Source organism: Stygiolobus sp. CP850M (assembly GCF_037389425.1).
Taxonomy (GTDB): Archaea; Thermoproteota; Thermoprotei_A; order Sulfolobales; family Sulfolobaceae; genus Stygiolobus.
Genome location: NZ_JBBHKR010000062.1, coordinates 1 through 53517 on the forward strand (window position 1 = coordinate 1; position 53517 = coordinate 53517).

Here is a 53517-nt window from a genome sequence, read left to right on the forward strand (position 1 = left end):
AACCTATTTTTTAGGTTCCTTAATTTACGGCCTTCCTATTCCTATATATGGAGTGAAAAAATGGGCTCCCAGACTTATAACGGATGCTATCTACGTGATAGTATGGAATAGCATTTACTTAGCAGTCCTTTCCTTCTTAACTCAACTACTAGACATGTTAGGGGTTAGTTGGTCTAATTATGAGATATGGTTAAACCAAGTATTGAATTTTGAGGAAGTGTTATATGCTGTTTTGAAGGTATTAATATCGACTCTAAATGTTACCGAGGCAGGTATGGTTTTGACAATCCCTCTAGGCCAACTTATGTCTATTCTACTTACGATTATCACTTACACTGAAAGTTTGATTTCGATATCGAATTTGATATATCAGTATGTAGGTGTTCTAATAGCTTTAGGAATACTGTTCTTAGCTATTCCATTCAGGATAGGACGGGGTGCAGGCGGTGCTATGATAGGAACTTCTATAGTATTTTACGTAGGTTTACCTTATTTACCACAGTTCCTTGATAACTTAGGGCTCAACCCGTTAAACTATTCTGTATCTCCATCAAGCCAAAACGATATGTACTCATACTTTTACCAGCAGGTATTACCTCATTTAATTACTTCGTTGATTCTAGGTCCTTCAATTTATATATTTTTACTACTGGCTTTTAGTGCGGGTTTATCTAATCTAATATCTGGATATGGTAGTAGATTACCTTTACCTATAGACTTATACTGAGGTGTAAGAAGTGAAATCATATGAGTTAGTTAGTATATTATTAATCATAGATTCTATGATATTTTATATAAATAATCAAAAAAATTTTTATATAATGATCATTGGAATACTGATATCACTTGCTATTTTATTTTCTCTGAGTTTTATTTACCGCCGCTTTGCGAAGTAGTAGTTCCCTTTTTACCCTCTTTCTTGACCTCTTTATTCATAAAAATTGTAGTTCTTTGCCTACCTCCCATTTAATATCAGTTAAAGTTAAAGTTTTACTTCCTTTTAATTTCTTGGGTTATGTCAATCGGTAAAAAATACGAATTTTTTGATCACACTGCAGACATAGGGATTAAGGCTTATGGAAGGGATCTAAATGAGGCCTTTGAAAATGCTGCTCTAGCTGTGTTTGAAGTAATTACAGACACTTCTAAGGTAGAACCTAAGGAAAGTAGGGAAATAGAGATTGACGGAATGGATCTTGAAAATTTACTTTATAGATGGATAGAGAGTTTATTAGTTTATTATGATTCCGAACTATTTCTTTTTGGAAAATTTAAAGTAAAAATAGATCTCGAGAATTTAAGACTTAATGCAATAGCGTGGGGGGAGAAGTTTAACCCCGATAAACACGAAAGGAGAACAGTTGTAAAAGCCATGACCTATCATGAAATGAGCATAGTAAAGACCAATAATGGTTATGAACTAACCTTTGTTGTTGATATTTAATAACAAAGCTGTACATTTAGGACAAAAAACATAACCTTTTTTGTCTATATCCTCAACTGAATTTACCTTATTCATAACACAGCTTGGAGTTGAACAATCATTTAGTCCTAACGTATGTCCTATTTCATGTACTATCTCTTTTTTAACTCTAGATACAAACTTATCTATACTCCCTTTTTCATCCTCGTATTTATAAGAAAAAACAATACCTATCTTTTCTTTGTGCAATCCTATAACGTATTTCTCATTATTTATGTATGCATTTAAATGACCAATAGCTATGATTGAGTCATAAGGAAAATTAGAGAATCTTTCGGATAAATAATTTACAATTTTTTCAGCATCATACTGTAGTCTGTCCCAGTTAAACATAAACATGTTAAGGTGCAAGACTTCATTAAGATAATGAACTTCGAAGCCTAATTTCCTCAAGTGACATATAACCTCTTTAAGTATTATATGATCAAATGTAGTGAGCTTTACCAGCAATACCCTATACATTATTACCTCCTTCCTTAGTGATCTAAATAATAATAAGAAATTAATTAGTGCTAAAATCAAGTTAAGCCCCTAGAGCAAGAGTAGCTACCATTAAATAGTCCCTGAGCTCCCTAGTTATGAGGAAGTTTCTCCTTACATGTTCTATTCCAGCTCTTCCCAACTTCTCTCTTATATCCTTTTGCCTTATTAGATATAGTGCGTAATGCGCCGCTTCCTCTGGAGTATTTACAAGATATCCGTTCACGCTATGAATTATTTGTAAGGGTATACCTCCGGTATTACCATCTATTATAGCCTTTTTCTTCCATAGTGCTTCGCTAACAGTCAGACCAAACCCTTCCATAATGGACTTCTGCATGACTACAGTTGATCCCCTTTGAAATGCATTAATCTCTAGATCGCTATTAGGAGGTAGCTTTAGAAGCTTAATGTCTTTATCATCTCCAGTGGCTTGAACAGTCTCTCTATACGCGATCTCCCCTTCAGGATCATCTGCTGCTGGACTACCTACATAAGCTAGCTGTATATCTGCATGCTTCTTAACTAATTTATAAGCCCTTATAATACCTAACGGGTCTTTTGCTCTATCAAATCTTGATACTTGAGTTATAATAGGGCGATCTGGATCTAAGTTGAACTTATGCAAGATTCTCTTTACTGTAAACTCTGGAATGTCTCTATTCTTTATACTCAAGGGAACTATAGATGGAGGAATTATAAACTGGGAATTCTTTAAGTCGTCCCTCATAAATACGTCTGAAAATACTATTGCTGAATCATTTTTCTATATATATATTCACGTAAGAAGTCCATACTGGTTGATACGGGTTTGATATATCAATATGGCATCTCCATATCCATTTGCCTTTCTTTCTGAAGGTTATTAGCCCGGCTGGTTGCGGGTCGTGAATAAACACTACATCATAATCTAAATCAAGTTCGTTACCGTTTATTTCTTGCCATTTTCTATAAATCTCAAATGCACCTTGTGATAGCTCTCCTAATCCGTTTTGTAAGGAGTTATGAAAGGACTTAGTGACTTTAAAAACTCAGGATCCCCTCTTATAATCTTCCAATCCGCGTTAATTCCTAACTCTTTCATCAAGGGAACTAGCTTACTTAGAATCTCCGCTACTCCTCCTCCAGCTGGAGTAGAATTAACGTGAAAGATTGATAAACCTTTCAGTTTTTCGGCTATTTTAAAAATACTATCCAATTCATTTTCTCCTATAATCTCTGCGTATCTCTCTATCATTTTAACAACATCTCCTGCTCAAATATTTTTAGAAGATCTTCCCTTAACATCTCCTCATCAGTATAGGTCTGTGGGTCAAGTGAACTAAGCTTCTTTGATAGTTCAGTCAATCCATAATTATCTTCTATCCATTTTGAGAAATCATTCTTATCTTCGTACCCAATAATACGCCTAAAGATAAAGTGATAGGCAATAGACCTAATACTTATTGAAGCGATTATGTCAATGAACTCGGCCAAGCTCTTTGCTACTCTCTCTGTATTATACACTACTGGTTTACAAGTTATGAAGTAAAATGGTTTATTAGCTGTTCTCGAGATCCTCGCCTCGGATAAAATTTTTATTAAATCTTCCCTTACGTTTTCAACAGTCCTTGGCTCTTTTCCTTCTATATCAGATACTTTTTGAGCTAAAAGTCTATCACCTAGTTCATCTCTTATCCATATTGCAAAGTCGTTACTCATATCTTCTGGTACTACATGGCTCGAAAACAGAGGGTGAAATACGTGATAAAAGATTGAAAACCCGTCGACCTTCTTTATACCCTCTATTAGTTCGTCTATAGTTGTAGCCTTAAAGCCTGCATAAATCGGCGGATAGTAGGCTGCATAGAACTCAAACGGTTTATTGGCAGGTTTTTCCAAGGATCTCATACATGTCAATCAGAATATATCTGTTTTAATTATACAAAAACATTATTCCAGCTTATTATACACAAGTAGGAAAAATCAGATTTTTATAAGGGGCTAGGAGGGAAAATAGTGCTTAAGAGAGAGAAGTCAGCATTTCCAGCGTTAGCTCACGGATCACACGACCCTCTTTTCATCATCAACTTTAAAATCCACCTCTTATATAATTAAAATTGCGGCCGTCGTCTAGCCTGGATTAGGACGCTGGCCTTCCAATGAGCTAGAGGAAAGCCAGTAATCCCGGGTTCAAATCCCGGCGGCCGCACTTAGTTATAATATATCATTATTACAACTCTTTTCACATCATACAGATAGTATATAATCCGGTGCATTTGAGATTTATTAGACCTTTTCTTACCTATTTGAAGCACTAACTAAAGTATTATATTCATCATGTAATACCTAAAATTCATTAAAAATAGTGCTTGTAGGGACCTCTGGAGACTCTGTATCATCGTAACCCCAAACTTGGGGAACTCAACAGAGTGTCGCCCGGTCCCAACAGAAACATTAACCATTAAACCTATAAATTCATTCTTCATAAAATAATAATGCCGCCGTAGCTCAGCCCGGGAGAGCGCCCGGCTGAAGGCCGGATCACGCAGGGACCGGGTTGTCCGGGGTTCAAGTCCCCGCGGCGGCACCTCCCTAATCTTTTTCATGAATTAAAATAGTTTTTATATTATCATGAGAGGAGGATGATTAGGAACATCTAAAGTTTCTAGAAATGTAACAATAATATTTATCAGTAAGAATATGATACAAATTTTATTGTGTTTTTCAATTTACTAGAAGATTAGGAATTTATAGGCTACACTTAAGAAGAACTCTTAAATTTAGGAATAGATAGTACAAATAGCTAATGGCAAAATAGATAAGAAGATTTATACTATGTCAATAAAGTTTCTGAATTTTTGACTAGAGATAATAGCAAGTTTTTCCTTCTATACCTAAAGACTGATTCTATTTAGCATCACCTTTTAAAAAATGTACAATATAATAATAAAAAATATTAATTCTTGTTCATCAGTAAATCCTACTGAACGTTACATGCAACAGCTAAACCTATACAGTAATCAGTTCATGTAACTCCATCTAAAACTTCTATGTCATTGTCACCAGCACAGTCGTATACGAGACACTCATAAAAACAAACATAAGAAGCATCTGGATCTGGTGGATCATTCTTTACGCACATCTTATTTCACCTTTTTTATCTCTATTTTTTCTGGTTCATAACTAGTCAAAACGTTTGAAAGTGCGTTTCCTTTTATTTCATATCTGCCTGACACTACTTTAGTTACCTTATTTTCTCTCAATAGATAAGATTCAGCAGTAAATACTTTCTTATCTCCTTCTCTTCCAATATTCTCCAAAATATTTAGTACTACAACGTGACCTCTATTTTCTTCTGCGACAATGAAATGATACTCCTTATCCTTTTCCTTAATTATGACCTCGTATCCTACTTTCCCGTCCTTAGCTTTCACAAATGCGAAAGAGTAGTTTCCTATCTGTATATGATCTCTAATTTCAAATTCTACCTTATTACCTTTATTTAATCTATCTATATATTGCTTTCTCTTTTTTACGATATCATCTATAATATCAAATTTCTGTGTAAGATCTTCAAACTCTATCGTTTATCACCTCAATATAACGTTTAATCAGCTATTTTTTAACTCTCGTTTACTCTAAAAAGTTTTAATAAATAATGGATATAAAGTTTCTTAATATTAAAAAGTCTGTAATACATTAAAAGCAAGAACTAAACTAATTTTAGCAGAACTAGCTTCATTGCTTTTGCGTTATCCTTTTTATATAAACGCAATAATTTCACTTATTATATTTCTCTAAAGCGGTACTTGTAAGTCTCGATCTTATATCTCAAATTAACAACAAGCAATTTAGTCTCAAAGCTCATATTCTTTTCCTTCATGACCTCCTCAGCCTTTGCCGTTTAGTCGATAAAGTTATAATTTCTAATATACTCACTCCAAAAGAAAGGTATAGCATAAAATTTCACTTCGTAGAACTTAATGGGACGTTACAGATACCAGTAGCACCTTTAGATTTCGTAAACTTAGGTGAGGGTATATATCCCAGCCTAATTTTAGGTAGAGATGATTTCTTTTCAAGAACAATAGTATGCTTTGACATGAACATAAGATTAATTGTTAAGGCTGATAGTCTTTAACTTAGTAATTTTCTTTGAATATATAAACGTTTATAAATTGTTACGCTATGAAGAAGAGAAGGGTGATAAACAAATTTTTAGGCAAGGACTAACGTATGAAAATACTTCATCTAAGATAATCCAAATAGAGTCAAGTAGTAGTTAGTATTATCTTCTGCTCGTCTCTACTAGCATAACTCATTAAAACGCATTAAATTATTCTATATCCCGTTGTAGAAATAAAGTGAATTTATAGTGAACATATTAAATCTTCTAGGATTATTACCAGCAAGATTTTTAACTTGTGTTATATAAGCTTGAAATGGTAAAGAAATATGTTTAATTATCAAAAATTTGAAAAAGATTTCATAGAAGCATGGAATTCACACGACATAGAATATTTGTTAAGTTTTTACACAGACGAGTTAGTTTATATACACCCAGGTGAGCATCCTAGAGTAATTAAGGGGAAAGAACAATTTAAAAAGTACCTAGAAGTTTTTTTAAGACATTTCCTGATTACAAATTCGAATTAATTAACGTGGCATGGAATGACAACATAGGGTTCGGCGAATGGATAGGGAGGTCAACTTTTAATGGCAAGAGATACGGATTAGAAATTAAAAATAAAAAATTCGAAATAATGGGTGTAGATATATTAATTATCGACAAGGAAAAAGAATTGGTAAAAGAAGAGAGAGTATATTACAATCTATTATCGGTTTTAGAACAAATATGTAAAAACCTGGAGGTGAAGTGTAAGGATGAATGAATTATCTAAATCAGTCCTTTTCTCTTCATTACCTTCGTTTATCTCTTCACTTGAGGCTACAATGATATTGATGGTCATTCCATTAATAGCTAAAGATTTTTCAATAACATATGTAAAAGCCTCAACTCTATTGTCAATTTATATCGTCACTGAGGTCTTACTTTCCATTCCATTTTCACTTTTAGCCGAAAAAGTTGGAGTAAAAATGGTTATAATACTAGGGACAATGATAATGGCTTTATCGTCCTTTCTCATAATTTTTTCTAACTCTTTTTTACTTATACTCATTCTTAGGATTTTTCAGGGTATTGGGGCTTCAATGGTTCTTCTAACGTCTTTGTCTTACGCCAGTCTTATAGGCTCAGATGAGGAGAGAGGGAAAATGATAGGGTTAAATCACACTATAGTTAGCCTGGGTTACGTTTTTGGCTTACCCCTTGGAGGAATAATTGCTGAAATTAATTGGAAATATTTATTCGCGATAACATCGGTTCTTTCCTTTATCTCACTGTTCTTAATACTATCCCTTAACGAGGTACATGCAAAGTCGGGATTAGGGATTAATATAATTTATACTTCGCTAATATTTGACGGTATAATCTTAGGACTATATTACCCACCGTTCTTATTACTATCCTTAGTAGGTCTAGTTATGACTTTGTGGAAAATAAAGTTAGGTAAGGTATTTTATTTAACTAGTCTTTCGGGCTTTTTACACTCAATTACAAGGAATATGATAGCCGCTTTCTTTGTATTTTATTTATACTCCTTACATTTACCTGCCCTAATCATTGGCTCGTTAGTTCTCCTTTACCCTCTTTCCTTTACATTTGTCTCATTTTACGCTGGTAAGCTTCACGATAAGTATAAGTTAAGGGTTGCGTCTTTCGGTTTTGTCTCAATGGCCTTATCCTCCTTGTCTCTTTTCTTCAACGTCATTTTGGGAGAATTTTTACTGGGTGTGTCTTCTGGAATAGCTACTACTTCAAACACTGCTTATACAATGTCTTCAGTTAGGAATAAGGATAGAATAGTAGCCTCTGGAATAAGAAGCGTTCAAGGAGTTGTAAGTAATACTATAGGGTTAATTATTGCCTCATATTTCAGAACGTTCTTGACTCCTTACGCCGAGATTACAGTCCTTCTAAACTTAGTGTCACTTCTTATCTTAGGTATTGTAGTCTTTTTCCAGGCAAACACTTAGTAAAACTTTATTAGTGTAAAATATATTTATATTGTCGATATTTTTAAGGGTAGTATTCATCATGGCTGAGAGAAGAAAGATCATTTTTGGTCCTACAAAAGAGATATCAACTTTAAAATATGTCTTGCTCATCCTATTACTTGATGGATTACCATCAACTATAGTATCTATTTTAGCCTATAACATTATTTATAATTTTTCGCATAGTATTATATTATCCGCTACCTTAAGCGCTCTAATATTTTCGACATTAGGTGCTATATTATCCACTTACCTTGACAGATATCTTATGAGGCATGGGATAAGACCACCTGGAATAAGGAGAAAAGAAGCTAGTACTAAGTTTATGATTTCTCCGGAGAGTGGACAACCTATTGATGAAAAAGTGATTAAGAGGTATGAGAAAGCGTTAGAGTTTTCAGATAAGAAGTCAGAGAATTATGTTGCAGAGTTGGCCATGCTCGGCATGATGTATTTGCAGAATGCTGTAGCTTATGATAATAAAGACCTCTACTTGAGGGCTAAGGAGTATCTGGCAAGGGCTGAGGAGGCTATGGAGGGGAAGAATGTAAGCTTTGAGACTAGAATGTTGGTTGACAATTTGAGGAGTAAGATTGAGACGTATAAGTATCGTTTCGGGGAAAGATAAAGGCTTAAACGTACAGATTGTTTTAATTATTGTTACCAAATCTTACTCTTTTGGCAGTCGTCTTATCGAGAAAACTGTCCGAAATTATCAGCAAATGTAGTTAAGGTGCCGCCGCGGGGATTTGAACCCCGGACACAAGCTCGAAAGGCCTTTATAGACTAGTCTCATCGGGTTGTTGACGCTAAGCTTAAGTTCTAAGCTTACGCTTGGGTGATGAACTCTGCTAATTCCGTAGTAGATAGGCCTACAAGTAAGGGTTGGAGCTAGAGAATAACGTTGAAGTGTACGTTACTGAAAAATTCCCAATAAATAATATATTGTGTTAACAAGAAAAAAGAATAAAAGAGAATAATATTAAAAGAAGTCAAGATTTAAAACATTTCGCCCCTCACGAGGAGTAAAGTATTCCCGCCCTCCTCATGGATTCCTTGATTTTAGCCTTTACCTTGTCGCCCTTGAAGCCGTTGCACGAAACTATCGCTACTTTTTCCTTCCTTACGTCACACACTATCTTGCACATCAAGTTGTAGTTGGTAGACCTTAAGGTCAAATCGCAAATTATCCCTGGAGTAATTTCCTCCTTAAAGAATATCCTCACGCCGTCCACCTCCATCATGAGCGTACCGTCCTTCAACCTCTTGAACGCGTCGCAAACTAGGGGGTCTATCATTCTATCACCACCGTAAGACCCTCTGAACAGGAGAGCCTTTTATTTCTGTATAGGGGTAGAAGCTTTTCCTCAACTGCCTTGGCTATGCACGGAAGGTAGGGGACGTATTCTTCGGGGACTTCGATGACCTCGTAAAAGTAGAGTTGTCCCTCTAAGAAGAAAGGAACTCTGTACCCTCCCAAGTTTACCTTGTCGTCCAAGTAGTCAACAAAGAGTACTCTGTTCTGGTTCCTTACCAGCGGAACCACGTTCTTTAGGAACGCTAGAGACCCTCTCACTTGTGATTTAAAAAAGTTTTTCCTTTGAGCTTAATTTTGAGTAACATGAAAATCACCCGAACATCAGTTTCTGGAGCTTAGCATAATAGTAGAGCAACAATATCTGGACTAAACATAATGCCATGATGGAACCCATGAATAAAATCAGGTAAGTGGGAGGGGAGAAAGCTAATATGTAACCTGAGTATATGCCTATTGCTAAGGCAGACTTTGCTATTCCATAGTATTCGGCCAACTTAAGGCTCATGACTACCATGGTTAATATGACGGCGTTGAATAGAGCAGACATCATGGGTACGCTAACTAGGATGGACCTCTCTACGACGCTGCTGACGGGTAACCCACATAGGACAGAGCTGAGTAAATTAAAACTTCTATTCTGATAGTTTAATTATAAGGTCTTAATATATTAAGGAAAATGATTATTTATATTATAAAAAACTAAAAGAATTCTTGAAAGAAGTTCGAAGTGCTATTTGTTCTTGTTCTATCTAATAGCTAAATGACAGTCTTTGTTAGCAAGTGTTACCTTTTTAAGGAGATAATAACGCCGGGGGCGGGATTCGAACCCGCGCACGGTGACCCGTACTGGCTATCCCAGTAAGCTCTCAAGGCCAGCCCCTTAACCGCTCGGGCACCCCGGCAATCATCATATTTTATTTTATTCCTTTAATACTTAACTTCAGTCTTTCCTTACAATTATAATCGAGTATCCCTTAATCCTCTTATAAACCTCAACGTTTTTGAATTTCTGGCTAAATAAATTAATCACGTTTTCTTCACCCTTGTATACTACGAGCTGTATTAGTCCACCTTCGGTAACTCTGTCGTAGCTAGTACTTGCTAGTCTCTCTATGAATGCTTTTCCAGCCTTTAAGGGTGGATTAGAGTAAATTGCATTAAATTTAATCTCTGATGGTATGTTTTCAAATATATCACTTTGGATAACGTGGACTCTGTTTTCAAGTCCGTACCTACTAACGTTTTTTCTGGAATAATAGACGGCTTTCTTATCAACATCAAGCATGTAAACCTTAAGATTAGGGTTTTTTAATGCCAAATAAATTCCTATTGGACCATAACCACAACCTACATCGGCAACTACCCCGCTCTCGGGTATTATTAGGTTCTCTAGCATTACTTTAGTACCTAAGTCTAGTTTATCCTTAGAGAATAGACCATAAGAACTCTCTAAAGACAAGGGTATACCGTTAACTACATCGTTTACAAAAATTATTTCTTTAATCTTTTTCATTCTTTTTCCATCCCTTCGGATAAACGTCTCTTTCCATTAAGACTCTCTTAGGTTTTACTACAATTCCTTTCTTCATATTTTGTATTTCGTTACTGTTTATGTTACTTTCCCCTATTGCTACAATTTCTCCTTTTAGTGTCATTATGGCCACATTTTCACCTCTCTTAAAGTTCTGAAATGCCACTACACCCGGTGCATTTAATGTAGCACCGTAAGTAATGGCATTAACCGCGTCATCATCGATTACCACTTTTGGAATTCCACACACTGCAAATTCCATGGGAAGCAAAACTCTTCTTAGGTCACTCTCATCTTTGCAGTGTTTATACATGTACAATGCCTCTGAGATCTCGTGGAGAGTAACTAAGTTTGAATCCTCGGTGAATATTCCTGATCTCGTTCTTCTTAGTTCTCTCATGTGAGCTCCACAACCAAGTAATATCCCGATATCATGACATATTTTTCTCATATAAGTACCAGGCTCAGAGGCTATTTTCATGAGTACCAATCTTCCTTCAGTCTCAAGAATGTCTATACTGTATACTCTTCTTTTTCTTGTCCTTCTCTTCACTGAAGATCTTACTGGAGGCCTCTGATATATTTCACCAATGAATTGGTTAACTATCTCTTTGAGCTCATCCATTTTGTAATCGCAGTGTACTTGCATAATGCAGACATATTCTTTACCAGCCTTACTAATAAGGCTCATCAGTTTTGTTGCATTTTCCATTCCTATTGGCAATACTCCCGTTACTTTTGGGTCTCCCCGCACGTTAAACGTGCTCTAGGGTCCCCCCATGGCCTACTTTGTTCAAGTTGAACATTTTCTTAACCCAATATGCAACTTCATGACTTGTAGGACCCGCTGGCTTATCTAAGTTTATTATTGCGTTTCTTATCAGGGCCTCTATAGGTCTTTTGTCGGGATAGAAGCCGTATTTATCATCTGTTTGAGCTTCTCGAAGTATATTCCAACTATTACTGTAATTACAAAAATAATCTATCTTTTCTAAAAATTTATACATATTAAATCACAAGTATCTTAGGTTTTATTGTTTCCTTCATGTAATCCATGAGACCCGCTTCTTGTAGTGCTTTCTTTACGTCTTCATCATTTGCTCCTTTATTTATGTTTATCTTTTTGTCTGTTGGCTCTATATGTAATATATTAACTCTTCTTCTCTTTACTCCATTTACATCTTTAGGTCCAGTTACTAGTACGTAATTCTCGTCAATTATATCAACTATTACACATTTCCCACCGGCTTCCCTTCCTCTGGTCTTAACACAAATCCTGCCTACCTCTATTATCGACATAAGGATTACCTATGAATCAAAAAATAAGGATGGATTTAAACCTATTGCCAGTATTTTCTATTCTTTAAAAACTTTCTTTCTTCATCAAGTAAAGCTTCGTAAAACTTTTCCTCCCCATATTTGAGCTTATCAAGGGCTTTTCCCAAGTTACTAGCACCTACTCCTCTTGCACACATTCCTATTGCCACATACTTATTATAGATCGAGTACATTGATGCTAAGTTTCTCAGGGCTTCTAGCCTCTTAGCTTCCTTTTTATTGATTTTCTGGTTCTCTCTAATTTTCTTAAGGATTTTTAAGTCGTCGTCATTCTCAATTATCGTTAAGAAGATAGAACCACATTTAGGGCATTTTTGTGGCGCCGAAGAAGAGGTTACTTTCTGATTCCAATTACATAATAAACAAGAAATCCAAACTTCACAGTTACTAAGTTTACGCTTGAATATCTCTAGCATAGCTCCTTTGTCGTCCGAGTGGGATAAGACCAGAAGCTTGTCCAAGAACTCTTTAGCGAGAGGTGAGAAGCTCGGCACTTGTAAAATTTTCCATGAAATGTGTTTGAGGTCGTTAAAGATTGTTAAGTCGTAATTCTTATATACTAATTCCTTTACAGCTTCTTCCCCAACTACTGTATCTGCGAAAGCCTTAAGGACAGTTTGCATAATTTGTAGGTCTGAGATCTTTTCTCTATCTATCACACCAAACCTCTCAGCTTCTACTAAAAGTTTCCACTTAAACTGAGGACTATCCCTTACAGCCCTCCCAATCAAGTCCTTAAATTCATTAATAGTAATGTTATTTAATATAGAAATAGCTCTTTTAACGTCATTTTCACTTAAGGGGATTACGGACGCTATAGCTATGTGATAAGCATCAGCTCTGTAGTTGGTCTTCACTCCCTTTAGATTGGTTAGTAGCAATGACAGAACCGCACCTAAAGTGTTGTTCCCTCTAGTACCTAAAGCTACGTGGACTACAATTAAGTCATTGTTTATTTCTACCAAGCTTGTACTCCTAGAGGGTAGTGGGTATCCTCTCTTCTTCTGTTCTTCCACAAGTGTTCTTAATCTATCAATCACGTTCTCAGGTAGTTCTAAACCTTCACCCTTTTCGAGTTTCTCAAGATATTCGTACACCTTCAAAGCTACTTCCTTTTCTACCGGAATAGACTCCCCGAACCAGTTCGGTAAGACGCCCGATTTTAGAGACGTTTGCTCTACGTATACTCTATTCTCTTCTATCGAAACGATTTTCCATAGTCTTCCCCCTAAGACTATAACGGAATTCTCGTCGAGCGTAGCTACGAACTCGTAATCTAGAGACCCTATTTTTGAGTTGTTAATATGATCTATTACGAGGTAATCTCTTATTGAATCCGGTATCATATTAGTTGTATAGTAATATCTCCATGCCCTATATGAGGGAAGGACGTTTTCTTTATTCCTCTTTATAATTCTAGCCGACTCGAGGATACTGAGGATTTTTTCAAACTCCTCCTCTGTTAAGTCAGAGAATAAGAACGAGGACGTTACTATCTTGAATATTTCCTTTTGGTCTGTTATTCCTTCGAGTACCATACCAGCTATTTCATGAGCTACTACGTCGTAGGGTTTTGGTTCTACTATAGGACTTTCAAGATAACTTTCCCTTAAGCTATCGAGTATGCTTTTACACTCGAGGATATCATAAGTATCTCCTGATGGCATTAAGTATCCTCGCGAAATTTTATCTAGAGAGTGGCCGCTTCTCCCTATTCTTTGCACTAATCTTATAACTTGTCTGGGCGACATATACTGGATTACAGCGTTAATTAAACCAATATCTATACCTAATTCAAGGCTTGATGTCGCAACTAAGGCGTCTATTTCTCCCTTTCTGAATCTGTTTTCAGCATCTATTCTAATTTCCTTTGATAGAGAGCCGTGGTGAGTAAGGATCTTTAAATCTGTTAGTTTTGTCAACTCGTTAGCCAAGAACTCCGTAGTTTCTCTTACGTTAGTGAATATCAGAACTGGCTTTTCCTCTTTAATTATTTTCTCTAAGGCTTTTATCCTAGATAAGGTCTCTGGGTTTAGGCCGGTTTTCACTGAGAGGTCTATGATCTCTTGATCGATGCTAGGTATCACTAGGGTAATTTGCATATCTTTTCTCTTATCAATCTTAACTACCTCTACCTCATCACCTAAGAACTTCTTGGCTATGTCTACGTCTCCGATTGTAGCAGATAATCCTATCATCTGCGGTTTTCTTTGGGCAGTAAGGTGTTTCAACCTTTCGAAGACAAGAAGTAATTCATATCCCCTTTTCTCATCCAACATTTCTTGTAATTCGTCTATGACTATCCAACGTATGTTCTTTAGTAATTCTCTCATATCTTTATTTATAATCAGGTACATTAAAGTCTCTGGAGTAGTAAGGAGTACGTCTGGAGGATCCTTTATTACGTTCTTTCTTTCCGACTGAGAGGAGTCACCATGCCTTACTGCTACTTTAACTCCTAATGCTTCTCCTAATCTTTTTAACCTATTTTCTATGTCTCTGTTTAGAGCCCTAAGAGGTGTAATATAAATTGCTGAAATCCTGGGCGGGGTCTCTTTTAGTATTTTATAATAAATCGGAAATATCGCTGTTTCGGTTTTACCGAATCCAGTTGGGGCTACAACTAATGTGTTTTTTCCTTCTAAAATTTTCGGAATAGCTTTTTCTTGTATAGGGGTAAGACTCTTATATCCTAACTCGTATAACTTCTTGTAAAAACTCTGAGAAACGTTTATCATGAAGCCATAAAATCTTGTGATTTGGTGCTTAAAATAAAATATGCTTAAAAAGCACGCTATTATGACATCTTTGATAGTTCTTGAATTTATACTCATTAAGTATGCAATTCCTAATTTAATTGTAATTCCGTACTATATTTACCCAGCTGTGGAGTCTGCTGAGCTTTTGGTGATTTTCTTCCTTGATGGAATTCTAGTTGAATTTATATTTACTTCTTTAGTTATGGTAATTTTATATTACCCCCTTATCCTCTTTACGTACTCTTTATTTCAACAACAGTCCCTATCCTTTTTCTTTCTTCTTGACTTGCTTACGTTTTCGTCTACCTACTTTATTTCTGCCTTATTCATAGGTTTTATAGGGTGGTTTATTAGAAGAAACATGTCAGATACTTGGTTCGAACAATTATCCCTTTTTGGATACAAGTTCAAGCCTAAAATAGCCCTCATCGGGTTCACATTAGTAATAGCTCTCTATTTTTTTCTTTTTTACGGGAACTTGCCTCTCATAGCTGGTAGTATGTTAAATGTTATAGGTATTTCTCTTTTCGGGGATTACTACGACCTACCTTTAATATTACTCTCATGGTTTGCAACTCCTTATTCTCTAACTCCAAGAGGGGAAATCAGTAAACAAGGTATCTGCCTAGGAAACATCGTAGGAATACTAAGTAAGTCCGGCATAATAGACTCAAGTGTAATAAGGGTTAACAGTAGCAGAAAGTATAAATGGTCAGGTATCAAGGCTAATTATTGTATTGACTTTTCGAAAACTAAGAACTATAATATTATTGTAGTCGGCACCAGTGGTTCTGGTAAGTCCAATTTTGCTAAGCTCTTAGCCTCTAAACTTAGTGTTAATTTCCTCGTATTTGACTTACACGGAGAATACTACCTAAATGAAGTTAAGAGAGTAGACGTTTCTCAGATTTCGGTAAATCCCTTGAGTCTCTTTAATCGAAATCCGAAGGAGAGAGCATTAGAGATCGCATACATGCTTAAGAGTTTATTTAATCTAGGAAATATTCAAGCTATTGAGTTAACTAACTTAATCGTTGAGGCTTACGCCGAAAAAGGTCTAGACCCAGACGACCCTTCTACTTGGTCTCAAAACCCTCCTACTTTTAGGGACGTATTACTACTCCTTGAGCGTCACAAGAAGAACGCTTTAAGTGCACAAGAAATTAACAAATATCAATCTCTAGAGCCATATCTACAGTATTTATCCTCAACAGTTTTTCAGTCTAACAGTATTAACTTCGAGGAGTTACTTAACTCTTCTTATATACTAGACTTTTCTAGTGTTCCTACAAATGAAGTTAAATATATTATAATGGAAACAATTCTTAAATCAATACAAAGTTTAATGTACTCTCGTAAATCGAGTAAGATAGAAAACTTAGTAATAATAGATGAGGCACCTTTTCTACTTAGTAAGGAGTCAGGCAAACAATTGATTGAAAGGCTTTTAGCCGAAGGTAGAAAGTTTGGATTTGGTTTTCTGCTAATATCACAAAGCGTGGATTATTTGAAGGACGTTATTCCGAATGCTGGTTTATTCTACGCATTTAATATAGTTGAGCCTGGAGAGCTTGAGTATATCAGTAAGTTTTTTGGAGGTTCTGATTTGGATATGTATTACACATTATACGAGACTTTTCCGAAACTGCCTAGAGGGGTATTCGTGACTAGAGATTTATTAGGGAGATTCATATATTTAGTTCAGTTTTACGAGGGTGATGTTCATGTTTGACGAAGACGAGGAGGGTAAGGAGGAAAAAAGTGAGGAAGAGGAGAAGTTAGAAGAAGAAATAGCTCCGAACGAGGAAGAAGAATCAGAGGAGAAAACAAGTGAAAGTGGTGAGGAAGAAGAATTCGCCTCCATGACAATTCCTGATATAGAGTTGCTAATGAAAAACACCGAGATATGGGATAAGTTATTGGACGACAAAATAAGCCTTGAGGAAGCAAAGAAAATGTTTAATGAACTGAAAAATAGATATTCTGCTAGAGATAAAAAGAAAAGAAAAGTGGCAAAAAAGTCTAAAAAAGTTAAAGCCAAAAAAACATCTGAGGAAGAAGAATGATCAAAGTTGTTTATTCTAATGCTAAAGATTTTTATTCACTATTAGCAGGGTTGAACGAAATAGCTGATGAAGTAGTTTTAAATTTCATAGAGGATTCGATTTATTCTTCTTATTTAACGGACGATAAGTCCTTAATGGGAGTCCTCGTTATATCTAAGGAATACTTAGAGGATTACTCAATCGATAAGCCAGTCGGTGTAAAAATCAACTTAAATGAGGTAAAGAAGATTCTAGGTAAAGCTAAGAGCAAGACTACCTCAGTAATGATAGATGAAACTGACGCTGGATTAAAAATAACTTTAAGAGACGAAAAAAGTGGACTTAGAAGCAATATTTATGTCAAGGGCGAGAAAGTAGAAACACAACGCTTAACTGAACCTAAAGTCTCACTTCCGGTCTCCTTTTCGTTAGACGGATCAATCCTGAAGAAGATATTGTCTGATGCCAGTATTGTAACAGAGGAAGAAATTCAAATAAGTACCACTGACGATAACGGGATTGAGTTCTCTATAGAAGAAAGTGGTAAATCTTATAAAGCTAAGCTACACCAAGATAAACCCCTAAAGTCTGTAACTATAGAGGCAGAGAGTAGATCATTCTATAAGATAGAAGTACTAAAGACAGCTTTTAAGGCATTAGCATTCTCGGAGGACGTTACCGTAAGCTTCGGAACTAATGTGCCGTTAAGGGGAGAAGCTACTACTGAATCTGGAGGTCATTTGAGGTTTTGGATAGCACCAAGACTATGAGAAACTAGATTAGAACCTCTTTTAACGATAGCAGAATAAATATTGTGAGCCCAACTTAATTCATCCTTTTTTAGAAGGACTACCAAAAACGTTTTACCTTCTTCTACACCGTAGTTTAGATTAAATATTCTGTAAGCAGTTGTTGTCGCTCCTTTCAGAATTTCCTTCGAAAAATCCGTAAGGGGTCTTTGAACTCTCGATAAGAGATACGCTAACTCAAGGTCTTTCCATAAATTATAATCTATCCATGCACCATTATCTGTACCGAAAAGTAACTTTACATCTTTTTCTATTGCATCAGCTATTCTAGGTATACCAGCTGAGAACCATAGGTTGCTTCTGGGACAAACTACTAAGGGAATATCCGAAATCAAGTCGAAGTCAGGTTCATTTAAATTAGTCCCGTGAATCAGGAGAGTCGGCTTATAATAACTTAGCAAGTACTCGAGGTCATCCCTTAAGTAATGTCTCTTAGTCTCGGAAACATGAGCACCTCTAATCTTATCTGAAAACACAGTGCTGATTTTAGCTAATTCGTCTTTACTATTACTATTCACAGAAGGTAACCCGTAGCCATGAGATATGCTGTGTAGTCTAATTAATTCTTCCTCAGAAAAAACGTCAAGTCTTCCTAGAAGTATATGGTTAACTTCCGCTACAATTTTGTCCGCTTCTAGAGCTATTTTTATTCCTTCAATACCCTCCTCTCTAAAATCTACTATTGTAAATATTCCTAGACTCTTGGAATATTTCAAAAATTGTGCAATTCTCTCGACTATTTTATCTCGATACTTCTTATAATACTCATATTTTACACTTTTTGGATCGCCTACAAGTTCCTTCAGGCTTTTTGTTATTTCTACTTCGGGAAATGTGAAATCCGCTGTGTGCGCATGAGCGTTAACTAGAGGAGGGATAGCAACATAACCTCTTAAGTCCTTTCCCTTATAGTCGTAGCCCTTCCCTATATGAGTTATTCTTCCAGTATTTTCGTCAAACTCTATGTTTATTTTCTCAACGTAATCTAGTTCTTCTCCGAGTAAAGCTCCTCCGAGGTTTATCCTATTATTTTCCATTTTTCTTCCCTGAATTTTCTAATCTCGTCCAATGCCTCAGTAGCGTTTCTTAAAGCATCTCTAGCTTTTGAACCGATACCTATCCCTACTTTAACATCATTTAACTCCTTAACTACCTTTATGTGTGCTTCAACAGTGTCCTCAGAGCAGAACAGCCCCAAGTTATCACCACCGAAATATTGGTCTATACAACCTAGCCTTTTTCCTACCGCTTTTATGTAGTCCATCAAAAAATCTATTTTTTCCATCGATTGTTGTATATTAAGTTTAGTAATTCCATCAATGTCGTAATGTGCAACGAGTATTCTTTCATCAGGTACCTTGTCTAAATCGATTTCTTCACAAGAAAACACTGAAAGGATAGGCTTTTGATGATAACCTTTACATAGTTTAATAGAAGTCGGAGAATGAGTATCTATTTCTTCTATTACTTTTACTATATCTTTTTCCTTTACTCCATCGGCTAATATAACGTGAATATCATAACGAAATGGGATAACGTAACTTCCAATTTCGGCTAATTTGTTGTAGAGTAAGTAAGAAAAGTAGTGTTGGAAAGCTTGAATTTTCCATTCTCTGTCGACTCCTAAACTTTCAGTCCACTGCTTATAACCCTCCATTATGAGCTTTACTGTTTTCACTCAATTACCACCGTCGCATCCCCACTTAACTGTAACTCCTTCAATTTTCTTGCCCTTTTAACTAGCTTTATTGCAGACTCCACAGCCCTAGTTGAGTACTCCTCAATTCTTTCTACAGCTTGTTCATGTGTGACTCCATGTCCAATAATTCCTAACGTTACAGGTTTGCCGTATTCTACTGAAAGATCCATTAATTTTCTGGCAGTCTGTGTTGCTACTATTTCGTCATGCTTAGTTTCTCCTTTAATTACAGCACCTAAAGTCACTACTGCGTCTATTTCGTCTCTCTTTAGTAATTCCTTGACTATCATGGGCATGTCGTAACTTCCGGGGACTTTCACTACTACTCTAACTGTAGCTCCTAAGAAGTTGGCGTGGGATATTGCCCTTTGTAGCATTAAGTACGTGATATCGTAGTTAAATTCAGCTACGACTATAGCTAAATTAATCTTCGAGTTCTCCTGCATGTGTATACCCCTGCCTAAGACCTTTACCAGCATACTTAGTTAAAGCTGATCCTCCTTCTTTGACTAACTTAACAAGGTTTAGAGCGTGTTTTGATGCCCTGTCTTTCGCGATCTCAACGAGTTTTTCCTCATCTTCAGATTCGTCTTCATGAACAGTTACGTCAATTACGTGTTTAGAAGTTAATATCTGAACCATGATCAGTCCAATACTTGTAGCCAGATAGCTGTACTTATCTAACATAGTCTTTCCTACCCACCCTAAAGTAATAACACCGTCACATCCTTGATCTAATAACTTCTTTGCACCGACAGGCAAGTCTTTTATACCGGGGACTGTATACCTTACAATCTCAGCTTCTGGGTCCTCTTTCCTTATCACGCTTATGGCTATTTTTCCCATGTCTACTCTAGAAAAGGTTGTATCTACAACTCCGTATTTACGTGAGGTCATCTAATCACCTCTAACACAATTTCCTTACCCTCTATGAAAAGGAATCCGTTATTCTTAGCATAGAGTATAGCTTTCTCTTTAGAGAGGCTCTTACCATCTCCCAGCATTTCAGCTATAACACCACTTCTTTCTAATCCTATATACTCTAGTAGAGATGTACTCAATTCCGTATGACCCTTTCTGTTCTTTAATCCTCTTGAAATTAAAATTGGGACATGACCCGGTGCATAAAACTCTGTGTAGAATTTATTCCTAGCCTCATCCTCCCTTATCTTTATCATGCTAACTGTCTTATGTAACTCGGATATTGTTTTAGCCCGGTCCTCATCGTTTATTCCGGTTCGGGTAGAGATGTGGTTAACCCATAATGCGAAGGCAGGTTCGTCTCCGTAAGGAGGTTTCTTATACAATGGAGGGTACTTCTCTTTCACTATTTCCGTCATAAAAGTTATGCCTAACTTTTTAGCCTCATTATCACCAGTTACGTAGCAGATGAGTCCTCCTGCATCTTTTCTTAATAAGTTTATACTTTTCCATGTCACCGCACCTGCATAAAACACCATGTCAACTTCTTCTTCTCTTCCGTCAAAATCATAAATTAAAATCGGTAGTCCAGATTCTAAGTTTCTCTTGATTTCTTCCTTAGGGGGTAACATTGCAAGATAACATACTTTTATAAATATTTAAGTGTATTTACTAATTTCTTTTTTTAAATCTTAGAGTTACAAATACAATTATTCCTAGAATAGAAATAATTAAGAATAAGACTGTAGTTGATTGAATAAAAGGATGGTTATTATTTGAAGTTATTGAAGAAGAAAGAGTTGAGAAAAAAGTTTCTGACAAGTTATATACTTCTTGTACTAGCGATACTACTATAGTAGCATTTTGAGAAGAATCATACAAATTTATTGTAAAATATGAGTTGTTATAAAAATACATCAGCAAATAGCTGGATGGAATGATAATTTCTGTACAGTTGATTGTTTGAGAAACCACATAATGTAGGGTGCTAGGCAACCTCAGTTTTAAGGCTGAGGTATTATCCGTTACATTAAACGTTAACTGAAATCCGTTAAAATTGTACGTTATGTTTAACTGAGAGTTAACGTAATCCTGAATAACGCTTATCTTTATTTCTAACGACGGTAGGGATATTGTAGAGCTAGTGGAACTCTGGAACCCCGAAAAGACCGTTACTTTATTCACTGACAATAGGATTAATGTAATAAATAGCGCACTAATTACTAAACGTTGTGTAAGAGACATGTTACAACAGATATTTATTACCCCACATTAATAGAGTATGATTAAGTATGTCTGGTTATCCTCAAGGATATCCCAATCCCTACAACTGGAAGATGATACTGATATCGCAAGGGCTAATGATTTTAATGTCTTTTGTTCTATCTCTTTATCCTCAATACTTCTTGCCTGTTTATGTCCTTTATATTGTCGTGATAATGGGGATATCCAGCGTTATGATGGCTAAAAGTAACCCTATGTTAGCGGAGAGAAAATATATGGGTGAGATATACAAGTCAAATACATTGTTTGAAGAGAAGAATGCCGGAAGCCTCATACAGAAGGATATGGAGTATGTTCAGAAAATGCAACAACTTGCCGTAGCTAACTTTAAGTCGTTCGGTATAATGATTTTGTATATAATAATAATATTTCTATTTTATGACTATGTATTATTAAAAATTGTAGATAGTGTAACACAATACGAGAAATTAGCAATTTACTTAATCTACTTTGAAGCTCTGTATCTTTTCAACATGTTCGTCTATCGTAGACTGATAAAAATCCAGATGATGGACGCTATGGCTCCCTCAAGTTATAAAGTAACAGAGAAAGGAATATTATCCACAGATAAAAGCGGCGTATTCTTACATTCGAGACATTTGGTCAACGCTGAAATAATAGAGAACAGGGAGAAGAAATATGTAGAGATAGATTCTAAGACTTCAAAGCTTCCATACAAAATAAGACTTTACACAAATGATATAGATAGGCTCTTGGAAGTTCTTAATAGAGTTAAAAGGATGGAGTTAAAGAGACAACAGACTTCCAATTCGTGAAAAGTATAAGTGAGAATACAATCCTATAGCGTTTTCGTATAATACACCATCTTTTCCCTCCCATATACCTTTTCCGATCTTATTTCTGAACGCAAACTGAACATCAGTTCCTACTTGAGTTGGCTTAGAGACGTGAAACTCATGCCCTTTGATTGTGGAAGATGATAGATAATTAATCCTAATCGGCTCTAACTCAGTATAACCTATAGTCAGCCTATCCTTAGTCTTTATCGATATATCGAATACGTTAACCATACGATACGACCTTCCTTGAGTATCGATCAACTCTTTAGAGAGATACATGAGTCCTCCGCATTCACCTAGTATTTTAACACCTCGCTCAGAGTTTCTCTTTATCCATTCTTTTGTCAAAGTAGAATTCTCTAACTCTTCTAGATGTAACTCGGGATAACCGCCTCCGATATATATAAAGTCTGGAGTTTCTGTAGGTCTGTCGTTATTTAGAGGGCTAAAGAACTCGAGCTTATATTTTTTCCTTAAGAAGTCTAGGTTAGCTTCATAGTAAAAGTTGAACGCGGAATCCAGTGCAATATAGGCGATTCCCTCTTGTTTAGATTGATCCTCAATAGTCACTTCATTATCTATCGGCTTTGTATCTTGTGAAATTTCTACCAGTCTATCTAAATCTACGTTTTCTTCTACAAGTCTGGAGGCGTAACTAATCACTTCTTCAGCTTTGTTGAAGTCTTCGGTTGTGTATAGACCTAAATGCCTTGATGGAATTGTAAGTTGTTTATCGAAGTTTATGTAGCCGAGAACCTCGATGTCTTCTGGAACTGATCTTTTACAATAATTAAAGTGAGTAGTTGAACCTACTTGGTTAAATATTACTCCTTTTACATTAGCGTTTCCATACTCTTTCAGTCCTTTTATTATAGCACCTGCCGTGCTAGCTAGGCTACTACAATTTATTACCAGAACTATGGGCGTATGGGTTATTTTGGATAGCTCGTAAGTGCTGTATCTAGTATCAACTCCGTCATATAGACCCATCACTCCTTCAATTATACCAAGATGGTAACCCTTGCTGTATTTTGCTAGTGTCTGCTTTACTCCATCCTCTCCCATGAGCCAAATGTCTAGATTGATTGCCGGTGAACCGGTAGCTATTTTTAAGTACTTAGGGTCTATGAAATCCGGTCCAGCTTTAAAAGCCCTCACTTTAAACTTTTTGGATAGTGCTCTGGCTATCCCAGAAGTTATTAGCGTCTTACCTGAGTTACTTCTGTCTGAAGAAATGATTATACGGGGTAGGATCACGCAAAAAATAAGAGCTAAATAACTTAATTTATTTTATGCATGTATATTACGATGATGCACGAGACATAAAGGCTATTATACAAACTCTCACTAAGTTGGTTGATGAAGCTCTTTTTGAAATCAAACCAGAAGGTATAAAATTAACTGCTGTAGATAGGGCAAAAATATCTTTAATTAATATTGATTTACCTGCAGAAATGTTTAAAGAATATGAAGTTCAGGAAGAATACAAATTCGGATTTAACACTCAGTATATGTCGAAACTGATGAAAGCTGTGAAAGGAAAACAAGCAATTTCATTAGATGCAGATAACGAGGAGGTAGTAAAGTTGACTATTATAGGTGCTATAAATCGTGATTTCAATATAAGGAATATTCAAGTTTTACCCCCTGAAATACCAGAAGCCAATTTTGAGTTCGATGTAAAAGCTTCAATTTCCTCGAAAGGTCTGAAAACCGCTATCAGTGAGGTTTCACAAGTTAGTAAAGACAGTGTAACGATATATGCAACTGAAGAAAAAGTAGTAATCAGAGGAGGTGAAGAGAGTAAAGTAGAAAGTGAGTTTACAAAGGAGACCGGTGCTTTGGCTGACATAGAGTTTACTAAAGAGGCAACAGCTACTTATGACATTAATTACATTGACAACGTTTTACAGCTAACTAAACTGTCAGACTATACTAAGCTAGCCTTTTCGGATCAGAAACCTTTGCAAATGGAATTCAGCATGGAAGGAGGGGGGAAAGTTACTTATTTGCTTGCTCCTAAACTATCTTGATGGAGATCTATACAGCACTGGTGGGTAGCTATCCTAGATCTATAAAGATAGCCAAGATAATAACTAGATATAGAAACGGTAATGTCGAAGAGTCTAAAGTAATAGAAGAAATAGATAAATTTCAGAAAGATTTCTTCGGACTAATGGAGGAATATAAAGTAGACTATGTAACAGATGGAATGGTAGAATGGGACGATATAGTAGACTTAACCTACTCTTTTCTCAAGGGTGTTGAAAAGGGAGCGTTAGATAGATTTTTCGATAACAACTTCTACTATCGCCATATTGTAATTAAGTCTAAATTGGAGTACAGAGAATCTAATGATTACGTTAAGTACATGGAATTAGCAAAGAAGAATGTAAAGAAAAGTCTGAAATTAAAGGCTGTTATATTAGGGCCGCTGTCATTTACGTATATGTCCAAGAACGTGCACTATAAAGGCAAGACAGAAGATTTAATGATGGATTACTCCTACGTAGTAAACTCTTTACTTAAGGATACGGAAAAATACTATGACGCCGTGGAAATACATGAGCCTTATTTCTTTCAAGATAGAGTGAGAAAGCAAAGATTAGAGAACTTAAAGGAGTACTATAAGACAATGTTTAACGGAATAAATAAAGAAAAACACATTATCACATATTTCAACATAAAGTTCGACGTCATTGACGACTATTTTAAGTTACCAGTAGATGTTTACGGCTTTGATGTAACAGAGGATAACAAACCCATGATTGGAATGCTATACAATATCAGCAAAGATAGGCAAGTGTATTTCGGTGTTTTGGACTCAAGAAACACTAAGTTAGATAAGATCTCTACAATAAAGAGGATTGCAAATAACGCTAAAGAGAAGGGTATAACTAAATTAATCTTGGGGAATTCTACCTTCAACGATTTAATACCTGAGCTCATAGTAAAGAGAAAGTTTAAAATATTACAGAGGGCGAAGGAGATGATACTAAATGGATGAGCTCCCTATTTTACCAACTACGGTAATCGGTAGTTATCCAAGGCCCAAATGGTTAAGAGAAGCTATAAGACTATATCATCAAGGTAAACTTAACGAGCAAGATATGAAGGAAGCGTTTAATGATGCTGTGATAGCAGTGCTCAGAGACCATCAAAAAGCAGGAATAGATGTTCCTACAGATGGTGAGATGAGAAGAGATGAAATGGTAGAGTTCTTTGCGGAGAGACTAGGCGGTTTTAGGTTTTACGGCTTCGTTAGGGTATGGGGTGATCATTACTATAGGAAACCATCTGTAGTAGGTAAGATAACGTATAAAGAGCCTATGTTACTCGAAGAAGCCCTATTTGCTAAGGAAGCCAGTTACACTCCTTATCTGAAAGTAACGATTACCGGTCCTTATACAATAGCCGAGTGGTCTTACAATGAATACTACAAGAGTAAGAGAGATCTGGCATTCGATCTGGCAAAAGTACTTAACACTGAAATGAAAAAGCTAGTGGAGGCTGGAATAAAGGTCATCCAGGTTGATGAACCTGCTATCCACACTAGGAAGGATGAAGTAGAATGGGCAGTAGAAGCTGTAAATGAGTCTATTGAGGGAATTGGTGTTAAGGTCGTTATGCACGTGTGTTACGGTGAATATTCGTATCTAGAGCCTTATTTGGACAGATTAAAAGTTGACCAAATTAACCTAGCTCTGAAAAACTACAATTATGAACCAGTGAAACTTTTCGAGAAATGGGATGGTGAAATAGGAGTAGGAGTAATAGACGTTCATAACAGAAGGGTGGAGTCGCCTGAGGAAGTAGCTAATGATTTAAGAATGTTATTGGAACACTTTAAGCCAGAAAGAGTGTGGGTGAACCCCGACTGCGGACTGAAGCTTTTGCCTAGGTCTGTGGCTTTTCAAAAGATGGATAACATGGTGAAGGGTACATTAATAGTGAGAGAAGAACTTAAAAGAAAGGGTTATACTACTACTAATCTGAAACCATTGTTTAACAGGTGAATGACGTGAATAAGAAACGAGCTCATGGTCAAAGTCACTCTACTAGACCCGTCAGGACTGGAGCTCCTAAGTGGGTTAGGTTCACTAGGGAAGAAGTGGAGTTACTTATAGAAGAATTAGCTAAGAAAGGATATCCTCCAAGTATGATAGGGCTCATATTGAGAGACCAATACGGAGTACCACTAGTTAGGCAAATAGCTGGTAAAAAAGTAGTTCAGATATTAGAGGAGAAAGGTTTAGCACCTAAGATTCCAGAAGATTTATACAATTTAATAAAGAAGGCTGTTAACATAAGAAGACACTTGTTTGAGCATCCTAAGGATAAGAAAGCCAAGAGAGGGTTAGAGGAGACCGAGTCTAAGATAAGAAGATTAGTAAGGTACTACGTAGAGGTAGGTAAGTTACCTCAAGGATGGAGATACGAGCCTGAGAAAGCAGAACTTCTCGTTTCAGGAGCTCAATGATTTTTCCACTCTTTCTTTGAGAATTTCTGCAACCCTATGGTCTACTCCTATTGGCTCAGCGACTATTATTTTAACTTTATTTGACACTGATTGAAGCTGTTTAGGAATATCCCTCTTAAAGTGCGTTCCCGCAGCAAAAAGCAGTGGGACTACAACTATACTATCTACACCTTTTTCAATAAGCTTCTTAGCTGCGTCGGTGATACTAGGTTCGTTAAACTCGATGAACCCGTACTCGACTACTGAAAAATACTTTCTAAGTAAGTCAGCATACTTTATTGCAACTTCTTTCCACTCACTAACTTTACTTCCGTGTAAAACTAGTAATACGCCAATCATAGGTCAAATTATTAACTTCGATTTTATATACTTGTGTTTTGATTTAGCTTAAAGGGATAAAGAGTGCCTGACTTCAAGATTGTCATATCTGACCCGCAAACAAAAGAGCCTAACACAGCTAAGGTTAAAGTTAAAGTATCTGATGCAGTTCAGGTTAATCAGGGAGAGAAGGACGGAAAAGCAATACCCTCAGCCAAACTGAATGAGAAGACTAAACAAGATCTCGGTTTAGACCAGTTCGTGACAGTCGAGATAGAAAAGCAGGAGGGAGATAAAAAGTTAAAAATAAAGGGTCACTTTAAGGTCGAGGTAGATAACTCCGTCCCCCAAAATGAGATATGGATTTCACAGCAGATGGGAGAGAGATTCGGTGCTAATGAGTTTGAAGCAATAGCTTACAGAACTAAAGCCTTCCAGGTCTCAGTAGATCAATCAAAAGTCCCCAGTTTAATAGGGGCAAAAATAGGGGATGTAGTTGACGTAAACATATCCGGAGTACCCCTGAAACTTAAGATAACCGGTGGGTCAGATAACTCAGGCTTCCCGATGAGATTTGACGTTCAAGGTGGTGCTAAAAGGAGGCTGTTACTGAGCTCCCCTCCCGGTTTCTATCCTACTGAAGACGGTATGAGAAAGAAGAAGACCGTTCGCGGAAATATGATCACTGCTGAAATAGTTCAGGTTAATACTATATTAGTTAGGTGAAAAAACTTTTGTCTTGGCCACAAGTTCAGCCAGAAGTAAACATAGGTGTAGTAGGTCACGTTGATCACGGTAAGACTACTTTAGTTCAAGCTATTACTGGAATATGGACTTCAAAACACTCAGAGGAATTAAAAAGAGGAATGACAATCAAGTTAGGTTACGCTGAAGCAAATATAGGATTTTGTGAGAGTTGTAAAGTTCCAGAGGCGTATGTTACTGAGCCCTCATGTGCACATTGTGGTAGTACTGAAGAGCCTAAGTTTCTGAGAAAAGTTTCTTTCATTGACGCTCCAGGTCACGAAGTCCTAATGGCTACTATGTTGTCTGGAGCGGCTCTGATGGATGGTGCTATTTTAGTTGTAGCTGCAAACGAACCTTTTCCTCAGCCTCAAACTAGAGAACATTTTTTTGCGCTAGGTATTATAAATATTAAAAACCTAATTATTGTTCAAAACAAGGTCGATGTAGTACCTAAGGAGGAGGCTATAAAACAATACAAACAAATCAGGGGGTTCCTTAAGGGGACATGGGCGGAAGGTGCACCAATAATACCTGTAAGTGCTCTTCACAAAATAAATATTGATGCATTAATTGAAAGTATACAAAAATACATACCTACACCAGAGAGGGACTTATCTAAACCTCCTATAATGTTAGTAATAAGGAGTTTCGATGTTAATAAGCCTGGAACATCTTATAATGAGTTAAAAGGAGGTGTATTAGGAGGCAGTATAATACAAGGTAAATTAGAGGTAGGAGACGAGATAAAAGTATTACCAGGTGTTAGAATAGAGAAGTCTGGTGGTAAAGTAGAGTATCAGCCCTTGTATTCAAGAATAACTTCCATTAGGTTCTCAGACCTTGAAGTAAAGGAGGCAAAACCAGGTGGATTGATGGCAATAGGTACTGAATTAGATCCCTCTTATGTTAAAGCCGATAGCTTAGTTGGAAACGTTGTAGTGAAAGCCAACCATGATGTACCCGTACTTTTTGACATGGTCATTGAAGACTATCAGCTTTTAGAACGGGTAGTAGGCAGTAAAGAACTGATAAAAGTAGATAATTTAAAACCGAAGGAAACGATCATGATCACTATAGGTTCTTCAACTACACTTGGTGTAATTAAGTCCATAAAATCGAATAGGATAGAAGTTGAGCTTAAGAGACCTATTGTGGCGTGGGATAAAGGTCTTAGAGCTGTGATAAGTAGACAGATAGGAGGAAGATGGAGATTAGTGGGATGGGGTCTAATCAATTTCTGAAGATTCTCGTAGATACAAATATTCTGTTATATGTTTACGATAGGTTTGACCCATTTGAAAGAGTTGTTCGGTTTTTAGATTATAAACCGGCTTTTTATCTAACTAAATCTGTCTTAAAAGAGTTAAGAAAATTAGCCGAAGTAGGCGGTCCTTTAATGCAAATGAAAGTTCAAGTTGCGTTAAAGTATCTAGACGCGTATAGAAATTATTGGAGTGAGATAGATGAGGAGGACAATAATATTGACGTGGATACTCACTTGCTAAAGGTAAGTAAGAAATATGATATGGCGATATTTACGAACGATTTATCTTTAAGACGAAGAGCATTAAAAATGGGTATAAAAGTTTTATACCTTAGGCAGAAGAGTAAAAATATAAGTCTTAGTTTTATTATCTAGTCTGATACCTCTATGTTTAAACTCATTAAAGCCAAGGGTATCGTTAGAATACCTCCAGACTACTTCGGTCAGCCTATCGATGATGTCGCGTTACAAATTCTGAGACAAGAATACCAAGAAAAAGTATTAAAGGATATCGGACTTGTACTCGGCGTGTTTGATGCTAAAGCAAACGAGGAAGGATATATAATCTTCGGAGACGGCGCAACTTACCATGAGGTAGAGTTCAATATGTTAGTTTATGCACCAATGATGCATGAAATAGTTGAAGGTGAGGTGAATCAAGTAGATAACTATGGTATATACGTCAATATAGGTCCGGTTGACGGTCTAGTTCATATATCACAAATAACTGACGATAACCTGAAATTTGATCAAAATAGAGGTATTCTTATAGGAGAGAGGTCTAAGAAGGTCATTCAGAAGGGAGATAGAGTGAGAGCACGGATAATTAGCATATCAGTAGGAGGTTCTAGAATGCCAAGGATAGCCCTAACAATGAAGCAACCATTCTTAGGTAAACTAGAGTGGATAAACCAAGAACTCTCAAAGGCGAGTAAGTGATGCCAGAAAAGAAGATATTCAAGGCTTGTAAAAATTGTAGAGCACTAGTACCCATGGAGACAGCTACATGCCCTATCTGTAACTCAACGTCTTTCAGTGAGGATTGGAGCGGGATGGTTATCATAATAAGCCAAGATTCTGAAGTAGCAAAGGTCTTTGGGGCATCGACACCGTGGAGATACGCGATTACAGTCAAGTAGATTATTGTTTTATTTTACCTCAAGAACTGAGAAACCAATTGGCAAAACCGTACGGTATTCTTTTCGCAAACAATGCCGAACTTCTCCACTTTCTTAGATCTAGGAAAAACTCGAGAATAATAACAGTTGGTGATGTTGTAACTAAGACTGTATTAGACCTTAACTTAACTCCTTTTCTGTCATTAGTAGACGGAAAAACTAGGCGTAAGTTTAATATTGAAAAGAGGACAGTCATGGAAAGGGTAAAAAACGAAGCCGGGCTGATAAGGTTATCAGCAATTTCGAAAATTAAAGAACTGCTTGAGATTGACTCGGATGCTAGTAAGGTCGTGTATGTGGAGGGTGAAGAGGATTTATTAGTAATTCCAATAGTAATTTACGGAAAAGACGGAGATATTATACTTTATGGTCAACCGTATGCAGGAGCCGTTGTCCTAATAATAGACGATCTAATAAGAAGAAGAGTAATGGAAATCTTCACCAAGTTTAGTATAGTTAAGTGTGAATAAAAACATCCGACCTGCGCGGGCTCATCACTTGTCAGCCCTTTCGAGCTTCTTCATCTTTGTTTCTTTACGCACCGTATTTTTCTGCTCTATAAGAGTAGTTAAGTAATAAGTTCATTACATCAAGCCCCCTTATTCTTAGAGTTCCCTTTCGAGCTTCTCTTTCGTTGAAGTCCTTAACGTCATCGAAGACTAAATTACTATAGGGTATATAGAGCATAAACGGTACTGGATCCCCCGTGTGTTCTCTAACTTCTACTGGTGTGGCATGATCTCCAGTTATTGCAATTACTATCTCACTTCCAAATCTATCAAGAATTTTTCCGATCATTTTGTCAATCATCTCTATAGCATATTTTTTACCTTCCACATTTCCGTCATGAGAAGCTGCGTCCGTAGCCTTTAAGTGCAAAAAGACGAAGTCGTAGTCGTTCAGCAATTTCGCAGCCTCCTCTGCCTTACCGATGTAATTGGTGTCCAATCCTCCGGTGGCCCCAACTGGGGTCACTACTTTCATTCCTAACTGCTCGCATATTCCCTTAATTAACGCAGTTGCAGAAACTGCTGCAGCCTTCAGCTTAGTGTAGCTTTCGAACGCGGGTAATTCTTCGTACTCCGAAGCTCCTCTTAGTAAGATAATATTAGCCGGTAGTTCTCCCTTTTCTATTCTCTTCTTGTTATACTCAGATTGTGAAAGGACTTCGTAAATCCTCTTCGTAAGTTTATTTACTATCTCGGCTGTCCTTTTTGCTGCATCACTATTTGTTAGTGGGCTGCTATCAAGAACTTTTTTACCGACTTCATGGGGGTCTGTGTCGGATATTTTATCGCTCAGACCCTTACCTCTCAATACTACAGCTACTCTATGTTCTGTACCGTGGAAGAACTTCACTTCAACTCCATCGATCTCTTTTATTTTCTCGTTGAGCTCTCTTACGAGGTCTTCAGCCTCTTCTATCTTTCTACCAGCCCTCCTATCCTTAACTACGAACTCGTTGTCTACTGTTGCAAAATTACCCCTAAAAGCTACATCTCCTCCTTTTAACCTAGCCCCAGCCCCTATAGCTTCAAATGCTCCTCTTCCTTTGTAGAACTTTTTTGGATCTAGGCCAAATATAGAAAGATGGGAAGTGTCACTTCCTGCAACTACACCCGGTGAAATAGGATCCATCAGACCGACCAGTGAAGATTTAAGCAACTCCCTCACAGTAGGTTTGTCTACAGCTTCTAAAGGTGTCTTATAATTCAACTTACTTACTGGTCTGTCACCTAATCCGTCGGCAATGAAAAGAAGAATCTTGTAGTGTTTCATGCTATCGACCTCTTCAATTCCTTAGCCATTCTCTCATATCTTTGTATATCAGCTTGGGTTACACTAGCTCTCACTATCTCAAGTGCCTTCATGAAATCTGATTTAGTTACTTTAACTTGTGCTTTATTATTCATACATTCTCTCATATTCTTTAAGTAACATTCTTCACTATTATCTTTACCTTGGCAAGAATTTCTAACTTGTTGGTCACAATCTCTATAAGCTTGCCTCATGGCGTTAATTGTAGCTTCTCTCACTAAAGCCTCTAAGTCTGCTCCAGTATATCCTTCCGTCTTTTCGGCTATCTCCTCTAATGTTACGTCTTCGGCTAGTGGGACGTTCTTTGTGTGTACTTTTAGTATTTCTAGTCTTGCTTTTTTGTCTGGTGGTGGTACGTAGATTAGTCTGTCGAATCTACCTGGTCTGAGTAATGCAGGGTCTAAGATATCAGGCCTATTAGTAGCAGCAATAACAACAACCTTATTAAGTGGTACGATACCGTCCATTTCAGCTAATAGCTGGTTGACTATTCTTTCAGTAACACCACTGTCGTGAGCAAATCCTCTCATTGGTGCTATTGCGTCTATTTCGTCGAAGAATATTACTGTTGGTGCTGCTTGTCTTGCTTTTCTGAATATTTCTCTTATTGCTTTTTCGCTTTCTCCTACCCATTTTGATAGTACTTCTGGTCCTCTTACTGCTATGAAGTTTGCTCCGCTTTCTGTTGCTACTGCTTTTGCCAGCATTGTTTTACCAGTCCCAGGTGGGCCGAATAAAAGAATACCCTTAGGCGGAGTTATACCGCTCTTTGTAAATAACTCTGGGAACCTTAGAGGCCACTCAGCAGCTTCGCGGAGCTGTTGTTTGACATCGTCTAACCCACCTATATCTGACCATCTGACCTTCGGAACTTCTACATAAACCTCACGTAGTAATGAAGGCTGTATACTTTTCATTGCATCTAAGAAGTCTTGCATTGTCACTTTCAATTCCTTTAATATATCAGCAGGAATAGTTTGCTGTTCTAAGTTCAGTTTCTTCTCTTGTATAAATCTTCTCAAAGCTGATATAGCTGCCTCCTTAGCTAATGCTGCTAGATCAGCTCCAGTATATCCGTACGTCATTTCAGCTAACTTATCAAGGTCTACATCTTCTCCTAAAGGCATATTTCTGGTGTGTACTTGTAATATCTCTTTCCTTCCCTTGGTATCAGGTGGTCTTATTTCAATCTCTCTATCGAATCTCCCAGGCCTTCTAAGAGCTGGGTCAATATCGTCTGGTCTGTTAGTAGCTCCAATGACTATTACTTTTCCTCTACCTTTTATTCCGTCCATTAATGTCAGAAGTTGTGCTACTACTCTCTTTTCTACTTCTCCGGTCACCTCTTCTCTTTTAGGTGCTATTGCGTCTATTTCATCAATGAATATAATCGCAGGTGCGTTTTTCTCAGCCTCTTGGAATATCTCTCTTAATCTTTGTTCGCTCTCGCCATAGAACTTACTCATAATTTCAGGCCCGTTAATAGTAATAAAGTAAGCTCCGATCTCGTTGGCTAATGCCCTTGCTAGTAAAGTTTTTCCTACACCTGGAGGACCGTAAAGAAGAATTCCTTTAGGTGGTTCAATACCCAACCTCTGGAATAGCTCAGGATGTCTCATAGGCCACTCGGCAATTTCCCTTATCTTCTGCTTAGCTTCTTCTAAATCTCCTATATCTTCCCAAGTTACTCTAGGATAACTTGTACTCCCTTCTTTCACCGGTTCTTCCTTAATTTCTACATTCGTGTCAGGAGTTATGTGCACATAATTTGATGGTTGCGTACTTATTACTACCAACTCTACGATTCCAGTGTAAACAGGGATAGGAATTATGTCACCTTTAGTTACCGGTTTGTCTATTAATTGATCCTTAACATACTCTACAAAACTATAATCGAAACGTATGGGTTGGGTTGGTGCTAAAACTACTTTATTTGCAGCTGTTACATTAGCCCTTCTTACTATAACTTCATCCCCAATCCCCACACCAATATTCTTTCTGACATATCCGTCGATCCTGATTTCGTCATCGTCAATATCATCAGATGCTGGAAAAGCTTGCATTACGGTAGTAGCGTTAGGGCCGGACACTTCAATGTAATCACCAAACTGAACTCCTAACTTTGCCATAGCCCTTTCTGATAACCTAGCGATCTTCTTTCCTACGTCTCTTTGTCTCGCTTCGCTTACTTTAAACTTCAAACTTTGGCTCATATTGTGATGTGATCATATTTTCGTTATTAAATAAGCTATCTGTGCCTTTAAGGCACCAAGTAGTAGATATTTAAATATCTAACTAATTTAGTGAATAATGAGTATAAACTTGAGGGAGATTCCCCCATCTATATATAAGTCGAGTTGCCCGAATTGTGGAGGAGCTATTTCATCTTCCAGACTGAGTAAAGGTTCAGTATGTACTAGGTGTTTTTCTAATGATGAGGCTGAATTTCACAGCCTAAACGACTTGATAAAAGCTTTGAAAAGTGCTAGTACTTTGAGCAAGCTTTCAAAGGAAAGTGAGATTCTGTCCGAATTTAATGTGTTTAGTGAAATATTCAGAACAGCCATAGGTTATCCCCCTTATGGTCCCCAGAAGAGTTGGATCATAAGACTCTTACGAAATGACAGTTTCGCAATTATAGCTCCACCCGGTTTAGGAAAGACTACCTTCGGTCTAGTCGCTTCATTATATTATGCAAATAAAAAGAAGAAATCCATAATAATATTTCCAACCAAGAGTCTAGTTAAACAAGCACTTGATAAACTGTCGACTTTTTCCTCTAATTCTGGTATAGAAGCAAAAATAATATATTATCACTCAGGTCTTACAGAGTCACAAAGGCAAGAGCTTAATAAGAGTTTGTATTCGAATGAGTTCGACATTTTCATCTCAACTAATCGTTTTGTGATAGATCATATAGATAGTTTATCTAATCTAAAATACGACTTTCTATTTGTAGATGACGTTGATACTGCACTGAAATCTAGTAAAAGTGCACGAGCGGTTTTACGCCTTGTGGGATTTTCGCAAGATGCGATGGACAAAGTCAGGGAACTGATGAAAGTTAAGGATACAGACATTCTGTTCTCTGAAGTAGAAAAAATCAGGAAAGGAATTGTAGGAAACAAAACTGTGGTTTTCTCTTCAGCAACACTAACTAAGGGTAACCCCGTTTTCTCCCTACTTATGGGTTTTAAGCCTGGAAGCTCAGTAATATATTTGCGAAAAATAATCGATGCTTATACTGAATTACCCACTAACGATAATGAAGTTATAAGATTGTTAAAAGAGTTATTATCGAGGCTCGGCAGTGGTGGTCTTATATTCGTCCCAGTTGATAAGGGTCAAGAATATGCTAAGTTTTTAGAGGAAAGTCTTTCAAAAGATTTTAGCATAGCAGCGGTTGCTTCATCGAGCACTTCTAAAATAGAGGAATTTGCTGAAGGTAAGATTGATATCCTTATAGGCTCAACAACTCATTATGGTATCTTAGTAAGGGGAATTGATTTACCGTGGAGAATTAAATATGCAATATTCGTAGGAATTCCGAAATTCAAGTTCAGAATAGGAGAGACTATAAATCTAGTTACTTTAAGTAGAATTCTAAGTATAATTGCTCTCATTACTAAGGATCAGGAGATCATTAGACTAGCTGGTCGCATTAGACGAAAGATCAGGAGATTATCTCCAGCAGCTCTCGCATTGTTAAGTCAACAAGCCAGAGAGGGAAAACTAGAGGATGACACACTAATAAAGGCTTATGGGATTGTTAACTCTTATCTCCAGAACGAGGATATTCTTAAGAAAATAAGTGAAACGGGAGATTTTGTAATCTCGAACGGAAATATATTAATTCCAGATTACTTAACTTATATACAAGCTAGCGGGAGAACATCTAGAATTTATGGTGGAGATCTGACAACTGGCCTTTCAATACTGCTAGTAGACGATAGAAACTTATTTGAAATATTTAATAGAAAGATTTCCTTAATACTAGATGAAATAAACTGGAAGGAACTTGATTTAAATTCATGGAAGATAGGAAATGTAGAACTGTCTGAGATCATTAATGGTATTAACGAAGAAAGAGAGAAGATACTCAAGATCAAGAAAGAAGGAGGTATTACTCCCTTACTCGGAAAGGTTAAAACAGTACTATTAATTGTGGAATCGCCGAATAAGGCTAAAACCATATCTAATTTCTTTTCAAGACCCAGTACTAGGCAAGTAGGAAATCTTAGGGTTTACGAAACAGTTCTGGAGGATAAGATTCTAATGGTAACCGCGTCTGGCGGACATGTTTACGATCTCACAACTGATAACATAGGAATTTATGGAGTAGATGTCAAAATAAGTGAAGATGGTTCAGCGCTATTTCTACCTTACTATAACACAATTAAAAGGTGTAAAAACGGTCATCAATTCACTGATTATGATAAAGGTGGTAAGTGTCCTAAATGCGGGACTACTGATATCATTACGGATAAGACGTATACAGTAGAAAATCTAAGAAAACTATCTTTAGAAGTTGACGAAATATTAATAGGAACTGATCCTGACACAGAGGGAGAGAAAATAGCTTGGGATTTGTACTTAGCGTTGAGACCTTATAACAATAATATTAGGAGAGCTGAATTCCATGAAGTTACAAGAAGGGCTATTATTCAAGCTATATCTAGCCCTAGAGAATTTAACGTGAACCTCGTGGAGTCTCAAATAGTAAGGAGAATAGAAGACAGATGGATAGGATTTAAACTTTCTCAAAAGGTTCAAACTGAGTTCTGGCCGAAATATTGTACAGAAGAAAAAGAAAGAGCTAGAAGCAAGTACTACAATCAGAGTACAGATTGTTCAGAGAACAGAAACTTAAGTGCTGGCAGAGTTCAGACACCAGTACTTAACTGGATAGTAACTAGATACGATGAGTATAACAAGACTAAAACTAGGGTCTATTACGGAAGAATAAAAGGGCTCGAGGATATAACTTTCTATGTCCAAAGGCAAGAAGGAGTTAGAAAGAACAACGTCGTTACAGTAACATTTAAGGAAATAAGTGAGGTAATTGAGGACTTCGGACCTTTACCCCCCTATACTACTGATACTCTACTTTCAGATGCCAACAATTTCTTCGGGCTATCTGCTCCAGAAACAATGAGGATTGCACAAGACCTATTCGAACTAGGTCTGATAACATACCACAGAACCGATAGTACAAGAATCTCTAACGTAGGAATATCAATAGCTGAAAACTATCTTAAGCAAGTTCTAGGTCAGAATTATGAAAAGGTATTCAAACCGAGGACTTGGGGAGAAGGCGGCGCTCATGAAGGAATAAGGCCAACTAAGCCCTTAGATGTGGATCAGCTTAGACTCATGATTGAGGATGGAGACTTAGAGTTAGCTAAACCCCTTACGTCTAACCATTTCAAGGTTTACGATCTTGTGTTCAGGAGGTTCATATCTAGTCAAATTGTCCCCTTAAAAGTTATAAAAGAGGTTGTAAAGTTTGAAATTAAAGATGAAGAGGGGAATCCCATACCACTAGAACAGAATTATGTGGAGTTAGTAACGAATTACTCCCTTCCGGTACAAATAGATAATATAACGAAGTTTATCTATCAGCCCGTAAGACGCCTATCTAAGTCATTGGTTTCAAGGTTGAAAGATCTTGGCTGTGAATCATTACCTTGTGATTTCGGTTTGTCTTTAGAAGGTTCGTTCTTGAGGAGTAAGGTAAATTTATATACTCAAGCTGATTTGGTCATAGAAATGAAAAATAAAGAGATCGGAAGGCCTAGCACTTATGCGACGATTATCAATACGATTCTTAAGAGGCGTTATGCGATAGAAAGTAAAAAAACTAAGAAAATGATTCCTACATCTTTAGGTAAGGCTGTAAATAAATATTTAAATGAAAAGTACGGTAAGTTTGTATCAGAAGAGAGAACAAGAAAGTTACTTCAGCTGATGGATATGATTGAAGCTGGTAAAGAGAGATATGACTATGTACTAAAACAAATATATGAAGAAATAAATGAAATTAGGTGAGAATGAATGCTTATAGGGTTATTACACCTTAAGCTTAAAGAGGCTAGCAAAAAAGCGAACGTGGAAAAGGCAAAGAAACTGATAAAGGAGGCGAAGGAAAGGGGCGCTAAATTAGTTATCTTACCCTCTTTATTTCCAGTAGGAAACATTTTTGAAATTTATGAAAATGATAAGAAGTCTAAGAGTATTATAAGGAATCTCTCGGAAAAAATTCCGGGTACTATTACGGATACGTTGATAAATTTAGCCACCGAAGGCGAAATCCATCTAGTTGCAGGTCCAATTTTAGAACAGGCAGGTCCAAAGGTATTTCTTACCACCCTTATCATCTCACCCCAAGGTGAGATAATTGGCAAATATAGGAAGGTAATTATTTCCGAAAAAGACGTGAGACTCGGGATATCCTCTGGAAAAGAGCCTGTATTCATGTCTTTAGACAAAAGATACGGGATTTTAGCTGAAGACGATATTTTCTCTCCTGAAATTAACAGAGTTTTAGCTCTTGGTAATGCGTCTGCTATTATCGGGTCGATAAAGGCGTATGCTAGGAGTCCAGATATAGTTAAGTACGTTGCTATAGCTAGAACCTTAGAGAACGGCATACCGTATATATTGGTTGGTGAGGCAATAGAAGACGAAAACGGTGAAATAATAGGCTCGTCACCTACTTTTGTAACTAGTACTAACTCTCTAATCTATAAACAGGCTGAGGATGAAGACACCGTACTATATGTAGAGACTACTGTGCTAATGCAAGAGAGTTCTAAGGAACGTATAGGCAAGATAAATAACATTGAGACGATATTACAAGGACTGTGTAAGAACATAAAGAAAATGAAAGCTATGGAAAGGAAAAAGATAAACCAAGAAGACAGACACGAAAAAGAAGAGGAAGAAGAGTAACTTTTATGCTCTTTAGTAAATCATGTGGTTTTAAGAGCTAGTTATGTAAACTACTGTCCTCCTATTTTTCACTACTTGTGATATCATTCCTTGTCTTTCGAGTTCCTCTAATATCTTCTTAGCAACGCTTATGTTGACATTAATCTTATTTGCGAGAACATAAGGTGTGATTATTTTTTCCTTCTTTAATTCCTCTTGAACTTTATTTATAGTGTCCTTATCAACTGTGATTGCCTTAGAGGTAACTTCCTTACCGGTCTTGCTTGTTTTCTTCTGAGCTTTCTTCTGGGTTTCCTCTTGTTGCTTCTTTAATCTCTTCTCTATATTACTAATTGGTTTCTTACTCGCACCACCCATTGGATTCCCACTAAATTTAAGTTAGTAATTTGAGAGTATTAAACGTTACTTTATGGGACAAGACTTACCTATTGATGATATAATAGGCCGTATTAGTAAGTTGGCTTCGGGGCTAGGGATAAGTAGAAATGAGCTGAAGGTTTACTTCCTACTCCTTATTAACGGTAAGATGACAGCTAGAGAGATCTCTGATAGGATCGGGATTTCGTATACAAAAATTTACCCAGTATTGTCTAGACTAGAGGGAAGAGGATGGATTAAGAGAGTAGGTAAAAAGCCAGCTATGTTTGCGGCTAATTCTTTGGTTGACGTATGGTCTACTGTAAAGAAGAACATTCTTGAATCAGTAGAGAAAATAGAGAAAGAAGTTATAACCCCGCTTTCATTACTGCTATCTACTCAACCGTCGTTGTACAACATAATGTTAATACCTCCTGATAGTGTGCAGATGAGTTTTCAGCAAATTCTCAAAGAGCCATCGTCGATATACTATCTCGCAATATCTTTTGACGAACTTTTAACAGAAGAGGTAATAAAGCTTCTAGAGGCTAACGCTTATAAGAGTGACGTCAAGCTAATACTCATAAAACCTAGAGAAATCCCTCCGATAATTAACTTCAAAATCACTGAATCAATGTTCGGTAGTGGCATTATAACAAATAGATCCATAATGTTAATAGTAAAATCCTCTGAAAATATCCTTTATGGCTTGTACTCAACTCATGTGTACTTCATAGAGATCGGTAAGGTGTACTTTAATTATTTGTGGGAAAGGTCAGGTAAACAAGGGAATAATGCTTAAAAATTATCTCAGAAAAACCATACTAATTGACCGTTATGAGAATAATAACTGTAAAACTACCCGAACAATTCTTAGAAGCAATAGACGAATTAGTCAATACTGGAAGATATACTTCTAGAAGTGAAGTAATAAGAGCAGCTTTAAATGACTTTATAAGAAAAGAATTGTGGATAGAAAACGGATGAACATATGATGAAAGCTGGTATTTTTGAAAGGATGAAATGCGACATCAGAGCTGATTTTTAAAACCTTACATTCTTTTCTTACTTTAACATGCCATTAAAAGAAGGTGATTCAGTAGTCATATGGGTTGACCCAAAAAGAGTGTTTCTAGTAAAGGTAGAGAAAGGAAAAAAATTCGGCTCAGATAAAGGTACCCTAGACTTGTCTACATTAATAGGAAAGGAATATGGTTCGACCGTTTCTCTCTCGACTGGTGTGCAAGCTTATTTGCTTAGGCCTACACCTTTAGACGCTTATAATGGGTTGAGAAGACCTTCACAAGTACTATACCCTAAGGATATATCTTACATGATTTATGTGTCTGGGATTAAAGAAGGGGATACTGTTATTGAAGCTGGCACTGGATCCGGTTTCCTGACGATTTCCTTAGCATATACGGTAGGAGAGAAAGGTAGAGTTATTACTTATGATATAAGAGAAGATATGCAGGAAACAGCTAGAAGGAACTTATCGTTTATGGGGCTATTAGATAGAGTAACTTTTAAGCTCAAGGACATAAGGCAAGGAATAGATGAAAGAGATGTAGACGCTGTATTTCTCGATATGCCAGACCCTTGGAATACGATACAATATGTCCACGAGATCCTTAAACCTTCTGGTTCAGTAGTAATCTTTGTCCCTACAGTTAATCAAATAGAGAAAACTGTGCTTAAAATCAGAGAATTTGACTTTGTAGATGTGCATGCTGAGGAATTAATCGTTAGAGAATATCAAGTGAAGGAGAACGCGACAAGACCCAAAAATATAGGTGTAGTTCACACTGGTTTCATTATAAGGGCAAGGAAATCAATAAAAGGGGGCTAATAAAATATTAAACGAAATGTCCTCAAAACTAGCCACTTACGCAAACCTCATAATAAAGTATGAAAACCAATTGAAAGACGTGGAAAAGAAGACTGTAGAGGACGGTAAGAAAATTGTTTTAATGGCGGAGTCTCTCTCCTCACAGTTTAGAGCTGTTGCGGAACAAGTTATATCGCAGATTTTTAAAGAAATCGATCAAACTTATTCATCCCAAATTCAACAACTATCCAAGAAGTATACTGAAGAAAGGGAGAAAGAAATCGAAAAGATTAGAAAGCAAGCTGAGAAAAACGTTGATAGAGCAATGGAATTAGTAGTATCCAAATTATTGGAGGTATATAAGTAAATGAGCTTCGCGTACGCTACCGCATTAGCAAGAGTATATAAGAGCCAGATACTAAGTACAGGTACCGTAAATGAGTTATTAGAGTCAAGTAGCTGGAAGGAAGTTGCCAACATATTGAGAGAAAAGGGTATAATATCTGAAGTCCCGCAAACTATTACGGATTTCCAGACATATATGAAAAATAGAGCGTTACAGATTTTATCTACTGTAAAGAATTATACTTTATCCTCTAAAATCACTTCGTCTATCGTAGATTTGTATAAATACGTCGTAGAGTTAGATGACATAGAAGCCATAGTATCTGCTGCGTTGTCTAAGACTCCTTCCTTTCGTGTCTATCTTTTGAAAGACCTGGCTGATATAAAGCCTCAATCCCTTGAAGACGTGTTATCTTCTCTAACTGGAATTGAGAGGGAAGCTTTGGAATTCGCCTTAGAAAAAGCCAGTAATAAGTCAGCTGCCGTAATTAACACTTATTTAGAATATTTCTTTATCAGTAGGTTATCGGCGATTGTAGATACATTTAAAGGAGACTGGATCTCAAAAGCCAGAGAGATAATATGTGGTTACAAGGATTACTATTCATCTCTTATCGCGTATAAAATGCATGAGCAAGTTCCAGATACATGTAAGATGAGCAAGGAAACTGTGAGGGACATAGCTAGCTCCTCTTCAAAGGAAGAAGTTCTAGACATATTATCGAGGTCACCGTATGGTAAGGATATAACTGCAAATGATGTTTATTACTCGTTCGCTAAGTTTAAAAAGATAACTAGGGCTCAAGCAAGAAAAGCTTCTCTAAATGCCTTTATGGGTTCACCTTTCACACCTGTTACCGTTATGGGGTTAGCAGAACTGATTAGGTTGGATACGGAAGATATTATTACGATTGTTAACGGTTTAGCTTTAATTAGAAACGGAGAGAATAAGCAAAGGGTTGTTGAAGACATTAAGTCGCTACTTTCCTTTGAGCTCATCTAAGATTTTTTTGTCTATTATATATCCTCCGTCAGCATCTCTAATAATTGTATAATCAGGAATTTCTGGAGGGTCTGGCATACCTATAAACGGCTTCTCTTTACCCAGATATATCCATTTGAGCCTACCACCGAACTTTTCTAGTTTATACCAATACTTCCCTATGTAGACGTATTTTTTACCGTTTTTGTAGACTAAGTGATAAGGCTTTAAATACACTCCGTACCCCTTTATTTTACTGTTGTACTCATAAACTCGCAATTTTAATTTAGAAAGAACCTCATCAAACACTTTTTCTGGTACCTTTACTAACATTAGTAGTCTATTCTTTTTTACTCTCAAAAATCATATCTACTTTTAGACGGGTATTAGTATGAAGCTAAGACGCGTTAATAATACGTTAGAAGTGTCTGAAATAGGATTAGGCTTATGGAGTATCGTTACGGACGAGTGGGGAAGTGATATAAATAAAGCGGAAGAACTTTTACGAAAGGCATATGATGTCGGCATAAATTTCTATGACACTGCTGACGTTTACGGAAAAGGGCTAGGTGAGAAAATAATAAGTAAAGTTTTAGGAACTAAGAGAGATAGAATAGTCATTTTAACAAAAATAGGACTTGATTTTTACCATAACACGAGACCCGTAGGGAATTACGACATTGAGTACTTGAAATTTGCGTTTGAACAAAGTTTAAAGAGGTTGAACACCGACTACGTGGATATACTCATGCTGCATAATCCCAAGGCTAATGTGATCAGGGATAAGAAGGTACTTAATTTCTTTCAGAGCTTAAAGAAAGAAGGAAAAGTAAGAGTTATAGGCGTTGCTCTGGGACCTACACTGGGATGGGGAGAGGAAGGAATAGATGCGATCAAAATGGGATATGAGTCTTTAGAGTACATATTTAATCTCATAGAGGTGATGCCAGGTATAGATTTCTTAAAATATGACATAGGTCATTTTGTAAGAGTCCCTCACGCCTCAGACACGCTTAACGAGAATAAATGGCCGATAGAATACGATCAGAAACTTCACAGACATTTTAAAGATATCAACTGGATTAATAGGGCTATAGAGAGATCTAAAGAATTAATACCTTTTGCAAACAAGAAGGGTATGAAGCTCTCTCAATTAGCTTTGAAGTTCATTCTGTATAACAAGAGGGTATCGTCAGTAATCCCCAATATTACTAATGAAAGAGAGTTACTTGAGTTTGTCAAGGTCGAGGACTTACCAGATTTGACCGAAGAAGACTACAATTATTTAATCTCGTTCTACGAGAGGAACTTCAAAGAACTTAACAAGGAAAGTATTGAAGAGACTAAAAGGTACAAGTAATCCTTTGTTCAAGTTTTTCTTTCACTCAGGTAGTAATTTAGAAAGGACATGAAGGCTTTAGCCCTATGGGAGTATTTGTTCTTCTCCTCCGTACTCATTTCGGCAAAAGTTCTTTCCTCGTTTTCTGGAATGAATATAGGATCGAAGCCGAAACCCTTTTCACCTTTAATCCTCTCACTTATCCTTCCGGTAACCACACCCGTAAACAGATTTATCTCTTTATCGCTAACGTAACACATGACAGTCTTAAAGTAAGCAGAACGATCCTCTACGCCGTTTAAAAGTTTCAATATACCCTCTAGCCCTAATTTCCTCCTCACGTAATTCGTATAAGGTCCAGGGAAGCCGTTTAAAGCGTTTATGAACAGACCACTATCCTCTACTATCAACGGTTTTTTTATCACTTGGTATATGGTAATTGCAGAGTATCTCACTATTTCCTCAAGATTATCCGCTTGTATCTCGAACTTCGGTATGTTTAACCACTCTATTTTGATCCCATGACTTTTTGCGACCTCAGATATCTCCCTGAACTTATTTTCGTTAGAAGTAACTAAAAGTATCTTGTCATTACTATTTATTCCCCCTTCTTCTCTCTTCGACATATCTTCCCCTCATTCTGATTTCCTTAACCTTCTCTAAAATTTTATTAGCGTCAACGAATTTCTTGTAACCTTCCAAGAACCCTTCAAACAACACCTTTTGATATTTATTATGTGTACTTTCAAGTGACCGTAAAAACACGTGAACATCTACAGCAAGGTCTTCTTCCCCCTCTGTCTTTTTAGCAAGTCCAAAATCTATAATGAACATCTCGTTCTCGTTAGTTAGGATCATGTTATTAGTAGTGGGATCACCATGAGCAATACCTAATTTATGGAGCCTTCCTAATATTTCTCCCATTTGTTTACCCACAAGTTTAAGGTTTTCCTCACTACCACTATAAGACAGTAGATAGTCCTTTACAGTAACACCCTCAATGTACTCCATAACAATTAAAAACTCGATAGGGTCTACTAGAAGGAGTGCAGGGACGTTCACACCATTTATAAGTGAGGTATAAATAAGCCTTGCTTCTAACTTAGTCCTATTACTGTTTATCTCATAGTCCAACTCGGGATTCCTGTAACTCTTTCTAATTCTCTTTTTAAAAATAGAATGTATCCCGGCGAAATATCCCTCGTAAATAACAGCTTCTGCCCCTCTTTTTATTTCCTTTAACCTCTCCATGGTATATCAACTTTGTCAATTCTCCACCTAGGCCTTACAATACTCTCCTCTACTGATACGGTTACATTATTCTTAGCCGCGAGTAATCCAGTATAAGCTATCATTGCTCCATTATCCCCTGAGTACTCGGGGGGTACTATTTTCACAGTAATCCCCCACTCTTCTTCAAGCCTCCTTAATTTCTCTCTTAAGCTAACGCTCGCCGCTACCCCTCCGACTATTAATACCTCTTTCTTTCCGGTTAACGCTATGGCTCTCTCCGTAGCTTCTAAGAGCATGTCAAAAGCGTTCTCTCTCAAACTGAAACAAACGTCTTCTAACTTATTCTCCTTCACAGCCTTTAGTGCTGCGGTTAACAACCCAGAATAAGACATGTCCTGCCCCTTTACAACATAAGGTAACTTAATATACCTTTCGCTCTTCTCCGCGCAAATATCTATCTGATGAACTCCGTTAACTACGTAAGGAGGTGCCAGACCCACTTCCCTAACAAAAGCGTCCATCATATTTCCCAAGGCTATATCAAGGGTTTCCCCGAATACTCTATATCTACCGTCTACAAACACAGTGATTATAGTATTACCTCCCGAAAGGTATAATATAAGGGGGTCTTTAGCTTTTGTAGTGAACCTACCTATTTCTATGTGTGCAATCCCGTGGTTTACTGGTACTAACTTTTTACCGAAAGCTAGGGCTAGAGCTCTCGCTACTGTAGCCCCTACCCTTAGTGCTGGTCCTATACCTGGTCCTAGAGCTACAGCAATATAATCAACGTCCTTTATACTCACTCCTGCTTTATCTAATGCCAATTTAACTATTTCAGGGGCTACTTCAGAGTGATGTTTACCGAGGTCAGAGGGCTTCATTCCACCTTCTTTCGGTACAAAAGTATCCCTTACGTTAGATAAAATCCTAATTCCGGACTGGTCTTCCTGAACTATTCCAACTCCAAAAGTGTGAGCTGTACTCTCAATCCCTAAAACGATCATCTCCCTTTACCTATAAACTCAGTGTAACCACACTTTCCACAAGCCCACCTCTCTACGGGCTTCATATGATGTGCCATAATGCTTCCGCATCTAGGACATTTTTTATTCTTTAACTTAATTTTATCTCTTTCAATCACATAATAAGTTCTTACTATCGCCTTAGTCCCTTCATTACCCTTGCTTTGCGGCATTCTTACCACCTTTCTTTACTTTTTGCCCAGTATCCCTTCCTATTAAGTGTTTTGGCTCAACTTTCTCCAAATCTTCCTTGTTTTTGTATATGTTAACTCTGACTAAACTGATACCTCCCCCGTAAATTGTCTCCACGCTCTTCACCACTATTAGGTCTTCTTTTGCACCATAGACAGCAGAGAGTGCTGATATTATTTCTTTTCTGGAAGGAGTTCCAGTACCTATGTGGAATATTTTTAAGGTCAACTCCCTTCTGTTAAAAACGTTATTTTGAACGTCTTTTTCCACTACCCCTTCAGCCTTCTCCGATACCTTAATCTTTAACTGCTGTGCCATTGGAGTAAAAATATAACAACAAGGCTTTAAGAGTTACGCAAGTCTCTTATTATATCTTCAGCGACCTTCTTTCCAGAGAGAACCATTGCCCCGAATATCGGACCCATTCTGGGTAGACCTTTAACTTCAGTCACTGCCATTCCGGTAGCATATAGTCCAGGGGCTACCATACCCGTGTTTTCTACAGTTAGCTTTTCAGCTACCTCACTGTAGGCTGACTTCTCACCAGGTATAGTAATCCCTAACTCAGGAATCTTTCGTGAGGCCACAGAGATCACCTCTGCATCGTGTCCAGTCGCATCAACTACAGCTTTTGCTGATATGAAAATCGGGTCTACGTGAAGGCCCGCCATTTGCGTGGCGGTCCATTCTACTGCAACTCCTGCAACCCTCAGTGGGTTCTCCCTGAATATCACGTCATCTACGGTAATCCCATGAATTATCTTTGCCCCGGCTGAAATTGTCGATGCTGCTAATTTAGCCATAAACTCAGCAGTGTCTACTATGTATACCCCCTCTTCCACCTTGATCAGCTTGATACCCATTTCTCTTAGTATCTCATCTGCAGGACTCTCTATGACTATTTTATGGAATAACATCGCTCCTCCGCCTATACCCCCACCAAAACTCAGTCTTCTCTCGAATACTACCGTCTTAAGACCAGCCTTAGCCAAATAATAAGCTGCAGCCATTCCGGACGGTCCGGCTCCAACTATTACCACATCATTTTGTATAAGGTCTAACCAATCTTTCATAGTGTACTCGATTATGTATCTGCTTATCTTACTTTCCTCGACCGATTTGATCTGGATTGAGTCAAATTGCACTATTTCCCACTCTCACTTAATCTACTTATTAATCTACTTAAATACTATTATTATAACAAACTTATTTAATATAGTCTCTCAGGAGATAAAATTATGCCAATGCAATTAGACGTTCATACTAACGCATTAAGGTGCAGTTGGTGCGGTAAGTTTATTCATGAAGAACCAATAACCGTAAAGACTTGCTGTAATAATAAACCTTGGGTGTTTTGTAGCAAACAATGTTATAACATGTGGGTGAGGGAATGGCTAAAGAGGCAAGAACAGAGGACTGGAGAAAGAAGAAAAACCTTATTATAACAGGTATTTCAGGAGCTAGTGGTACAATATACGCTATCCGCTTTCTGAAAGTCATTAAAGAGATGGGGTTTGACTCAGAGGTAATCGTCACGAAAGGTGCTGTAAAGGTCGCTGAGAAGGAGTGCGGTATTGATCTTATATCAGAGATCGAGAAATTTTCATTCTCAGTTTATTTAGAAGAGCAGATTGAGGCTCCGCCATCCAGTTCAAGTCATACGGTAAAGGCTATTGGGATGGCAATAATCCCGTGCAGTATAAGGACTTTAGCCGAGATCGCTTCCGGTATTGCCTCAAACCTTTTAGTTAGGACTGCCTTAAACTTCCTCAGAACCAGAGGTAGGTTAGTTCTATTGGTGAGGGAAACACCACTAGGGGTAATTGAGCTTGAAAATGCTCTCAAAGTAGCTCAAGCCGGTGGTATTATTTTACCGGCTTCACCGGGTTTTTATCACCATCCTAAAAATATTCAAGATGTAATTGACTTTGTAGTAGGGAAAGTCCTCGATATGTTAGGGATAGAGAATGAGTTATATACTCATTGGGATGAAAAGTCTACAACAAGTCAAGGTCTCTGCGACCATACTTCTTAGATAGAAGCTCTTTCACTTTATTGTCGTACTCATCCCTTTTCAACTCTTTCTCCATATCCTCAGTATCCCCGTTCTTCTTGTTAACCGCAAACGCACACTTGTTCCCAGGTAGTAAAGCCCTCTTCTCACAATACGCATACTGACATTCTCCAGTGATACATACATCCCCTACCCACATACAGTAGCCGATTTTTTGAGGTGTTCCTTTTATGTACTTCTTCTGTATGCTCAGAGCCTTTTTATTACACCTGAAGAAGGGGCATAAGTAATTACATTTATCGCCTAGTGGCATCGGTTTAGGTTCGTCGAGATTAAAGTCTTGTTTGCCACGTCTTAGTTCCCTTCCGCTCAAACCGTGAATCACCCAATTTTTTAACGGTAGATATTTAAATTAGAATTAGATTTTCAGCCATTTAAATATTATGTACCTAATATTCCTCGTGACGGGATTTACAATACCCAGTATAAGTTCTTTCCTAGTGCTGTGAGATACCCTACCGAAGCCTAAAATCTCATTCGGTGAGATCTCCTCGTCTTCTCTGAGAGTTATGATCAAGTAAGGAGCATGCTCGATCCCCGGTCCTATATTATAAACTGCGAAGTCCGCCCCATACTTTATACCTGATCTAACCACGTAATTTTTGTCCCTCAGATCCTCATAAACGGTGTAAAGAATATTAAACCGAGGTAGTAAAGTAGTTCCCAAATTGTATAACTCGTCGTAAGTAAAGTTCTTTTCAGCACCGTCAACGTTTGTGTAAACGCTTATTAAACCTTTCTTTAAAAGATAGGTAGCTTCTATTATCGACAGAATCAAGGGGCTTTTTATATCTTCAGGACTTTTAGGCTTAGATATATCTAACGGTTTGCCGTAATAACCCATCCTATAAACTTCTCTAGCTTCTTCCACATTCTCGATAATGACTTTATCTTTCACCAATCTTCCTTTGGGCGACATATTTTTACTCCCTTAAAAAGCTCAAGTACATTATATCATTAGCTGCGTCCCTGAGCAAATCCGCGCAATCCTCGAGTCTGTCTGCTACGTCCTTACTTAACATTAAAAACGCCATATCTCCGTTTTGTTTTTCAAATAGTTTCAGCTCAAAATTCCTATAAAGGTCATCGATCTCTTCCTCTATTTTTATTACATTCCTAGCCTTTTCCGAGGACTTCTTAGCATTAACAGATAGTAATCTAACGGACTCTATAAGGTTCGTAGTAGCTGCAATTAGTTTTTCAACCATCGATATTGATAAGTTCAATAAGATATGGTCTTGGCTCTTTATTCTGCTGATTAGCACACCGAATCTGTATGATGCTGCACCTATATTTTGTGAGACTTTTTCGAGTTGCATTATAATATCTAAATACAAATTACTGTAAAGCAAACCCTCGCTTACTTTGAGCACATACTCTCCTATTTTATATCTTAAATCCTCTACTGAAGACTTTATACCGTCTATCTTAGAATAGGCTTGCATGTGGTTCACATTACTTTCTGTAAATTGCTGGTATAGTATCCTAAGTTGGTCTAATATCGAGTTAGTCATGCTTTGTATCTGTTCTTCAATGTTAAGTTCAGGAACACCCATTGCTATGATAGAGGTGTTGTCATGGTTAATAAACGAATTTCAAAATTAATGAACGTATTTTAGATACAATTTCTAGGTCTCTATTTATTTCTTCAGCTAGATTCGTTTCTTTTTCTTTAGCTTTTATCAAAGCTTTTTCATCGTCATTAAGCCCGACTATGTAGAAATAGTTTAAGAGCCCTAATGCTTCCTCCTTCATTTTGTTATTCGTCACGTTATTGACGTGGTTAACTATAACCTGAATTCCGTTAAGCAATTGCCTCCTATTCCTCCTCAGCCTCCTTAATAATTTCTCCAACTTCTCTTGTTCGATTTCTGGGAACGTCAAGTAATTCTCAAGCTCCTCTAAGGTGAGATGGTACTCCTCTACTACTTGCTCGAAATGAAGTAAAACCCTTCCTATTTCGATTTCGCTCTCATTCATTGAACCGCCCTAACGCTCACTGTACTATTATCTTCTAAGCCCAGCTTCAGCATATCCTCTGCGTTACCCCAGATCTCGTTGTCAGGTAACCCGTCCTGAATAATAACCTTAAATTTGCTTCTCCTACCTTTTACCGAAACTTCAGCCTCATCCTTAATGTTCAGCTCTTTAGCCAGTTTAGCAGACATCAGTATTAATCCTTGGTCTATATCAGCCCTCTTCTTCATTTTAACTCTCTTTTCCTTAATTTGTTTAGTATTTTTCTTTAGGGCTGACGCAGGAGGTATAATACTAACTAATGACTTTACGTCTACCTTTTTCTCTTCCTCCTGCTCAGCCTTATCTGGTTGCTCCTTACTCATTATTATCAACTACTCTTCCTAACTTATTAAACTCTTCACCTTTGAACAGTTTTTCTATTACCTCATCAAGCCTTTCAATCTCAACCCTTATTTGATTCCACGTGTCTCTATCCCTTATAGTTACCGTATTATCAAGTAGTGTAGTAGGGTCTACAGTAATAGAGTAAGGTACTCCGATCTCATCCACTCTAGCATACCTTTTCCCTATACTCCCTACATCGTCGTAGATAACATCATACTTTTCTTGTAAATGATTATAGATCTCTTTAGCCTTCTTAATTAACTCGTCCCTTTCAAGTAATGGGAACACAGCGAGGTCGTATGGGGCGAGCTGCTTTGGTAATGACAAGACAATCCTACCCTCTTTTTCCTTATATGCGTTAAGTACTGTTAAGTATAAACACCTCTCGACTCCGAAAGACGGTTCCACTACGTGCGGAATAAAGTGGGCTCCACTAACCTTTTCTTCTCTCTCAAGAACCTTAACGTATTTCGATATCTCTCTGTCATTAACTTTCACCCCTTTATTAATCATTTCCTCGATTTCCTCCGGCGACTTACCGTTTATGAACTGCATAAAAGTCTTTACGAACTCCTTCCCTTCCTTGTTAAGTTCGTCCCTATTAATTATTACGGTCTTCTTCTTTACTATTTTGGGCGTATCATATTTTTTGAACACCGTCAAGTCCTGCCCGCTAAACTTCATATGCCTCGATAAGTCGTAATCAGATCTATAAGCATGCCCCGAAATCTCTACCTTTTCTTCCCCTATCAGAACCATTTGATCGAAGGTCTGCTTCGAATAGTGAGCCCTCTCATGAGGCAGTTTCTCTTCAAAATACGTAGAAGATTGGGGTATACCGAGGGCGGAGACGAACTTAGTAGCAACTCCCATCCAATACGCCATCCACGGGTTTAGTATTACCTTCTCTTCCACAGCCTCACGGAGTTTAAATTGCACGGGCTTCTCTCCTTTAACCTTTTCCTCTCCCCTGAGGATGTTGACACTAAGCTCTCCTACCTTATCTAGGGGAACTTCACCAGGTGACTCAGGGTCGAAGAAGAACTCCACTTCCATTATGGTGAACTCCCTCATCCTTATCAGACCTTGTCTCGGCGAGATTTCATTCCTCCCTACTCTACCCACTTGTGCGATCCCCAAGGGAAGCCTCTGCCTAAAGGACTCATAAACCCTCTTAAAGGAGGTGAACATGCCTTGTGCCGTCTCAGGTCTTATAAACCCCTTATTTCCGGTGTAAGGTCCTATGTTAGTTTCGAATAAGAGGTTAAACAGCCTAACCTCACCTAACTCTCCACCGCACTTAGGGCACTTTATTCCTTTTTCCCTGATTATCTTGTCCAGTTCAGACGGCTTTAACCCCTCTACATTCACCTTAGCCATCTCCTCTATTAAGTGGTCGGCTCTGTAAACGTTATGACATTTGGTACACTCAACGATAGGGTCGGTAAAGTTTTCCACATGACCGCTTGCCTCTAACACTTTATAAGGAGTCACTAAGGGAGTCTCTATCTCGACCACGAATTCGGCGTTATCTTTTATGAAATACTTTCTCCACAACTCAACTATCCTGTTTTTAATCCTAGTACCTATAGGACCAATGTCATAAAGACCGGCTACTCCTCCATAGATCTCGTAAGAAGACCAAAATATCCCCCTTCTCCTAGCCAGTTCCATTACCTTAGTTTGTAGATCACTCATACGAGATAAGCATATAAACGGGATAAAAAACTTCTACTCATGGCTGACAGCAGACTATTATTTCTCAACGAGAACAGCAGAACCTTTGCGGGGTTTAACAGACCCGCGTCCCCCTTTGTGATCGTAGGGCTTCCCATGGACACCACCAGTAGCTTCCGACCCGGCTCTAGGTTTGCACCATCAGTGATAAGAGACACAGCACAGTACATAGAGTTCTACTCCATAAGGAGCGGAGTCGACATGGGAGAGATAGGATTTAACGACGTAGGGGACGTAATACTCCACCCCTCAAATAATGAAGAGAACGTGAGGAGAATAGGTGAAGTAGTCTCCTACTTTGCTGAAAAAGGGAAAGTAGTCGTAGGTATAGGAGGAGAGCACACCGTAACAATAGGTACTACTAGGGGGATAAGACCCGATTGCTTGGTAAGTGTTGACGCTCACTTGGACTTAAGGGACGACTACTTGGGGTATAAGTATGACCACGCGTGCGTGATGAGGAGGATCTCCGAGGACGGGGTAAAGATAATAGAGATAGGGACTAGGGCTGTGTCAAGGGAAGAGATCGAATACGCTAACGAAAGGGGGATAAGTTACTTCACACCTAAGCAAGTAAAGCTGTTAGGAGTTAGAGAAGTTGCACAAAAAATAGTAACGACTCTCAAGGAGTGTAATAAAGTGTATATTACGTATGACATGGACGGGATCGATCCCTCCTACGCCCCGGGAGTCGCCACACCGGAGCCGGAAGGATTAGA

General features: G+C 37.5%; 65 protein-coding genes, 3 tRNA genes and 2 pseudogenes (1 of these 70 only partly in view). 34 read left to right on the forward strand and 36 right to left on the reverse strand.

Annotated elements, in window-relative coordinates:
* On the forward strand, positions 1 to 727 hold a 727-nt coding region (gene cedA, locus WIW89_RS06315; RefSeq protein WP_337720146.1), incomplete at its 5' end, for a DNA import protein CedA.
* A 288-nt stretch (positions 728 to 1015) separates the two neighbouring features.
* Positions 1016 to 1444: an archease gene (locus WIW89_RS06320; RefSeq protein ID WP_337720147.1), complete on the forward strand. Its 429-nt coding sequence runs from the start codon at positions 1016 to 1018 to the stop codon at positions 1442 to 1444.
* Here WIW89_RS06320 and WIW89_RS06325 read toward each other — a convergent pair.
* The 3 genes and pseudogenes from WIW89_RS06325 to WIW89_RS06335 all read right to left on the reverse strand — a co-directional run bounded on the left by WIW89_RS06325 (position 1421) and on the right by WIW89_RS06335 (position 3853).
* Positions 1421 to 1945, reverse strand: coding sequence for an archemetzincin (locus WIW89_RS06325; protein WP_337720148.1), 525 nt, complete (start codon positions 1943 to 1945; stop codon positions 1421 to 1423). The genes WIW89_RS06320 and WIW89_RS06325 overlap by 24 nt on opposite strands.
* A gap of 61 nt (positions 1946 to 2006) precedes the next feature.
* A pseudogene (locus WIW89_RS06330) lies at positions 2007 to 3200 on the reverse strand (glycosyltransferase).
* Positions 3197 to 3853 carry a DUF5752 family protein gene (locus WIW89_RS06335; RefSeq protein ID WP_337720149.1) on the reverse strand — a complete coding sequence of 219 codons (657 nt, stop codon included), beginning with the start codon at positions 3851 to 3853 and terminating at the stop codon, positions 3197 to 3199. Before WIW89_RS06335 ends, WIW89_RS06330 begins: the two are co-directional and overlap by 4 nt.
* Positions 3854 to 4064: 211 nt before the next feature.
* Between WIW89_RS06335 and WIW89_RS06340 the strand changes: the two genes are divergently transcribed.
* Positions 4065 to 4154 (forward strand) — tRNA-Gly (locus tag WIW89_RS06340).
* A 288-nt stretch (positions 4155 to 4442) separates the two neighbouring features.
* Positions 4443 to 4532 (forward strand) — tRNA-Phe (locus WIW89_RS06345).
* Positions 4533 to 5088: 556 nt separating this feature from the next.
* Here WIW89_RS06345 and WIW89_RS06350 read toward each other — a convergent pair.
* Positions 5089 to 5379 carry a hypothetical protein gene (locus WIW89_RS06350; RefSeq protein ID WP_337720150.1) on the reverse strand — a complete coding sequence of 97 codons (291 nt, stop codon included), beginning with the start codon at positions 5377 to 5379 and terminating at the stop codon, positions 5089 to 5091.
* Positions 5380 to 5846: 467 nt separating this feature from the next.
* On the opposite strand from WIW89_RS06350, the pseudogene WIW89_RS06355 reads away from it, so the two are divergent.
* The 5 genes and pseudogenes from WIW89_RS06355 to WIW89_RS06370 form a co-directional block, all read left to right on the forward strand.
* Positions 5847 to 6086: pseudogene (locus WIW89_RS06355) on the forward strand (conjugal transfer protein); the annotation flags it as partial.
* Between the two features lie 314 nt (positions 6087 to 6400).
* A complete protein-coding gene (locus tag WIW89_RS13605) occupies positions 6401 to 6601 on the forward strand; it encodes a YybH family protein (protein ID WP_443295488.1) in 201 nt (66 codons plus the stop codon).
* A 5-nt stretch (positions 6602 to 6606) separates the two neighbouring features.
* A complete protein-coding gene (locus WIW89_RS06360; protein ID WP_012952957.1) occupies positions 6607 to 6837 on the forward strand; it encodes a hypothetical protein in 231 nt (76 codons plus the stop codon).
* Positions 6830 to 8041 (forward strand): MFS transporter, encoded by a 1212-nt coding sequence (locus WIW89_RS06365; protein WP_337720151.1) that lies wholly within the window; start codon positions 6830 to 6832, stop codon positions 8039 to 8041. Before WIW89_RS06360 ends, WIW89_RS06365 begins: the two co-directional genes overlap by 8 nt.
* A gap of 61 nt (positions 8042 to 8102) precedes the next feature.
* Entirely contained in the window at positions 8103 to 8690 is a 588-nt protein-coding gene (locus WIW89_RS06370; protein WP_337720273.1) for a hypothetical protein, read from the forward strand.
* 388 nt (positions 8691 to 9078) lie between these two features.
* On the opposite strand, the gene WIW89_RS06375 is transcribed toward WIW89_RS06370, so the two are convergent.
* The 9 genes from WIW89_RS06375 to WIW89_RS06415 all read right to left on the reverse strand — a co-directional run bounded on the left by WIW89_RS06375 (position 9079) and on the right by WIW89_RS06415 (position 14987).
* The gene (locus WIW89_RS06375; RefSeq protein ID WP_337720152.1) at positions 9079 to 9360 is read right to left on the reverse strand and encodes a hypothetical protein; all 282 of its coding nucleotides are present in this window, start codon (positions 9358 to 9360) and stop codon (positions 9079 to 9081) included.
* Positions 9357 to 9638, reverse strand: a complete 282-nt coding sequence (locus WIW89_RS06380) for a hypothetical protein (RefSeq protein ID WP_337720153.1) — start codon at positions 9636 to 9638, stop codon at positions 9357 to 9359. The genes WIW89_RS06375 and WIW89_RS06380 overlap by 4 nt, the downstream gene beginning before the upstream one ends.
* Positions 9639 to 9690: 52 nt before the next feature.
* Complete coding sequence (locus WIW89_RS06385; RefSeq protein WP_337720154.1) at positions 9691 to 9927, reverse strand: hypothetical protein; 237 nt, start codon at positions 9925 to 9927, stop codon at positions 9691 to 9693.
* A 259-nt stretch (positions 9928 to 10186) separates the two neighbouring features.
* A tRNA-Ser gene (locus WIW89_RS06390) sits at positions 10187 to 10282 on the reverse strand.
* Between the two features lie 38 nt (positions 10283 to 10320).
* The gene (locus WIW89_RS06395) at positions 10321 to 10893 is read right to left on the reverse strand and encodes a class I SAM-dependent methyltransferase (protein ID WP_337708916.1); all 573 of its coding nucleotides are present in this window, start codon (positions 10891 to 10893) and stop codon (positions 10321 to 10323) included.
* Entirely contained in the window at positions 10880 to 11623 is a 744-nt protein-coding gene (locus tag WIW89_RS06400; protein WP_337720155.1) for an RNA-guided pseudouridylation complex pseudouridine synthase subunit Cbf5, read from the reverse strand. Before WIW89_RS06400 ends, WIW89_RS06395 begins: the two co-directional genes overlap by 14 nt.
* 43 nt (positions 11624 to 11666) lie before the next feature.
* Entirely contained in the window at positions 11667 to 11918 is a 252-nt protein-coding gene (locus tag WIW89_RS06405) for a tRNA pseudouridine synthase A (RefSeq protein ID WP_337700660.1), read from the reverse strand.
* A gap of 1 nt (position 11919) precedes the next feature.
* A complete protein-coding gene (locus tag WIW89_RS06410) occupies positions 11920 to 12210 on the reverse strand; it encodes a 50S ribosomal protein L14e (protein ID WP_337720156.1) in 291 nt (96 codons plus the stop codon).
* 41 nt (positions 12211 to 12251) lie between these two features.
* Entirely contained in the window at positions 12252 to 14987 is a 2736-nt protein-coding gene (locus WIW89_RS06415; protein ID WP_337720157.1) for a DEAD/DEAH box helicase, read from the reverse strand.
* 40 nt (positions 14988 to 15027) lie between these two features.
* Between WIW89_RS06415 and WIW89_RS06420 the strand changes: the two genes are divergently transcribed.
* From WIW89_RS06420 to WIW89_RS06430, 3 genes are read left to right on the forward strand one after another with little or no spacing between them, the layout of a single operon-like run.
* Positions 15028 to 16740: an ATP-binding protein gene (locus WIW89_RS06420; protein ID WP_337720158.1), complete on the forward strand. Its 1713-nt coding sequence runs from the start codon at positions 15028 to 15030 to the stop codon at positions 16738 to 16740.
* Entirely contained in the window at positions 16733 to 17074 is a 342-nt protein-coding gene (locus tag WIW89_RS06425; protein WP_337720159.1) for an RNA polymerase Rpo13, read from the forward strand. Before WIW89_RS06420 ends, WIW89_RS06425 begins: the two co-directional genes overlap by 8 nt.
* Positions 17071 to 17823, forward strand: coding sequence for a DNA polymerase sliding clamp (locus WIW89_RS06430; protein ID WP_337720160.1), 753 nt, complete (start codon positions 17071 to 17073; stop codon positions 17821 to 17823). Before WIW89_RS06425 ends, WIW89_RS06430 begins: the two co-directional genes overlap by 4 nt.
* Here the strand turns inward: WIW89_RS06430 and WIW89_RS06435 are convergent.
* The 5 genes from WIW89_RS06435 to WIW89_RS06455 are packed head-to-tail and all read right to left on the reverse strand — an operon-like array spanning position 17790 to position 21114.
* A complete protein-coding gene (locus WIW89_RS06435; RefSeq protein ID WP_337720161.1) occupies positions 17790 to 18899 on the reverse strand; it encodes an amidohydrolase family protein in 1110 nt (369 codons plus the stop codon). The genes WIW89_RS06430 and WIW89_RS06435 overlap by 34 nt on opposite strands.
* Positions 18881 to 19540, reverse strand: a complete 660-nt coding sequence (locus tag WIW89_RS06440) for a GTP cyclohydrolase IIa (protein ID WP_337700647.1) — start codon at positions 19538 to 19540, stop codon at positions 18881 to 18883. The genes WIW89_RS06435 and WIW89_RS06440 overlap by 19 nt, the downstream gene beginning before the upstream one ends.
* Complete coding sequence (gene ribH, locus WIW89_RS06445; RefSeq protein WP_337708906.1) at positions 19537 to 20007, reverse strand: 6,7-dimethyl-8-ribityllumazine synthase; 471 nt, start codon at positions 20005 to 20007, stop codon at positions 19537 to 19539. The genes WIW89_RS06440 and ribH overlap by 4 nt, the downstream gene beginning before the upstream one ends.
* Positions 19985 to 20458, reverse strand: a complete 474-nt coding sequence (gene ribC / locus WIW89_RS06450) for a riboflavin synthase (protein ID WP_337720162.1) — start codon at positions 20456 to 20458, stop codon at positions 19985 to 19987. Before ribC ends, ribH begins: the two co-directional genes overlap by 23 nt.
* Positions 20455 to 21114, reverse strand: a complete 660-nt coding sequence (locus tag WIW89_RS06455) for a 3,4-dihydroxy-2-butanone-4-phosphate synthase (RefSeq protein WP_337700640.1) — start codon at positions 21112 to 21114, stop codon at positions 20455 to 20457. Before WIW89_RS06455 ends, ribC begins: the two co-directional genes overlap by 4 nt.
* A gap of 660 nt (positions 21115 to 21774) precedes the next feature.
* Here WIW89_RS06455 and WIW89_RS06460 point away from each other — a divergent pair.
* Positions 21775 to 22542 carry a DUF2208 domain-containing protein gene (locus tag WIW89_RS06460; RefSeq protein ID WP_337708902.1) on the forward strand — a complete coding sequence of 256 codons (768 nt, stop codon included), beginning with the start codon at positions 21775 to 21777 and terminating at the stop codon, positions 22540 to 22542.
* Here WIW89_RS06460 and WIW89_RS06465 read toward each other — a convergent pair.
* Positions 22513 to 23823: a cobyrinate a,c-diamide synthase gene (locus tag WIW89_RS06465; RefSeq protein ID WP_337720163.1), complete on the reverse strand. Its 1311-nt coding sequence runs from the start codon at positions 23821 to 23823 to the stop codon at positions 22513 to 22515. The two genes, WIW89_RS06460 and WIW89_RS06465, sit on opposite strands and share 30 nt — an antisense overlap.
* Before the next feature lie 35 nt (positions 23824 to 23858).
* On the opposite strand from WIW89_RS06465, the gene pcn reads away from it, so the two are divergent.
* From pcn to WIW89_RS06485, 4 genes are read left to right on the forward strand one after another with little or no spacing between them, the layout of a single operon-like run.
* Positions 23859 to 24599 (forward strand): proliferating cell nuclear antigen (pcna), encoded by a 741-nt coding sequence (pcn, locus tag WIW89_RS06470; protein WP_337700630.1) that lies wholly within the window; start codon positions 23859 to 23861, stop codon positions 24597 to 24599.
* The gene (locus WIW89_RS06475; RefSeq protein ID WP_337720164.1) at positions 24599 to 25573 is read left to right on the forward strand and encodes a 5-methyltetrahydropteroyltriglutamate--homocysteine methyltransferase; all 975 of its coding nucleotides are present in this window, start codon (positions 24599 to 24601) and stop codon (positions 25571 to 25573) included. The genes pcn and WIW89_RS06475 overlap by 1 nt, the downstream gene beginning before the upstream one ends.
* The gene (locus WIW89_RS06480; protein ID WP_337720165.1) at positions 25566 to 26582 is read left to right on the forward strand and encodes a methionine synthase; all 1017 of its coding nucleotides are present in this window, start codon (positions 25566 to 25568) and stop codon (positions 26580 to 26582) included. Before WIW89_RS06475 ends, WIW89_RS06480 begins: the two co-directional genes overlap by 8 nt.
* Before the next feature lie 5 nt (positions 26583 to 26587).
* Complete coding sequence (locus WIW89_RS06485; RefSeq protein WP_337700624.1) at positions 26588 to 27046, forward strand: 30S ribosomal protein S15; 459 nt, start codon at positions 26588 to 26590, stop codon at positions 27044 to 27046.
* Here the strand turns inward: WIW89_RS06485 and WIW89_RS06490 are convergent.
* On the reverse strand, positions 27032 to 27385 hold the full coding sequence (locus WIW89_RS06490; RefSeq protein ID WP_337700622.1) for a CbiX/SirB N-terminal domain-containing protein: 354 nt from the start codon (positions 27383 to 27385) through the stop codon (positions 27032 to 27034). The genes WIW89_RS06485 and WIW89_RS06490 overlap by 15 nt on opposite strands.
* 63 nt (positions 27386 to 27448) lie before the next feature.
* Between WIW89_RS06490 and WIW89_RS06495 the strand changes: the two genes are divergently transcribed.
* The 6 genes from WIW89_RS06495 to WIW89_RS06520 are packed head-to-tail and all read left to right on the forward strand — an operon-like array spanning position 27449 to position 31023.
* Complete coding sequence (locus WIW89_RS06495) at positions 27449 to 28090, forward strand: 30S ribosomal protein S6e (RefSeq protein WP_337720166.1); 642 nt, start codon at positions 27449 to 27451, stop codon at positions 28088 to 28090.
* 8 nt (positions 28091 to 28098) lie between these two features.
* The gene (locus WIW89_RS06500; RefSeq protein ID WP_337720167.1) at positions 28099 to 29352 is read left to right on the forward strand and encodes a translation initiation factor IF-2 subunit gamma; all 1254 of its coding nucleotides are present in this window, start codon (positions 28099 to 28101) and stop codon (positions 29350 to 29352) included.
* Entirely contained in the window at positions 29331 to 29750 is a 420-nt protein-coding gene (locus tag WIW89_RS06505; RefSeq protein WP_337708893.1) for a PIN domain-containing protein, read from the forward strand. The genes WIW89_RS06500 and WIW89_RS06505 overlap by 22 nt, the downstream gene beginning before the upstream one ends.
* A gap of 12 nt (positions 29751 to 29762) precedes the next feature.
* On the forward strand, positions 29763 to 30314 hold the full coding sequence (locus WIW89_RS06510; RefSeq protein WP_337700614.1) for a DNA-directed RNA polymerase: 552 nt from the start codon (positions 29763 to 29765) through the stop codon (positions 30312 to 30314).
* A complete protein-coding gene (gene spt4, locus WIW89_RS06515) occupies positions 30314 to 30514 on the forward strand; it encodes a transcription elongation factor subunit Spt4 (RefSeq protein WP_337720168.1) in 201 nt (66 codons plus the stop codon). Before WIW89_RS06510 ends, spt4 begins: the two co-directional genes overlap by 1 nt.
* The gene (locus WIW89_RS06520) at positions 30487 to 31023 is read left to right on the forward strand and encodes a GTP-dependent dephospho-CoA kinase family protein (protein WP_337720169.1); all 537 of its coding nucleotides are present in this window, start codon (positions 30487 to 30489) and stop codon (positions 31021 to 31023) included. The genes spt4 and WIW89_RS06520 overlap by 28 nt, the downstream gene beginning before the upstream one ends.
* Positions 31024 to 31087: 64 nt before the next feature.
* Here the strand turns inward: WIW89_RS06520 and WIW89_RS06525 are convergent, their stop codons facing one another.
* Positions 31088 to 32332: a 2,3-bisphosphoglycerate-independent phosphoglycerate mutase gene (locus WIW89_RS06525; protein WP_337700610.1), complete on the reverse strand. Its 1245-nt coding sequence runs from the start codon at positions 32330 to 32332 to the stop codon at positions 31088 to 31090.
* Complete coding sequence (locus WIW89_RS06530; protein WP_337720170.1) at positions 32329 to 34584, reverse strand: CDC48 family AAA ATPase; 2256 nt, start codon at positions 34582 to 34584, stop codon at positions 32329 to 32331. The genes WIW89_RS06525 and WIW89_RS06530 overlap by 4 nt, the downstream gene beginning before the upstream one ends.
* A gap of 97 nt (positions 34585 to 34681) precedes the next feature.
* Between WIW89_RS06530 and rgy the strand changes: the two genes are divergently transcribed.
* Together rgy and WIW89_RS06540 are read left to right on the forward strand one after the other, a co-directional pair.
* Entirely contained in the window at positions 34682 to 38419 is a 3738-nt protein-coding gene (rgy, locus tag WIW89_RS06535; RefSeq protein ID WP_443296316.1) for a reverse gyrase, read from the forward strand.
* A gap of 6 nt (positions 38420 to 38425) precedes the next feature.
* Positions 38426 to 39322: a carbon-nitrogen hydrolase family protein gene (locus tag WIW89_RS06540; protein WP_337720171.1), complete on the forward strand. Its 897-nt coding sequence runs from the start codon at positions 38426 to 38428 to the stop codon at positions 39320 to 39322.
* A gap of 30 nt (positions 39323 to 39352) precedes the next feature.
* Here the strand turns inward: WIW89_RS06540 and WIW89_RS06545 are convergent, their stop codons facing one another.
* Positions 39353 to 39679 (reverse strand): 30S ribosomal protein S25e, encoded by a 327-nt coding sequence (locus tag WIW89_RS06545; RefSeq protein ID WP_337708884.1) that lies wholly within the window; start codon positions 39677 to 39679, stop codon positions 39353 to 39355.
* Between the two features lie 52 nt (positions 39680 to 39731).
* Between WIW89_RS06545 and WIW89_RS06550 the strand changes: the two genes are divergently transcribed.
* From WIW89_RS06550 to WIW89_RS06570, 5 genes are all read left to right on the forward strand, one after another.
* Positions 39732 to 40481 carry a TrmB family transcriptional regulator gene (locus WIW89_RS06550; protein WP_337720172.1) on the forward strand — a complete coding sequence of 250 codons (750 nt, stop codon included), beginning with the start codon at positions 39732 to 39734 and terminating at the stop codon, positions 40479 to 40481.
* Between the two features lie 35 nt (positions 40482 to 40516).
* Positions 40517 to 40666, forward strand: a complete 150-nt coding sequence (locus WIW89_RS06555) for a ribbon-helix-helix domain-containing protein (protein WP_156007926.1) — start codon at positions 40517 to 40519, stop codon at positions 40664 to 40666.
* An 88-nt stretch (positions 40667 to 40754) separates the two neighbouring features.
* Complete coding sequence (locus tag WIW89_RS06560; RefSeq protein WP_337720173.1) at positions 40755 to 41528, forward strand: tRNA (adenine-N1)-methyltransferase; 774 nt, start codon at positions 40755 to 40757, stop codon at positions 41526 to 41528.
* A 16-nt stretch (positions 41529 to 41544) separates the two neighbouring features.
* Positions 41545 to 41874, forward strand: coding sequence for a hypothetical protein (locus WIW89_RS06565; protein WP_337720174.1), 330 nt, complete (start codon positions 41545 to 41547; stop codon positions 41872 to 41874).
* Positions 41875 to 42855 carry a V0D/AC39 family V-type ATPase subunit gene (locus WIW89_RS06570; RefSeq protein ID WP_337720175.1) on the forward strand — a complete coding sequence of 327 codons (981 nt, stop codon included), beginning with the start codon at positions 41875 to 41877 and terminating at the stop codon, positions 42853 to 42855.
* Here the strand turns inward: WIW89_RS06570 and WIW89_RS06575 are convergent.
* Positions 42832 to 43167: a hypothetical protein gene (locus tag WIW89_RS06575; protein WP_337720176.1), complete on the reverse strand. Its 336-nt coding sequence runs from the start codon at positions 43165 to 43167 to the stop codon at positions 42832 to 42834. The genes WIW89_RS06570 and WIW89_RS06575 overlap by 24 nt on opposite strands.
* Positions 43168 to 43225: 58 nt before the next feature.
* Here WIW89_RS06575 and WIW89_RS06580 point away from each other — a divergent pair, with 58 nt between their 5' ends.
* Complete coding sequence (locus WIW89_RS06580) at positions 43226 to 44194, forward strand: aldo/keto reductase (protein WP_337720177.1); 969 nt, start codon at positions 43226 to 43228, stop codon at positions 44192 to 44194.
* 8 nt (positions 44195 to 44202) lie between these two features.
* On the opposite strand, the gene WIW89_RS06585 is transcribed toward WIW89_RS06580, so the two are convergent.
* Genes WIW89_RS06585 through WIW89_RS06610 form a run of 6 tightly spaced genes read right to left on the reverse strand, consistent with a single transcriptional unit; the run spans position 44203 to position 47768 of the window.
* The gene (locus WIW89_RS06585) at positions 44203 to 44799 is read right to left on the reverse strand and encodes an XTP/dITP diphosphatase (RefSeq protein WP_337720178.1); all 597 of its coding nucleotides are present in this window, start codon (positions 44797 to 44799) and stop codon (positions 44203 to 44205) included.
* Complete coding sequence (locus WIW89_RS06590) at positions 44768 to 45424, reverse strand: Kae1-associated kinase Bud32 (protein ID WP_337720179.1); 657 nt, start codon at positions 45422 to 45424, stop codon at positions 44768 to 44770. The genes WIW89_RS06585 and WIW89_RS06590 overlap by 32 nt, the downstream gene beginning before the upstream one ends.
* Complete coding sequence (kae1, locus tag WIW89_RS06595; RefSeq protein ID WP_337720180.1) at positions 45412 to 46413, reverse strand: KEOPS complex N(6)-L-threonylcarbamoyladenine synthase Kae1; 1002 nt, start codon at positions 46411 to 46413, stop codon at positions 45412 to 45414. Before kae1 ends, WIW89_RS06590 begins: the two co-directional genes overlap by 13 nt.
* A complete protein-coding gene (locus tag WIW89_RS06600; RefSeq protein WP_337720181.1) occupies positions 46410 to 46604 on the reverse strand; it encodes a 30S ribosomal protein S27ae in 195 nt (64 codons plus the stop codon). Before WIW89_RS06600 ends, kae1 begins: the two co-directional genes overlap by 4 nt.
* Positions 46585 to 46941 carry a 30S ribosomal protein S24e gene (locus WIW89_RS06605; RefSeq protein ID WP_337700583.1) on the reverse strand — a complete coding sequence of 119 codons (357 nt, stop codon included), beginning with the start codon at positions 46939 to 46941 and terminating at the stop codon, positions 46585 to 46587. The genes WIW89_RS06600 and WIW89_RS06605 overlap by 20 nt, the downstream gene beginning before the upstream one ends.
* 26 nt (positions 46942 to 46967) lie before the next feature.
* Positions 46968 to 47768 (reverse strand): sulfide-dependent adenosine diphosphate thiazole synthase, encoded by an 801-nt coding sequence (locus tag WIW89_RS06610; protein WP_337720182.1) that lies wholly within the window; start codon positions 47766 to 47768, stop codon positions 46968 to 46970.
* A 93-nt stretch (positions 47769 to 47861) separates the two neighbouring features.
* Here WIW89_RS06610 and WIW89_RS06615 point away from each other — a divergent pair, with 93 nt between their 5' ends.
* Positions 47862 to 48068, forward strand: coding sequence for a TRASH domain-containing protein (locus WIW89_RS06615; RefSeq protein ID WP_337720183.1), 207 nt, complete (start codon positions 47862 to 47864; stop codon positions 48066 to 48068).
* A complete protein-coding gene (locus tag WIW89_RS06620; protein ID WP_337720184.1) occupies positions 48014 to 48658 on the forward strand; it encodes a UbiX family flavin prenyltransferase in 645 nt (214 codons plus the stop codon). The genes WIW89_RS06615 and WIW89_RS06620 overlap by 55 nt, the downstream gene beginning before the upstream one ends.
* Here the strand turns inward: WIW89_RS06620 and WIW89_RS06625 are convergent.
* The 6 genes from WIW89_RS06625 to glyS all read right to left on the reverse strand — a co-directional run bounded on the left by WIW89_RS06625 (position 48621) and on the right by glyS (position 52759).
* On the reverse strand, positions 48621 to 48950 hold the full coding sequence (locus tag WIW89_RS06625; protein ID WP_337720275.1) for a hypothetical protein: 330 nt from the start codon (positions 48948 to 48950) through the stop codon (positions 48621 to 48623). The two genes, WIW89_RS06620 and WIW89_RS06625, sit on opposite strands and share 38 nt — an antisense overlap.
* A 105-nt stretch (positions 48951 to 49055) precedes the next feature.
* The gene (gene endA, locus WIW89_RS06630; RefSeq protein WP_337708861.1) at positions 49056 to 49616 is read right to left on the reverse strand and encodes a tRNA-intron lyase; all 561 of its coding nucleotides are present in this window, start codon (positions 49614 to 49616) and stop codon (positions 49056 to 49058) included.
* Between the two features lie 4 nt (positions 49617 to 49620).
* Positions 49621 to 50253 carry a DUF47 family protein gene (locus WIW89_RS06635; protein ID WP_337708860.1) on the reverse strand — a complete coding sequence of 211 codons (633 nt, stop codon included), beginning with the start codon at positions 50251 to 50253 and terminating at the stop codon, positions 49621 to 49623.
* A gap of 25 nt (positions 50254 to 50278) precedes the next feature.
* Positions 50279 to 50677 (reverse strand): hypothetical protein, encoded by a 399-nt coding sequence (locus WIW89_RS06640; protein ID WP_337708858.1) that lies wholly within the window; start codon positions 50675 to 50677, stop codon positions 50279 to 50281.
* Positions 50674 to 51039, reverse strand: coding sequence for a hypothetical protein (locus tag WIW89_RS06645; protein WP_337708856.1), 366 nt, complete (start codon positions 51037 to 51039; stop codon positions 50674 to 50676). Before WIW89_RS06645 ends, WIW89_RS06640 begins: the two co-directional genes overlap by 4 nt.
* Positions 51032 to 52759: a glycine--tRNA ligase gene (gene glyS, locus WIW89_RS06650; protein WP_337720185.1), complete on the reverse strand. Its 1728-nt coding sequence runs from the start codon at positions 52757 to 52759 to the stop codon at positions 51032 to 51034. The genes WIW89_RS06645 and glyS overlap by 8 nt, the downstream gene beginning before the upstream one ends.
* Positions 52760 to 52798: 39 nt before the next feature.
* On the opposite strand from glyS, the gene speB reads away from it, so the two are divergent.
* A protein-coding gene (speB, locus tag WIW89_RS06655; RefSeq protein WP_337720186.1) for an agmatinase crosses the window boundary here: on the forward strand, positions 52799 to 53517 show its 5' portion. 172 nt of this gene lie beyond the right edge of the window; the window shows 719 of its 891 coding nt (coding positions 1-719); it begins with the start codon at positions 52799 to 52801; the stop codon falls past the right edge of the window.

Excerpts from the sequence above, each read along its gene's own strand:
- spt4 (WP_337720168.1), top strand. The coding sequence starts at position 30,314 with ATGCCAGAAAAGAAGATATTCAAGGCTTGTAAAAATTGTAGAGCACTA.
- WIW89_RS06625 (WP_337720275.1), bottom strand. The coding sequence starts at position 48,950 with ATGCCACTAGGCGATAAATGTAATTACTTATGCCCCTTCTTCAGGTGT.
- WIW89_RS06605 (WP_337700583.1), bottom strand. The coding sequence starts at position 46,941 with ATGGCACAGCAGTTAAAGATTAAGGTATCGGAGAAGGCTGAAGGGGTA.
- WIW89_RS06645 (WP_337708856.1), bottom strand. The coding sequence starts at position 51,039 with ATGAGTAAGGAGCAACCAGATAAGGCTGAGCAGGAGGAAGAGAAAAAG.
- WIW89_RS13605 (WP_443295488.1), top strand. The coding sequence starts at position 6,401 with ATGTTTAATTATCAAAAATTTGAAAAAGATTTCATAGAAGCATGGAAT.
- WIW89_RS06635 (WP_337708860.1), bottom strand. The coding sequence starts at position 50,253 with ATGGGTGTTCCTGAACTTAACATTGAAGAACAGATACAAAGCATGACT.
- WIW89_RS06580 (WP_337720177.1), top strand. The coding sequence starts at position 43,226 with ATGAAGCTAAGACGCGTTAATAATACGTTAGAAGTGTCTGAAATAGGA.
- ribC (WP_337720162.1), bottom strand. The coding sequence starts at position 20,458 with ATGACCTCACGTAAATACGGAGTTGTAGATACAACCTTTTCTAGAGTA.
- kae1 (WP_337720180.1), bottom strand. The coding sequence starts at position 46,413 with ATGATCGTTTTAGGGATTGAGAGTACAGCTCACACTTTTGGAGTTGGA.
- WIW89_RS06400 (WP_337720155.1), bottom strand. The coding sequence starts at position 11,623 with ATGGAAAATGCAACAAAACTGATGAGCCTTATTAGTAAGGCTGGTAAA.
- WIW89_RS06320 (WP_337720147.1), top strand. The coding sequence starts at position 1,016 with ATGTCAATCGGTAAAAAATACGAATTTTTTGATCACACTGCAGACATA.
- WIW89_RS06590 (WP_337720179.1), bottom strand. The coding sequence starts at position 45,424 with ATGGAGAGGTTAAAGGAAATAAAAAGAGGGGCAGAAGCTGTTATTTAC.
- WIW89_RS06375 (WP_337720152.1), bottom strand. The coding sequence starts at position 9,360 with ATGATAGACCCCCTAGTTTGCGACGCGTTCAAGAGGTTGAAGGACGGT.
- WIW89_RS06395 (WP_337708916.1), bottom strand. The coding sequence starts at position 10,893 with ATGAAAAAGATTAAAGAAATAATTTTTGTAAACGATGTAGTTAACGGT.
- WIW89_RS06545 (WP_337708884.1), bottom strand. The coding sequence starts at position 39,679 with ATGGGTGGTGCGAGTAAGAAACCAATTAGTAATATAGAGAAGAGATTA.
- WIW89_RS06560 (WP_337720173.1), top strand. The coding sequence starts at position 40,755 with ATGCCATTAAAAGAAGGTGATTCAGTAGTCATATGGGTTGACCCAAAA.
- WIW89_RS06540 (WP_337720171.1), top strand. The coding sequence starts at position 38,426 with ATGCTTATAGGGTTATTACACCTTAAGCTTAAAGAGGCTAGCAAAAAA.
- WIW89_RS06335 (WP_337720149.1), bottom strand. The coding sequence starts at position 3,853 with ATGAGATCCTTGGAAAAACCTGCCAATAAACCGTTTGAGTTCTATGCA.
- WIW89_RS06565 (WP_337720174.1), top strand. The coding sequence starts at position 41,545 with ATGTCCTCAAAACTAGCCACTTACGCAAACCTCATAATAAAGTATGAA.
- WIW89_RS06530 (WP_337720170.1), bottom strand. The coding sequence starts at position 34,584 with ATGAGCCAAAGTTTGAAGTTTAAAGTAAGCGAAGCGAGACAAAGAGAC.
- WIW89_RS06575 (WP_337720176.1), bottom strand. The coding sequence starts at position 43,167 with ATGTTAGTAAAGGTACCAGAAAAAGTGTTTGATGAGGTTCTTTCTAAA.
- WIW89_RS06460 (WP_337708902.1), top strand. The coding sequence starts at position 21,775 with ATGTCTGGTTATCCTCAAGGATATCCCAATCCCTACAACTGGAAGATG.
- WIW89_RS06385 (WP_337720154.1), bottom strand. The coding sequence starts at position 9,927 with ATGTCTGCTCTATTCAACGCCGTCATATTAACCATGGTAGTCATGAGC.
- WIW89_RS06455 (WP_337700640.1), bottom strand. The coding sequence starts at position 21,114 with ATGTTACCCCCTAAGGAAGAAATCAAGAGAAACTTAGAATCTGGACTA.
- WIW89_RS06425 (WP_337720159.1), top strand. The coding sequence starts at position 16,733 with ATGTTTGACGAAGACGAGGAGGGTAAGGAGGAAAAAAGTGAGGAAGAG.
- WIW89_RS06615 (WP_337720183.1), top strand. The coding sequence starts at position 47,862 with ATGCCAATGCAATTAGACGTTCATACTAACGCATTAAGGTGCAGTTGG.
- rgy (WP_443296316.1), top strand. The coding sequence starts at position 34,682 with ATGAGTATAAACTTGAGGGAGATTCCCCCATCTATATATAAGTCGAGT.
- WIW89_RS06555 (WP_156007926.1), top strand. The coding sequence starts at position 40,517 with ATGAGAATAATAACTGTAAAACTACCCGAACAATTCTTAGAAGCAATA.
- WIW89_RS06640 (WP_337708858.1), bottom strand. The coding sequence starts at position 50,677 with ATGAATGAGAGCGAAATCGAAATAGGAAGGGTTTTACTTCATTTCGAG.
- WIW89_RS06585 (WP_337720178.1), bottom strand. The coding sequence starts at position 44,799 with ATGTCGAAGAGAGAAGAAGGGGGAATAAATAGTAATGACAAGATACTT.
- WIW89_RS06430 (WP_337720160.1), top strand. The coding sequence starts at position 17,071 with ATGATCAAAGTTGTTTATTCTAATGCTAAAGATTTTTATTCACTATTA.
- WIW89_RS06510 (WP_337700614.1), top strand. The coding sequence starts at position 29,763 with ATGTTTAAACTCATTAAAGCCAAGGGTATCGTTAGAATACCTCCAGAC.
- WIW89_RS06415 (WP_337720157.1), bottom strand. The coding sequence starts at position 14,987 with ATGATAAACGTTTCTCAGAGTTTTTACAAGAAGTTATACGAGTTAGGA.
- pcn (WP_337700630.1), top strand. The coding sequence starts at position 23,859 with ATGCATGTATATTACGATGATGCACGAGACATAAAGGCTATTATACAA.
- WIW89_RS06435 (WP_337720161.1), bottom strand. The coding sequence starts at position 18,899 with ATGGAAAATAATAGGATAAACCTCGGAGGAGCTTTACTCGGAGAAGAA.
- endA (WP_337708861.1), bottom strand. The coding sequence starts at position 49,616 with ATGTCGCCCAAAGGAAGATTGGTGAAAGATAAAGTCATTATCGAGAAT.
- WIW89_RS06410 (WP_337720156.1), bottom strand. The coding sequence starts at position 12,210 with ATGTCGATAATAGAGGTAGGCAGGATTTGTGTTAAGACCAGAGGAAGG.
- WIW89_RS06525 (WP_337700610.1), bottom strand. The coding sequence starts at position 32,332 with ATGAAACACTACAAGATTCTTCTTTTCATTGCCGACGGATTAGGTGAC.
- WIW89_RS06370 (WP_337720273.1), top strand. The coding sequence starts at position 8,103 with ATGGCTGAGAGAAGAAAGATCATTTTTGGTCCTACAAAAGAGATATCA.
- WIW89_RS06365 (WP_337720151.1), top strand. The coding sequence starts at position 6,830 with ATGAATGAATTATCTAAATCAGTCCTTTTCTCTTCATTACCTTCGTTT.
- WIW89_RS06420 (WP_337720158.1), top strand. The coding sequence starts at position 15,028 with ATGCTTAAAAAGCACGCTATTATGACATCTTTGATAGTTCTTGAATTT.
- WIW89_RS06490 (WP_337700622.1), bottom strand. The coding sequence starts at position 27,385 with ATGATTGGCGTATTACTAGTTTTACACGGAAGTAAAGTTAGTGAGTGG.
- WIW89_RS06620 (WP_337720184.1), top strand. The coding sequence starts at position 48,014 with ATGGCTAAAGAGGCAAGAACAGAGGACTGGAGAAAGAAGAAAAACCTT.
- WIW89_RS06405 (WP_337700660.1), bottom strand. The coding sequence starts at position 11,918 with ATGTATAAATTTTTAGAAAAGATAGATTATTTTTGTAATTACAGTAAT.
- WIW89_RS06325 (WP_337720148.1), bottom strand. The coding sequence starts at position 1,945 with ATGTATAGGGTATTGCTGGTAAAGCTCACTACATTTGATCATATAATA.
- WIW89_RS06550 (WP_337720172.1), top strand. The coding sequence starts at position 39,732 with ATGGGACAAGACTTACCTATTGATGATATAATAGGCCGTATTAGTAAG.
- WIW89_RS06600 (WP_337720181.1), bottom strand. The coding sequence starts at position 46,604 with ATGCCGCAAAGCAAGGGTAATGAAGGGACTAAGGCGATAGTAAGAACT.
- WIW89_RS06480 (WP_337720165.1), top strand. The coding sequence starts at position 25,566 with ATGGATGAGCTCCCTATTTTACCAACTACGGTAATCGGTAGTTATCCA.
- ribH (WP_337708906.1), bottom strand. The coding sequence starts at position 20,007 with ATGCAGGAGAACTCGAAGATTAATTTAGCTATAGTCGTAGCTGAATTT.
- WIW89_RS06570 (WP_337720175.1), top strand. The coding sequence starts at position 41,875 with ATGAGCTTCGCGTACGCTACCGCATTAGCAAGAGTATATAAGAGCCAG.
- WIW89_RS06505 (WP_337708893.1), top strand. The coding sequence starts at position 29,331 with ATGGGGTCTAATCAATTTCTGAAGATTCTCGTAGATACAAATATTCTG.
- glyS (WP_337720185.1), bottom strand. The coding sequence starts at position 52,759 with ATGAGTGATCTACAAACTAAGGTAATGGAACTGGCTAGGAGAAGGGGG.
- WIW89_RS06475 (WP_337720164.1), top strand. The coding sequence starts at position 24,599 with ATGGAGATCTATACAGCACTGGTGGGTAGCTATCCTAGATCTATAAAG.